Here is a 57,671-nt window from a genome sequence, read left to right on the forward strand (position 1 = left end):
TTGAAAGTCGCGCTGCAAATGGATGTCTTGCGCTGTAAAACTCCCGAACTGGTTCGCAAGGAGATCTGGACTCACGTGCTGGCCTACAACCTGATTCGGACCCTCATCGCCCAAGCTGCGACGAAACATGAACTTTTACCCCGGTCCATCAGCTTCAAGGCGACCATGCAGCTGCTGGAGGCGTTCCAGCCGCTTCTGGCGATGGCGAAGCGATCGCAAGAAGAAAGGACCACCCTCTACGGGCAACTCCTCGATTCGGTCGCCGTGCATCGAGTTGCCGACCGTCCCGACCGCTTCGAACCGCGACTCCGCAAACGAAGATTCAAGAAATACGACTACATGATGACGCCTCGCAAGGAGGCCAAACGCGAGATGCTGAAACAACTTAGGAAAAAGTAAGCGACATTCGATGGTCCACCCGCTGCGCACTCAGCCTTCAATTTCGTGCGGTCGGTCATTGCACCGATGCGCCTGAGGTCTACTCTACGGCGGCATGGGATCGCATGGGCACCTTACTCCCTAGTGCTTCTTTCGCCTTCCGGTCGCGCTTCACGGGCTGAGCGCTTCTTCAGCTCCTCGGCGATGTCGTACCGGCCCTGTTCCTTTGCGTAGTCGACGGCTGTGGATCCTGTCGCATCCCGATGGTGAGGGTCGGCGCCGGCCGCATGCAACCGTAGTACAATGTCCCAGTGGCCTTCCATCGCGGCATAGTTGATTGCTGTAAAACAGTCCTTTTCTTGATAGTCAACGTATGCGCCGTGCTGGAGGTACAGTTCAATGGCACGGAGGTCTCCATCATACGCGGCGTCCATTAATGGCGTCGTGTCATATCCTCCGGTTCCGAATCCGCGATCAACCTGCGCACCCAGGGCAATCAACGCAGCGAACATGAAAGTGTCTCCGCGTTCTGCCGCTCGTACCATGCGGTCGTCCAGCGATGGCCCGGACCACCAATTGTAGGCACAGAGAAACAGTGCCACTACAACGGTCATCAGGAGAAGTTGCCGGATACTGAAGCGGAATCGGAGGTTTGTCATGACTGATTTCAGCTGCCCGGGCGTCTATGCCAGACGCTGGCCGATGAGCTGATGCCTTCAAGGCGTGCTTCGCGGGGTATACTTACCGTTCAACCTAAACATCCTTTTACCACCTTGATCGGTCATAGTTGTTCGCACACGAATCGTGCCATCCTCGCCACACGATGCTGTCGTCGAGATCTTCTCATCGCCGCAGGCCTCCCAATTCATGGTTTGACTCGAAGGATCCCAGCTACCAACTGCATCTCTTGTAAAACCAGAAGAGGCGAATAACCAACACCTGTAGACCTTTCGCTGCTGATCGTAGGTCATTAGCAATCTAACGTCGATGCCTCCAGATCCGTCGGGGGCGCCCAGGACCAGGGATTGCTCCACGAATCTGCGCTCGAGGACCCATTTTCCGGTAGCGTGGCCCACGCCAACCCCCTTGTCACCGGGGCTATCTCCCTCGGACGAGAACAGCACGTTCCACGAACCAACGAAGTTCTCCAAAGGGACCAGTTCAGGCGTCCGCTGCGTTTGGCCTTCAGCGGCAGAGAGGCGAGACGACCCACAGCACACAATGCCCAAGATCAGCAAGAGAATGCTCGGACGGTTCATTGGACAAAACTCCCAGTCACGGTTTTTGCTGCTCAATTTTAATCGCTTCGATCCCGTCGGCGTCGCTATCGGATTGTTCGCCCGATTTCTCCAACTCTTCCGCCCGCTTCAGATCCGCATCGGCTTTCTTGTCCTCGCCCAGCACGCGCCATGCGATTGCGCGTTGGCGATACATCGCCGGACGGTCCGATTCGTCCGCGCTCTCAATCCAGCTTGTAAAACCGCGCACAACCGCCGCGGCTTCTTCTCGAATGAGTTCGACCATGGCGTCACGGCCAAGCTCCTTGGCCAAGTCCAACGCGGTCCGGCCCTGGTTGTCCTTCAGCAGCGAGTTGGGGCCTGCAAAGGGGCTGTCCCAGCTCTTGTGATTGTGGCTAGACGCGAAGTAACTCATGAGCGTCATTTGGTTGTTCTCGATCGCGTGCATCATCGTCGTGCGTCCATTGTTGTCCTGTCTGTTGTCATCAGTCGCGTCGATAGACGGCCAGAGTTTTCGGAACCAATCCACGTTGCCATGTGCGGCGGCCTTCATCTGCGCGGTCTCGCCTGAGTTATCTTGCGCGTGCATGGCGATCTTGAACCTCCCGATGATCGGTGTGCCGCCGGGCAGCAGGCGATGATCGACTCCAGGCAGCTCACGGAACGCCTGCTCGCGACGCTCATTTGGAGGGAAGATGTTCGCAGCGCTCTCGACGCTCTGGAGCGATTCGAGCACCGAGTTGCGTCCATTCTCAGCCGCGTACATAAGTGCGGTCTTCCCGAAGTCGTCGCGTTCATTGACATTCGCGCCCAGCAGCACGAGCGTCGCCGCAAGCGAAGCGTGGCCGCTCTCCGCAGCCTGCATCAGCGGTGTCCGTCCCGCTGCGTCCTTGTCATTCACGCTCGCCCCCTCATCTAAAAGCCGCTTCACTTCGCTCACTTCGCCCCGCCGCACGGCGTCGAGCAGCGGAGTCGACGCAGGCTCATTACTAGAGGGCGGCTCAGGCCTGTCATCTCTGGAAATCGGTTGGTTGTCGTCATTGCTTGGGTCTGCGGGCTTGATATCAGCAGCTGGATCAGTTAGTTCCTCGCTCCCCTGGGGCTTATGTCCTTCTTTTGTGGCCGAGGCGAATTTCGCCATCTTGTCGAAGTTCTTATCGGTCACATGCCGGCATATTAGTACGGCAAGGATCGCTAGAATTGCCCAGAACCCTGCAACAACCTGTGGTGTTAACCACCTCTGAATCGGTCCTCCCCGCGACTGAACCTTCCTGATGCGCCAGAACGCGTAGTAAGCAAAGATGCCCAACGCACCCAGCAACGCCGATGACGCAAACAATCGGAACTGCGGCCTAGAACTAAAGCCTGATTCGTTCGACTCGCGATCGAATCGATACCAAGGTGAAGGCCATCCCAGTTGCACCGAGGCCGAAATTGAGCCGGTCCGAGTTTCTCCACCGATTCGGCTGGCTGGAGTCGATTCGCTATATCCTGATCGGTAGAAGACCGCAGCCATACCAGCAAGGTGAGCCGCCAGTAACAGGGCCAGTACTGCGTTGGTGAACCAATTGTTGCGTTCAGACCACCACGCATCCCAAGCCGTGCGGATCGTACTCGGCGAGGGCAGCGCTTCGCTCCCAAGAGCGCTATCGCTCTGATCAATGCCGGCTAGGAGTGTCGCTTGGCGAGCGAACTCCGCTGATACGCGCCGTAGACGCACGTAGTCGCTCGTCATCCACTCGACGCCGATGGTGTATCGAACGAGTCGCAACACGGGAACGAGATAGACAATTAGACCAACAATCGCGCCCAGCAACGGACCGATTATAACGGCGGGCGACTTAACCTCGAAGAATGGATAGACGAGGCCGAACCCAACTAGTCCCAGCAACGGAGCCGCGATCCAGGCCGTGCTTGCGAACCAAACGAGGCGACGCCGCGCTTCGCGGTGGGTGGGGCAGATGGGGCATGCCATGCGCATCTTCTGAGTGGTCAGCCAGATGACGATCAACCCCGGAAAGAACCCGCAGAAGAGACCTATGATGCTCAACAAGCTCGCCCACTCCGGCTGATATTCGAAGTCCTTGTTAACTCGCTCGACCGTATGCCTGCCGCACACGATACAACAGTCCGGTAGGCGGTCGTTGTCGATCTGTTCACGCGTGAGTGTAACCCAGTCGCGACCGCCATGACTGGGCAATTCTTCACCTTGGTTCCGTAGTTCGGAATGTGCGGTTGCGCTCTGGACAGCCGCGTCGGATAGTGCATGTTCAACCTTGTTAGTCGCTAAACATGGGGCAATGGAGATCGCCTCCACATCTGTTCTTATGTCACTTGCCTGTTGGTATCGACGTTCCGGCTCACGAGCCAGCGAACGCAGCACGACTTCATCAAGCCGCACGTCAACTTCGACCTTCTTCGATGGCGGATCGAAGTGACCAATCGGTGCCTCGCCGGTGAGCATTTCATAGAACACCACGCCCAGGGAGTAGATGTCCGCGCGGTGGTCGACCGAATGCGAGCCTTCCAACTGTTCGGGTGCCATGTAGCGAAGCGTGCCCATCACTTGATGCGTGCCGGTGAGTGTAAACTCCGCTTCGGACCGAGTCGCCAGCTTGGCAAGGCCGAAGTCGGCAATCTTCACTCGGCCCTGTTTGTCCAGCAGGATGTTTTCCGGCTTGATGTCGCGGTGCACCACGCCCTCATCGTGGGCGTACTGCAACGCATCACAAATCTGTGGCACTATCGTCAGAGCCTGCTCAGGAGTCAGTTCGCCGCTGCGGATCAACTGCCGCAGGTTCACGCCGTCGACGTACTCCATCAGGAAGTAGTAGAGTGGTTGGGCGGGCTCGTCGACCCCTGGGGAGTACTCGACTTCGCCGAAGTCGTACACGGACACGATTTGCTGATGGCTCAAGCGGGCGAGTGTTTTTGCCTCTCGGTTGAATCGCTCGGCAAACGCCGGGTCGTATGTTGCCTCGGGGCGGATAATTTTGAGCGCAACGAGCCGGTCGAGATTCGTCTGCCGAGCCAGGTAGACTGCGCCCATGCCCCCTTGGCCGAGCAGTTCACGAATCTCAAGTTGAGGAAACTTGTCGGCAAGTGCCTCCGGCAAGGGCGGCAGGAACCCCGTGCCGGGCGACGGACTATCAATGGTGGGCGCCTCGGGATCCGACTTCGGTCGATTGGTTTCGCTGCCTGCTTCGCTTTCCAATCCCGCCGCCACCAAGCACTTTGGGCACAGGCCCGCCGGGGCGTCATCCGGCAGCTCCGCGCCACAATTCGGGCAGTTTTGCGGATCATTCATCACGATTCTCCAACTGAAGGAGGTGCTCTACCTTTCAGTACCGGATTCCTGGTTGAGCGTAACAAGATTTTCTGGGCGGTTTTCTGGAGGCTATCCCCCCATGCTGGCCAAAAGCCGCCCAATTTCCTCGTCCACCTCCGTTTCATCCGCCACGGTGCGAGCCACCTCTTCACGAAACAGTTGTCGATAACGCTTCCGTAGTCGGTAGGCTGCCTGTTTGGCCGCTTCCGGACTGATGCTCAACGCCTCCGACGCCTGCTGGTAGTCGACCGCCTCCGCATCGCCCATCAATCCCGCCTTAAGGTATTCAAAATGCTCTTGCTTGCCGGCGTCGTCCAGCTCGGCTTGCAGCCGCTTCAGTACGCGGTCCAGCATGGTCGTGACCCACCGCCGCTCGAACAATTTCTCGGGCGTCAATTCGTGGGAGGGTTCCAATCGAAACTTCGACTCGCCAGCGTCTAAGTCCAGTGACAACTTAAGCCGCCGCCCTCCGCGTTTCTCCGCGTGCTGCTTCTGCCACTCGTTAGCCAGGAAGTTCTTGATCGCGGTGAGCAAGAAAGCACGAAAGCGACCGCGGACGCGGTCAGCGCGGGCCACCGCGCCTTGTTCCAGGAGATGCACGAAAAATGCTTGCGTCAGGTCCTGGGCGTCGGCGACGTTCTTCACGCGACGCCGCACGTAGGCGTACAACGGGTACCAGTACGCCTCGCACAATTGGCTCAGCGCCGCTCGTGCATCGCTGTCTTCCGGCTGGCCCGCTGCGAGCACGATGCTCCACTGAGTCGTAGCGAAGTCGCGCCGGTTGGACGTATTCAGACGAGAAGGCTTATAAGGCGCCATGTCATCATTGTAGTCGGGCGACTATCCTTGGTGAATCTACATCTTTGATGGGTTCACGGGGACTTATCGCGACCTGTGAAAATGTGTCGAAAAGTAACTTTTACTCGCGGCCAGATTCCCTGGAAACTCCTGTTTCGAGCACTCTTTCCAGCCCGCCAAACGGCCTCCGCCAACTACGGAGGTGTAGCCACCGATTGCAGTTTCGCCGAACTCGAATTGCGATCGGTTGCATCGACTTCGCTCAATTACGATTCGGCGTTCGGCGCAGCGGTCTTCACGACCTCAGTAGTTAGCCAGCCCGCCAACCCACCGAAGTGGGGGGGGTAGCGACTCCATTCGAGCCGCCGCCAACTCCCCGCGGTGCAGCTCACCTCAGTAGTTTTGGAGTCATCAAACCCCGCGTCGGACACATCGTCCTGCGCAGGTTCGCGAATAGGCGATGCCATCCAGCAGCGCCGCTGGGTACTCAAAATTGTCGAGAGTTCGAGCTTCAGACCGATCGACCACGCCCCGGTGCCGGCCGGGGCGGCCGGCCTGCCGTTACGCCGCGCGGCGGTTCGCGCCGGGGACCTTTTTGCCCTTCAGTTGATAGACGTAAGCCAGCACTTCGGCCACCGCGGCGTAGCTGCCGTCGGGGACGGGGTGGTTGATCTCGACCTCTTTGTACAGCAACTGGGCCAGCGGTTTGCGTTCGACGATGGGGATGTTGTTCTCCAGGGCCAGTCGCCGGATGCGCTGGGCGAGCACGCCCGCGCCTTTGGCCACCACCACCGGGGCGGCCATCTGGCCATGCTCGTACTTGATGGCCACGGCCAGTTCCGTGGGGTTGGTGATCACCACGTCGGCCTGCGGCACGGCGCCCGACATGCGGTTCATGACCATCTGCCGCTGCACCTGGCGGCGGCGGGCGATGATCTGCGGATCGCCCTGCATGTTTTTCATTTCCTCTTTGACTTCCTGGTGCGTCATCTTCAGGTCCTGTTCGTGCTTCCACTTCTGGAAAGCGAAATCGAACAGTGCGAGCACCAACAATGCTCCGCCCACCCACAAGAGGGTGCTGACTGTGACTTCGACTAGCAGCATCGAGATCTGCGAGACGGTCAGCGCGCCGGCAAACATGATTTCGTCGCGACGCAGCCAAATGGCGATGCCGGCCACGCTCACCACCAGCAGTACCTTGAGCAGGCCAAAACCCAAACGCATGACGCCTTGCAGCGAAACGATTCGTTTGATGCCGGCCACCGGACTGATGCGGCTGAAGTCGGGCACCAGGCGTTCGGGCACGAACAGGAAGCCGACTTGAAACACGCTGGAGGCTGCGGCGGCCATCATCAACAGCACCATCAACGGCAACAAGGCGAATCCCGCCCCGCTGAGCACCTTCTCGACTTCGCCGGTAAGGATGGCGCGGTCGCCCGTGAGCGTGCCGACCTCGCCCACGTTGCGGTTGATCAGCTCGGCGGCCGCGTTGACAATGCCTGGCCCAAATCCCTTGAGCAAACCGGCGGCCACGAGCAATATCGCTGCCGAGCCGAGGTCCTGGCTGTACGCAACTTGCCCTTTGTCGCGGGCTTGTTGCCTGCGATGCGGGGTTGCGTCGAACGACTTTTCGCCGGACTGTTCTGGCATGCTATCGCGGCGTTGGGATTAGCCACCGACCTCGGCCGATACGGGGACCACGGCCGACTGCAGTTGTTCGAGCGTGGCCACGATGGGTTCCTGGAACAACCACGCTGCGCCGCCGATGGTGATCAGCAGCGCCGCGATCGTGATCATCGCGTTCAGGCCAAAGCCGACGGCCAGCACGTTGATCTGCGGCAGCGTGCGGGTGATGAGGCCCAGCAGCAGGGTGGAGAGGAACAGGGCGATCAACACTGGCGCCGAGGCGCGAATGCCGAGTTCGAAACTTTGTTGCAGGATGCCGACCATCATCTGGGCGAAGCTGTCGCCGAGCATGGCCCGGCCCGGCGGCGCCCACTCGAACGTGTCGAGCAGAGCAGCCATCACCATGCGATGTCCGCCCATGGCGACGAACACCGCCATCGTGGTGTAGTGAAAGATCTGGGTGAACACAGAGGTGCCCGCGTCGAAGTCGGGGCTGGAGATTTCCGCCAGCGACATGCCCGACATGTGGGCGATAATCTGGCCGGTCAGCTGCACACCGGCAAACAGGATTTGCATGCCGAGCCCCAGCATCGCGCCGATGAGGATCTCGTTGAACAACAGGCTGCCGAACGCCAGCAGATTCCAGGGACTGGTGTAGCTGAGGTGCGCGTAGAGCGGCATCACCAGTATCGAGAGCGTCACGGCCAACAGCCCCCGCACGGTGATGGGGACGGTTTCGAGCTTGAACAGCGGCGCAGTGGCGACCAGGGCTCCGATGCGAGCCAGCACCAGGGCGAACACCGCCACCTTGGTCAGCAGCATCGCTTCCAGCCATTCCATGGCGGGCGTCCTCTACTCGCCGGGGTTGGCGGTTACAAGTATAGCGGGATGTCGGTGATCAACTGCTGGCTGTACTCGATCAGCCGTTCGAGCAGCCAGGGCAGGGTCCAGGCCATGACCAGCACCATGGCCGCCAGCTTGGGCACGAACGCCACGGTTTGCTCCTGAATCTGCGTGAGCGCCTGGATCAGGCCGATCAACAGACCGACCACCATGCCCGCCAGCAGAACGGGCGCAGAGATAATCAGGGCGATGATCATCGCTTGGCGGGCCAGGTCGACGGCGTCTTGTGGGTCCATAGCGGTAGCGCGGCGTTAGACAAAGACTTCGAAACTCTGCAGCAGCATCTCGATTACCAGTCGCCAGCCGTCCACCAGCACAAACAGCAGCAGCTTGAACGGCAGCGAAATCAGAACCGGCGGCAACATCAGCATGCCCATCGAGATGGTGACGCTGGCAACAATGATGTCGAGAATCACAAACGGCAGGTAAATCTGAAAGCCGATCAGGAACGCGGTTTTCAGCTCGCTCAGCATGAACGCCGGCAGCAGGGCCTGTAGCGGCACCTCGCGTTCGTCTGGTTGAACGTCGTAGTAGGCGTAGTTGTCGTACAGTTCGCCCGTCAGAGGATCGATCTCGCTGGGCATGTAGCTGAGGAACAGTTCGACGTCGCCGTGGTTGTCGGTGCGTTCGATCTGCTGAGCCATGAACTTCCGCATGGGGGCCACGCTGCGAGTGAATGCCTCGTCGATGCCGATCTCGCCATCGCTGTAGGGCTTGATGCCCTGTTCGTAGCTTTGGTTCCAGACCGGCATCATCAATAGCAGCGTGACGAACATCGCGATCGACGTAATCACCTGGCTGGGCGGCAGCTGCTGCGTGCCCAGCGCCTGTCGCAACAGCCCCAACACCACCACGATGCGAACAAAGCTGGTGGTCATCAGCAGGATGGCCGGTGCCAGGCTCACCACGGTGAGCAACAGCATCACTTGCAGTGTGGAAGTCAGTCGCTCGGGTTTGGTCCAGTCGTCGGGACCGCCGACCTCTTCCAGCAGAGAGGTTTCGATAGTTGTCTGCTGCGCCATCGCGACCGGTGCTCCGCCCATCGGCAGTAGCACGGCGGCCAGCAGTACGAATTTGCCCACCAGGTTAGGCATAACGACGTCCTCCGTCAGGCGTGTCGCTTCCCAGGAAGCCGGGCTCGGTCTTCTCTTTGGCAAACTGACCGAAGATCTCTTCGAACTCCTTCTGGCTTCCCTTGGAGGAAGTCTTGGAGCAGACGGCCAGCAGTCGCACGACCTCTTGCGGATCGTCGATCTCGGCCAGCTTCTCCACGCCCGCCTGGGTGACGTGCACCAGTACGAGCTTGTTACCCAGTTGCAGCAGTTGACCAAACTGGCGAGAGCCCAGCGGCACGCGGCCCAGCAGGCGAACGGCCTCGGCAGGCAGCACTTGCGCACTGTTGGGCATGCCGCGTTTGACGAACCACGCCATCAGCATGAACAGTCCCACGACAAAGGCCAGGGCAGCCAGGGCCGTGGCTCCGGAGCTCTTGGCAAAGTTGTGCAGCAAATCGGCACTCTGCCCGCCAGCCAAGCGAGATGGTTTGGTGGTGTCGCTGCCCTCCGAGCCCAGGTGCAGCCGCCGACCTTCGTCGGACGTGGCGGCCTCGGCTTGTGGCTGTGGCTTGGCGGGGGGAGTGGCTCGCGGGTAGGCGGAAGGAGCACTATTGGCCGGGCGCGCCGAAGGACCTACCGCGTCGGTGGCTTCGACCGGCTCGGCGGTGCTCACGCGAGCAACGGCCAACAACAGGATCAGCACTAGCCAGGGCAGGGGGGATCGACTCGGAGGCATCTAGGTAGGACTCCATAAAGGCAGGAATTGCTTGGAGTCTTATAGAAAGCTACGGCCGAGCGAGCCAGGGCGATTGTGACGCCAACGGAGTAGAAGTCGGAGAGAGCGGCTTCCACCGGTGCGACTGCTAGCACTTGCAGCCGCGCACTCCTCGATGTTTAAGCGCAGGCACTGTCGCCGACGATCAGCTCGGTCACCCGCACGCAAAAATTGTCGTTCAGCACCAACACTTCGCCGCGGGCGATCATGCGGCCATTGACGTACAGGTCGACGGGATCACCAGCCAGCTTGTCCAGCGGCACCACAGCGCCCTGGCGAAGCCGCAGCACGTCTTCCAGGTGCATGTGGGTGCGGCCGAGCTCGATCTTCAGGTCGAGTTGCACGTCGCGCACCAGCTCCAGCGTGGCGGCCTCGTTGCTGGCAGGGCTGCCGCCGAAATCGTCCAGTTGGAACGGCGCCACACCCGGGGGCAGCTCCACCGGCGATTCAATCGAAGCGATCGCTTCTTCGGCTTGGTTTAGCAGCAACTCGATATCGTCCTGCGAAACGGTGCTCGAACCGGCCGGCGGTGCCGAGGAGGAAGACGACGACGCAGGGGCTGCGGCCGTTTGGGTAGTTGTTTTGGGCTGCTGGGGAGGCGGAGGCGGTGCGGCCGCTCCGGCGCTCGCCAGCATCGCGTCGAGTTCGGCTTGATCGAGCTTGGCACTCTTCTGCGTGGCGGGCGCGGGCGCTTTGTCAGCGGGTGGAGGAGGGGGCGGAGCGGGTTCCGATTCCTGGCTTCCGCCGCCAGCTTGCTGAGCCTGGGCCAGCAGCCGTTCGATTTCGTCTTGTCCTAAAGGGTCGTCAGCCATGGGAGTCCTTTCCCGTATCGAGACGAAATGAGCTATGTCTGGGGAGCCATTGCCTGCGGTCGATCAGCGTTCCACAAAGTTGAACTTGCTGAATAGCACTTCTTGCACTAATGGTTTGCCGAGCGCGCGATTGGTTTTCTCTAAAATCCGTCGTTTCAGCAACCCCAACTCGGCGTCGGTCAGCTCGGTCGAGTCGGCGCTGCCCAGGGTCATGATCACCTGCTCGCGGAGGCGGACCTTGTTTCGTTCGTAGCGGGTCTCAAAGCCACCTTGGTCGTCTGCTAGCACCACGCCAAACAGCTCGAAGTCCACGATCAGCGTGGTGTCGTTCTCGGGGTTGTAGCGTGTGACGTTGTAGCGTCCCAATTCGACCTCGATGGTCTCCTTGTCTGCTAGCGGCGAGGCTTGCTTGGCCTGGGCCGCGGCAGCCGCGGCGTCGTCTTCCACTTGCCCTTCTTCGGCGGCCACCAATCGGCGGGCCGTAGCTTCGGTGTCCTCGGCCGTCGGCACCAGCATCGAGGCGGCCACAACCTCCACCAAGACAATCACCGAGATGAATGCCACGGCTTTGATCAATCCGACGAGGCCAATTCGCTTTGCGGGTTGCGGTTCTGTGGTGGGTTCGTCAGCCATGTTTTCCTGTGCAAGATTGCGGAGAGGGCGCGTGCCCAAGGCAACCGGTGCCTGGTACAGGAAAATATAGGCCGCAAACGGAGAACCGTGACCCTTTTTTGAGGGTTCAAATCATTCGAGATCGGGGGATACAACCCGCTCGTCCCATATCAGTACTTCAACCCGCGCATTGCGCTTTCGGTCTTCCGGATCGAGGCCCAAGTCGACCGGTTCGTTGGCACCAGCCGAACCCAGCCGAATCCGTTCGGGCTCGATGCCCTGCTCGATCAGGTACTTCATCACGTTGTAGCAGCGGTTGTAGGCCAGGTCCCAGTGATCGCGCACCCCTTGCGCCGTGTCGACAGGACGCCGCGAGGCATGCCCCCGGATCTCGAGTTTCTGAGGTTTGCCAGCTACCTGCTGCGCAATGGTGCGGAGCTTCTGCTTGGCGTCGTCGGTCAGGTCGGCCGACAGTTCGTCGAAGTACACGACACCGCCGGTGGTGGAGTTGCGACCGTGGCGAACCGTTTGCACGCGATTGTGCTCGCCAGTCACGGCCGGCACGTCGTTGCCGCCGTCTTTCAGGTTCTTTCGCAGCGAACGCGACTGGCTGGGGGCGATGTAGGCGAGGCTGCTGTTGGCGTGCGAATGCCCCGGCAGGACCGCCGACATGGAAGTTTCATGCCCGAACTGCCGCCGCATCGACTCCAACATGGCCTGAAACCGCTCTTCTTCCTTCAACTCGCTCATCGACACCAGCATGATGAAGAACGTGAGCAGCAGCGACATCATGTCGCCAAACGTCACGACCCATTCGGCGACTCCAGGCGGCGGATCTTCTTCGATGGCCATGATGGTTCAGGAGCTGGAGGTTGAGATTGGCGAGGTTGCAACCAGTGGCGGGAAGCCATCGCTAGGCTGCTTCCTCGGCGGTCCGCTGTTTTGGCGGTATGAATGTATTGAGCTTCTGTTCGATCACTCGGGGGTTTTCGCCCGATTGAATGGCCATGATGCCGCGAATGACGATTTCCATAATCATTAGCTCCTGGCGGTTGGTGAAACCAAGCTTCTCGGCAAATGGCAGGAAGACGACGTTGGCCGCTATGGCACCGTACATGGTGGTGAGCAACGCGACCGCCATGCCGGCGCCAATTTTCGAGGGGTCGCTCATGTCGCCCAGCATAATCACCAGGCCCATCAATGTGCCGATCATGCCAAACGCAGGGGCAAACCGCCCCATGCAGTCGAGAATCGCTTTGCCATCGCGGTGCCGGGTGGCCACGGCGTCGAGTTCCGTCCGCAGGATGTCCTCCATCACTTCGGGTCGGGTGCCGTCGACGGCCATCTGTACGCCCAGGATGATGAACGGGGTGTCGATTTCCGGCAACTTGCTCTCGAGTGCCAGCAGCCCGTCGCGACGGGCAACTTCGGCCAGGCTGACGATCTGCTTAATCACGTCGCCAACCGGTTCCACCTTCCAGAAGAACACCTTCATGGTGACGCCGAAGACGCCCAGAAAGTTGGACAGCGGAAAGCAGATCAGCGCAGCCGCCACCGCCCCGCCGAACACCACCATTACGCTGGGGGCGTCGAAGAAGGCACCGAACGAGCCACCACCCAGTACAATTGATCCAAGGATCAATGCAAAGGCGACGACTGTTCCAACGACGGATGCGATGTCCATACTAGGAAAGGCCAATCCAGCACGTTTCGAGCCTTAGACGGCTCGCGTGCTCGCAGGTATGAGTTGCTTGTGTTGGTGATACTCGACCGTGCGGTGCACCACTTCCTCCAGTGGTTCCTTCACCACAATGTGATCGCCCGTGGTGAGCGTCACAAACGTGTCGGGCAGCGCCTCGACGTACTTAATCAACTCCGCATTGAGCACAAAGGGCTCTCCGCTCAGCTTGGTGAGTTGTATCATCGTCGTGTCCTGCCAAACCGGAACATCCCGGACAACCGGCCCCGCGCCGGTCTGATATCTCTCGTTTACCGTAGCTCACGAACCGAGGCACGGAGCCAGGCGGGCGTTACTAGTCGGTCGAATTCTCGGCTAACCGACTAGTGTATTACTGATTGATTACCTCCGCAGCGCCAGCAACTCGTCCAGCAGGTCTTGCGAAGCACTGATTACCCGAGCGCCACCACGGTACTGGGTGGACGCCAGGATCAGCTCGATCAGGTTCTGACCAATGTCAGAGTTGGATAGTTCGACCGCGCCGGCGGTAAGGGTGCCGATGCCATCTTCGCCCGGCTTGCCGAAGATCGGCTCGCCGGAGTTCACGCCCACGGCAAACTGGCTGTCGCCCACCTGGGCCAGACCACTGTTATTGGCAAAGCGGGCCATCATCAACTGGCCCACGATACGCTGGGTGCCGTTGGAGAACTGGCCCTGGATCAGTCCGTCTTCGGAAATCAGGAAGTCGGTCAGTACGCCGGGCGGAAAGCCGTCCTGGCTGGTCACGTTCAGCGAACTGATGTTGTTGCCCAACGCATCGACTTCGCCGAGCGACTTGACCGACGAATAGTCGAGATCGATCACCAGGGGAGATTCCGATGCGGTTAACGTGCGGTCGATGTTGATCGTGGCCGAGGTATTCTCGTCCAGGTCGCCGTTCTGGTCGAACACCAGGACGCCGTCGCCCACGACCGTCGACACACCATCCAGAGGTTCGTTCTGCGACGTCGTGGCGTACCAGCGGTAGGTAGTGCTATTGCCCGTCTTTTCCTCCAGCACCGTGGTGACGCGGATGCTCAGCGGCAAACCGAGGCTGTCGTAGACAATGAACTCGGTGGAAGTACCCGGACCGTCGGCCGTTTGCGAGGAGTTGAATCCCAGGGGAATCGTCTGGTTGGCCGTCTTCCCCTCGGGCACCACCTTAAAGGCGGTCAGCGGGATGCTGATCGCGTTCTCTTCACCGTAGTTGCTGACCACCTCGAGTCGGCCATCGGCGGTGATGGTAACGCCGGCGGTCGGGCTGTCCGGGGGATTGCTGGGGAAGGGATTCGTGCTATCGATATCCGATACCGCGGAGAGTCCCAACGCGTCGTCGACGAACGACATCAGATTTCCCAATGTCGTATCCTCGGTGATGTCGAGGTACTTCGTCGACAGGGTGACACCATCCTTCTGGCCGGCGAATGAGAGCTGCCCCGGTACAAACGGGCTGCTGTACGAGTCGCCTTCGCGAGTGAGGATGTCAACCAGTCTGGTCGATGGCGAAGGGGGTGGACCGTCCAGGTTGATTTCGTCCTGGGTGGCATGTTCGGTGCCGCTCATGGTGTCGACGTACGAGTCGACAAAACTGCCACTTCCCGGGGCATCCAACTCCGCGACCCGGCGGAAGTCGATACCATCTTCATTCGACCGGTAAATGCGTAGCTTGTTGTAGTTGGCGTCCGCGGGAGCGGGAATATCGCTCAAATCGAGTCGAACCCGCCCACCAGTCGACTCGGTGATCGAAACCGGGCCAATCTTCGAAGTGGGGCGCGTCTCCGTGCCGCTACCGGCGCTGTTGTAGAAGGTGACGTAGTAGCTGTAGGACCCCGGTTCGATCACGGACGTTTCGAGTGCATCCTGCGCGACCAGGGTCGCATCGTCCATGGTGTCCGCAAAGGTGGTTGTAGTGTCCGCGTCATTGATCACTCCCACTTGGTAGTAGTCGCTGCCATCGGCTTCGGTCCGATAGAGCACGCGTTTTGTCCATTGGATGTTGTCAGCATCGGGCAAGCTCGAAATATCGATGGTTGCGTCGGTGGAGTTCGTCACCGTGAACGCAGAGGAATAGGTGCTGACGTTGTCATTGTCATCGAGGAAGGCAACACGATAGCTGTAGGTGCCGGACGTCGGACCTCCCACTCCGGCGGCGCCCTCGACCGCCGACGCTGGTGAAGGCACGGGAGAGGAGTCGACATCGGTGATGGTAAAGTCGGTGTCGTCGGGTGGCTCGATGGAGTTGTCGCCCAGGATGACCGATTGGACGATCTCTGGTTGTGATCCTTCGTCGACTGCCGGGTTGAGTACGCCGGTGAACAGGGCATTCTTTGTCGCCTGGGCAACACGTTCCTGTCCCAGCGGAATGACCAGCGGCTCGAGGTTGTCAGTCGTCAGATTGAACTCGTCATCCACGCCGTAGCCCAGCACGCGCTGGCCAGTGGCGGTCACCACTTCGTTGTTGGCGTTGAGTTGCAACTGACCATTACGGGTGTAAAGCCGCCCGGTACCGCTTTGCACGATGAGGAATCCATCGCCCTGAATGGCGACGTCCAACGGGTTGGAACTGATCTCGATGGTACCCTGCGAGAAGTTGGGGTTGATGGCGGCTACTTTCACACCCAGGCCAATCTGCCGCGGGTTCGTTCCACCCGAGTTAGGGTTGGGAGCGCCACCGATGCTGATGGTCTGCAGAAATTGCGTGGCGAACACCGCTTCGGATTCCTTGAACCCCACGGTGCTGCTATTGGCCACGTTGTTACCCACCACGTCGATGGACGTTTCGGCGGCTTGAAGACCGGTCAAGGCGGTGGTGAGTGCTGATTGAAGACCCATGGTCGTCTATCCTTATCGGCTGGAAATTGTAAGCTGGCGAAATGGCGGGGAAGGGGGCTATTCGCCAGGTGGTTCGATTTGAGCCACGTTATTCAAGGTGACTGTCACGCGGTTGGCAACGCTTAGCTGCTGTGGCGTCGTGCTCAGCACCGAGCCCCGCGCGCTGGAAGCCATCGAGTCGGTGAACGTCGACGTACTACCACTCTGGATCGTGCCCACGAGTCGGCGTTCGCCAGTACCAGTGTTGTCAGTGCGGTAAACGCGTTTTGGACCACTCGTCTCCGGCAAGTTGTTCACCTGGATGGAGCCATTGAATTCGCTGAGTGATTCGGTGTTGACCGAAACTTCGAAGCTGTACTCGGTGTCGTCGGCGCCATCCCACACCACTTCGTAGGTGTACTTGCCTTCGTCCACCTGACCTTCGCCTTCGCTTGCTGTGGCCACCGGACCCACGGCCAAGTCGAGCTTGGGCTGTCCGCCATCGATCGATACTCGCCGCACGTTGCCGGTCACCCGCTCGCCATCGGCCGTCAGCGCCACGACGTCGGCGCCGATCAGGTTCGTGGCGCTCGAGATATTCTGGCCCAACAGCACCGAGTCGAGTGTCTCGGTCAGTCGGTCGGTAGCACCCACTTCGCGAATCTGGCTGATCTGCGCCAGGAGTTCGTCGTTCTCCAGCGGGTTCAGCGGATCCTGGTTTTGCAGTTCGGCAATCATCAAGTCCAGAAACGAGTCGAGGTCCAGGTCATTCAAGGCGCTGGCGGTGCTCGACGACCGGTTGGACTGGGGGGAATTGGTGGTGGAGGATACTTGGCTCATCGCGAATCCTTGCGTAAGCGATCGTCGGCTGCCGGGCTACGCCACGGCGCTGAATTGACCATCGTGGTTGTTTTGGGCCCCACCAGTGGGCGTGGCAGGGGCCACGTCTCCAGAGGTGCGGGTGGAGTTCAATGTCGAACGTACTGCCCGCCCACCGCGGTGTTGCTGGTTGTTTTGTTGGTCCTGTTGGGCCTGCCAGTCGGGCTGTCCGCCGGAGTTTTGCTGACGCACATCCACTTCAAACTTGTCGACTCGTATCTCCTGGGCGGCCAACCGGTCGCGCAGCGCGGGCAGGTTGTCCAGCAGCACATTCTTGGCCGCGGCCGTTTCGGTCTCCAGCTTGGCCTGCAGGGCGCCGTCGTGCATTTTCAGCTCGATTCGCAGCGACCCGAGTTCGGGAGGGCTCAGGCGTAGTTGCACGTTGCCACCACGTTGTTCGGCGGCTTGAAAAGCGCGACTCACCCGCGATACGAACCGCTGTGGATCGACCTGCGGCGCGGAGTTCTGCGTTTGTTCCGTCTCGTTGCCCCGTCGCGCGGCCGGGCCAGTGGCTCGCTCGAGGATCGAATTGAAACTCGATGAATTCGGTGCCGGTTTCTCGCGCGTTTCTGCCTGACCTGCGTCCGCATCGCGTTCGCCGGACAGGTCTTGCCGTGTTTCGGTTTCCACTTCGGGCGGACGCTCGGGCGATGGCTGGACGGCTTCGACCGGCTGGGGTTCGCCGCGCTTGTTGCCATCTTCGCGTTTGGCTGGCCCATCGGTGGGGGGTGCCGGTTTGTCCACCGCAGCGGTGGTGGCGGTCGCTTGGACGGCTGTCTTTTGCGGCGTGGTGGGGTCCTGGTCGGCAATGTTCGCCGGATCGCCCACGGAACGTTCACCAGTGTCGGACGACTCATTCGTGGCGACTTGAACCGGTGCGGAGTTGTCGCTGGATTCATCGCCCTCGCCGGTCGTGGCGGTTTGTGCCTGTGCCTGGACTGGCTGGCCCTCGCCTTGCTGGTCGGCGGCGGCTTCGGTTTCCGCCAGCAGGCCCTCGCCTGGGGTGGTTGTCGAAGAGGGGGCGTCCTCGGTAGTCGCTACGTTTCGCGCCAGTTCGGGGTCCGACGGCTGCTCGTTGTCGGCGTCCGGCAGTACGCCCGCCACCTCTACCTTGTTGAACTCACCATCCAGTTGCTGGGCGGTCGCTTCTTCCACGGCAATTTGCTCGGCGGCGGCGTTCGAGACCACCAATGTGTCTTCGGCATCCGGGGCCTCCGCGCTTTCCTGTTCGCTGTCCGAATCGCCTTCGCGCTGAGTCGCTTCGGTGTTCTCGGCCCGGTTGTCGTCGTCGGCCGAATGCTGCTGGGCTTCGACAGTGTTGCTATCGGCGTCGGACTCGTCTTGCCGCTGGCTTTGGGTTGACTCCTCGGCCCGTGGGGGGGGAGTCGTTTCGCTATCTTGCACCGCCACTTGCAGCGAGTCGACGAAGTTGGACCGCGCAGCAGTCGGCTTGCTGCCGGGGGCGGCCGGCGCGGCGACAATGGTGAACACGTTGATGGGTGTCGTAGGCATGGTTTCGGTGCTCGTCGAGCACGCCGATGGTTAATCTTCGTCTTCGGGAATTCGAAGTCGATCCAGCATGTTTTCGATTTCGGGTCCTTCCGGATAACCGTCCAGCATCAACTGCAACAGCTTGTGGTACTGTTCGAGCTCTTCATCGGTTTTGAACTGACTGAGGATCTTCTGCAGTCGGCTGGGCTGCATTTCCTTCATCAGCACGATGACGTCGCGCTCGCCACCAGGTTCTTCCAGGAACTGCAGCAGCAGCTTCTTGGCCTCTGTGGGCCGAATCGACTGCAGCTGGCTGACCACTGCCGCCAGATTTTCTTCGGACGCCAGTTGTTTCTGTTGGTGCAAGCGCTGTTGCAGTTCGTTGGCCATCTGGTCGTACCGCTGACGTCCTTCGTTGATGTCGCGAAAGCTCCGTTCGAACTCCTGCGTGCCGACTTTCAAGGCGTGCATTCTCACTTCGTAGTCGCGCAGCTTGATCTCACGCATCATCGACATGTCGGCCATCGAAGCCTCTTCGCGAGGCACTTCGACTTCGCCGACCTTAGATTCTTCGGCAATCTCCTCCAGGTCGATGTCGTGCATCAAGGCAAGAATGTGAAACATCTTTTCATTGGTCAGCAAGTGCGTGTTCCACAGGTACAACAACCCCAACGCGGCGGCAATCAAAGTTGCCGTCGACACGTAGCCAACGATGGAAAATAGGGCTCGCATGGTTGAGCTGTGGTGAAAGTGATGTGGTTATCGCAGCTGCTGGCGACGTCGCAGGAACTGTTGGGTGGCAATTTCGTCCATCAGTTTCTGTTCGCGGACTTGCTCGGCACGATCGAACTGTTTCTTGCGCCGCTGGTCAATCTTCTCCACGACGCGTACTTGCTGCTCGGCCGCCGCCAGGTCGGCACGGCGGCGTTCGAGTTCCGCGGCAATCGCTTCCTGCTGCTTGGCGAGGCTCGCGGCTTGGGACTTGAGCACCAACTCGTAGCGTTCGCTGTCGAGCAATTGCCGGACGTCCAGACCCTCGGCCCGCACGGTTCGCTGGTGCTGCTTGGCGTCGCTTAATTCCAGGGCCACGGCACTGGCCTGCTCGTCGACCGCCGCCTCGGCACGCAGCGCATCGGCCACTCGGGCTTGCTGCGCGTCGCGAGCAAACGAGCGGATGCGGTGCAGGGCCGCGAGGTTGGAACGGTATTTGGCCATAAAGGTGACTTACGAGGTTCAGGCGGCGGTTGGTGCCGGTGTGGGTGCGGGGCCGCTCAGGATGGCTTGTGCGCGGGCAGCCAGGGCCAGCAGCAGTTCGGTGGAGTCTTCAAGGCGGCACTCCTCGTCGGGCGATTGTTGCAGCACCGCGGCGATGGCTTCGCGCATGTCGATGGCGGCGTCGATCGCTTTGTTCGATCCCCGCCGATACGCTCCCACCGAAATCAGATCTTCGTTGTCGCGATAGACGGCCATCAGCTTGCGAATGGTCGCTGCGGCCGCCACGACTTCGGGCGTCGAGATGTCGTTCATCAAGCGGCTTATGCTCTCCAGCACGTCGATCGCCGGGTAGTGTCCACTGGAAGCCAGCGATCGCGAGAGCCAAAGATGGCCGTCCAGTAGACCTTGCATGGTGTCGGCCACCGGATCGGCCCGATCGTCGCCTTCCACCAGCACCGAGTAGAACGCCGTGATGCTGCCATGCCGGTTGCGGCCGGCGCGTTCCACCAGCTTGGGCAGCGTGGCGAATACCGAAGGGGGAAAACCACGCGTGGCGGGAGGCTCGCCCGCCGCCAGGCCAATCTCGCGCAGCGCCGTGGCGAACCGCGTGACCGAGTCGATCAACAGCAGGACGTTCTTGCCCTTATCGCGATAGTGTTCGGCGATGGCCGTCGCGGTGTGGGCCGCTTGTACTCGCGAGACGGCCGGTTCGTTGCTGGTGGCGCAGACAATCACACTGCGGGCCAGTCCTTCGGGGCCGAGGTCGCGTTCGATGAAGTCGTTGAGTTCCCGGCCACGCTCGCCCACCAGGGCGATGACGTTCACGTCGGCCTCGGTGTAGCGGGTCAGCATGCCTAGTAGCACGCTCTTGCCGACTCCGGCGCCCGCAAACACACCCATCCGCTGCCCGCGTCCGCACCGCAGCATGCTATCGACGGCGCGGATTCCCGTGGCGAACGTTTCGTCGATGCGAGGGCGCTCCGCCGGAGGTGGTGGATCCTGCTCGACCAGCGTGCGTTCAGTCAGCATTGGTTGAGGGCGACCATCCACACAGCGGCCATGGGCATTGATCACGCGACCCAGCAACGCGTCGCCGATGCGCACATGTCGCAGCGTGGCGACCAGCCGTACTTGTGCGCCGCGACGAATGCCTACCAGGCTTTCGTAGGGGAACACAATGGTGCGGTTTTCGCGAAAGCCGATAACCTCCGCCCGGACGTGTCCGCCACTGCTGCGTTCGATGACGACTACCGATCCAACCGGAGCCGGAAAATCGGCCACGGCGGCCGTCCCGCCGCTGGTTTCCATGACGCTACCCACCAGGCGAGTGGGCAATGCGCGGTCGAGCGTGTTGAGGTAAAAGTACATGTTCTTGGCGGTCTAGCTCGTGAGTTCTTCTTCCAGGCGGGCGAGTTGCGACTCGATGCGTTGGTCAATCTCGCCAAATTCAGTCCGCACCACACAGCCGCCCGGCGATACCGAGGCGTCGGCCATGATCTTGGCCGGGGCCAGTTGCTTCAGGCTCTCGACAATCTCGCTCGAAGCGGAGCTCAGGTGTTTGCAGTCTTGCGGGCTGAGGTGAATCGTTATGTTGGCGCTGCCGGAGGCCAGTTCCAGCGATTCCTTAATCAAACCCAGCGGCGCTTGCGGTTCCTTGTCGAGCTCATGCCGCAGGATGCGTTCCGCCATGCGGGCTGCCAGGTGCACGGCCGCAGCTTCCCATTCGCTGAGCCACTTGCCACGAGCGTCGGCCAACTGGTGGGCCACGCTTTCGAGCGCCGGCAATAGTGTTCGCATGTGAGAGTTCACTTTTTCGTCCAGTAGTCGTTCGGCCGCCTGCTCGGCGGCAACTCGCCCCGCCTTCTCGGCGTTGCGACGAACCTGTTCGGCTTCGGCGTGTGCTTGCTGTACGATCTTCGCGGCTTCGCGGCGTACGCTCTGCAGGTACTCGTCGGCGCGACCTTCAAGAGTCTCAAAACTAAATGCAATCGGATACACCCCCGGGCTGCTGGGATGCTCTGTTTGCGAACCGCGTTTGATAATAGTGGCCAAGGCTGTTGTTCTATGTGTGGTGGTGGCGATACCGTGGGGAAGACTCTCGGTGGCGTCAGGCGGCGAACGAGCCCGAACGTTCGGCATACAACCGCGCCGCCGTCTGGGCCATTAGTGACTGGGCGTCGCTCAACTCCGACAAGCGGACCGACGACAAGGTATGCATCCGGCGATTGAGCTCGCGGACCACGCTCTTCGGCAGCAACCGCTCGACGTGCCGCGAAACCTCCTGCGTCGCACCGGCCAGCGCTTTCACCACGGTTTCCGAGTCGCAGTGACTAAACAGCTCGGCCAGTTGCCGCTGATTCAGTTGCGTGATGCGTTCGAACGGATAATCGATCTTCGGCACCGCCGCAGGCGGAACCACGGCAGGCTGCGTCTCCACCACTTTGGTCGGTGGTGGGGTCGGCTTGGTTTCCTGTACTGGCGACACTGGCGGGGCCGATTCCATGGATCGGCGCTCCACGGAGCGAGCCTCAGGGCGTTCGGATTCGTGGTGGTAGGGCTGCACAGTGCTCATCACCACCGTGGGGCGGTTAAACTCCGGTAGCCGCGGGCTGGGACTCTGCCGCAATCCTTCGGCCTGTTCGCCCAACGTACGTTCGACCATCCGCATCGCTTGCTTCGCCCGGTTCACCGACCGCACAGGGCCGATTTCTTCGGCCAGCGACTTGTCGTGGCGAGCGATCTCGGCCATGACCGATTCGCAGATCGTTCCCGCCGAGTGACTCAGGATGGCTTGGATGGACTGCAGTCGATCGGCACGCCGCTGCCGCTCGGCTTTCTGCACCGCAATCCAGTCGGCCAGTTGTCGTTCGATCACCTCCAGGCAATCGCGATCCGATTCGCCCAGGTCGGCGAGACGCTCCAGCGCCGCCGCGCGCCGGCTGGAGGGCAGGGCGTCCAGCACCTGGCTGGCCAGGTCGGGCGACAGATGCGAAAGCACCACGGCCACCGTCGACAGGTGTTCGCGTTCCAGGATGGCCGACAGGGAGGGCAAATCGCCCCCTTCCAGCCACGCGAACGGCTTGTTGCTTACTTCGGCAACGGCCGCAGGCATGGGGGGAATGGCTGTTGGAAGTGGATCGACCTCTGCCGGCTCGATGGCCGAGCTGGAGAAGTCGAGCTCTACACCACCTCGGTCGAAATCGTCGTACGCCTTGGCACGGGGAGCACGCAACTCTTCTCGCAGCTCCTGTTGCTCCAGCGGATCGAGCTCGCCCAGATTCTTCATGGCCTCGCGCACGGCGCGGGCTTCCTCGGCCGAGAGTTGCGATAGCAACGCAGTAGCCGACTCCGCATCAAGGCTGCGGAGCAGGATCGCCGCTTTTCGCAAGGAAGGATTCAGAGAGCTTGTCATGGGTGACCGGTGCAGGCGAAGTGGGTAGTGCTTTGTTTATTCGGGCGATTCAGTTGCAATTGGCAGGTGCGCAGCATTAATGAAGTTCCTCAACCGGCGTGATTGATCCAAGCCCTCAGGATGTTGGCGGCGGCATCGGGATCTTCGCGCACCATTTCGCTGAGGTCTTCCTTCAACGATTCGCCCTTCTTGATGCGGAGCTTGGGGCGTAGCTGTTCTTCTTCTTCGTCTGTACCGGCCACCTTTTCGTCGTTGCCAAAGTCGAGCTCGAGTTTTGAGTTACCTCCGTCGCTTCCATCGCTTGGTTTGATGGCCGAACGCAACAGCAGCAAGCTGACGCCAGCCAGCCCAATCATCGACAGGGTGCCCCAATACTGCCCCGTCCAGGCCAAAGCGGTGTCGGCGATGGAAGGTTCGAGTGGAGCGGCTCGCTTGATCGAATCGATGAAGATCACTTCCACCTGCTTGTATTCGTCTTCGCCCAACGACAGCCGCGGTAGGATGTTCTTCACCAGGCGTTCGATGCGCAGCTTGACGTCGGTCTCCATGGCCTTCAGGTCGGTGTCCGTCAGGTCGCCCGGGGACTTGTCGGGATTGTTCTGCTGCCAGGTATCGGTCACATAATCGCGCGGCACCGCAATCGACGCGTACAGCTCTTTTGGCTTGAAGCCCACGAAGTCTTCCACTTCCTGGGTGAAGCCCAGTGCGTTCTCGTCGGTCGATTTTTCGCGCACGAACCTTTTGGTGTTGCTGCGATTCAGGGCTTCTTCGGTGCCGCGCCGCGCGGGGCCCTGGGCAACCAGGCCAATCTGCCCTCCCATGTCGTTCTGGGTCGACTCTTCTGTTTCCATCTCCGACTCCGAACGTACCGCTTTGGGTTCACCGGGAGTCGTCTTGGTGACGGTGCTTGACGTCCGGTTGTCGAGGTTTGCGCTAACTTGGACGCGGACGTTGGGAATGAAGTTGAGCAACTCCATCAGGCGGCTGCGGTAGCTCTTCTGCACTTCTTCCCGCGCTTGCAGGTAGGGATCGTCGTAAAGCGGTTCACCGAAGCCGCCGATCTCGCCTGTGGAAGTCGAGACCTGAACGCTGTCGGCCACCATATCGGTGAAAGGGCCAGCAACCAGCTTTTGGATGTTGCGGAGGCGCATTGTGTCGACCATCTCACCCGGCCTGGGGGTGATGAACACACTGGCCGAGGCGTCGTTGCGCCTGTTGAAGCCGCGGCGCTCCTGAATGTCGACCATCACCTGGGCACTCTCCACCCAGTCCATCTTCGACACAATCAGCGAGAGCTGCTTCTCGCGGGCGTTGTTAGTGCGGAAATCCCATTTGCGACGCGGTTCCATCACGCCCGAGTCGGTCAGAGCGTCGTCCATGAACGACGAGAAGTTGGCGGGCAGTGCGCCAGCGCTCGCGATGGCGGCAATGCAGTCGGTCTTGATCGCGCTGGGGACACGCAGGCGATTGCCCGAGTCGTCCCAGCCCGACAGGCCGGCTTCGGCCATGGCGGCTTCCATGTTGGTGATTTCTTGTTGCGAGAAGACCGCGCCGCCAAACAGGTAGGCATCGGGGCCTGTGGCCGACGACTTGAACAAGAAAGCGAGGCTCACCACGGCCACCACCAATAGAAGCCCGGCGGTGATTCGTGCACCGGGAGTCATGGACTCGAAGAGTTCTCGGATTTGAGCAGCAAATTTGTTCACTGTGTTCCGTCCGTGGAGCGAGTGGTGCGGGCCGAATTCCTTTCAGCCCGCCAGTGCTTGTTACGATTCGATCAAATGCGGATGTCGCGGATTTCGCGGTAGACGTCCATGGCCTTGTTTCTCATCTGCATGGTCAGTCGAAATGCCAAGTCGGCCTTTTGTACCGCCGTCAGCACCTCGGCCGCATTCACGTCCTCGCCGGTGAACATCGCCTCGACCGCCTTGTCGGCGTCGGCCTGCATGGTGTTCACTTCCTTGATGGAGTTGACCAGCATGTCCTTGAACGACGTCGAATCGCCACCACCCACCGGCTTCATGGCCGGCATGCGGGGCATCGATGTGGTAGAGGCTATCGAGCTGATGTTGTTCATGGCTGTGAGGGGGGAGGGGAGGGCGGAGGGCTTCAGGAGTCGCTTTAGGCGATGATCCTTAGTGTTTGACGACTCATGTCCTTGCTGATCTCGAGCACACCAACATTGGCTTCGTACGCGCGAGTCGCCTGCATCGCGTCCACCATCTCGGTGGTCATGTTCACGTTGGGGTAGGCCACGTAGCCACGGCTGTCGGCATCGGGGTGACCTGGTTGGTATTTCATCTGCGGTGGTTTGGTCGAGATCTCGACACTACCTACTTGTACGCCGGCACCACCACCGGGCGAGTGAATGTCGCTGTCGGTTTGAAACGTTACGTACCGCGGCGAGTACGGAATGGGCTGTCCCAGTTCGTTGCGCGTGGTCGACATATTGGCCAGGTTCGACGAGATGGCATTCAGCCGCGTCCGCTGTGCCACCAGGCCACTCGTGCTGATATCGAAACTGCTGAACATTGTCTAACGTCTCGCTAGGTTATGGTCGAACTCAAAGGTATCTACGCCACCCGTTCGGATATGGCTACCTCGAGCAAACGGATTTGTTGGGTCATCAAACTGACCGCCATGTTATGCATGTTTTGGTTCTTTGCCAGTTCGGTTACCTGCGATTCCAGGCTCACGTCGCTCTCGTCGTGATACAGTATGTGCTTCATCGAATCCTTCACCGCCGCAAAGTCGTCCAGGCGACGCGATTCCTCGCGCGGAGTCAGTACGCCAGGCGAAATCTCGGTCGCAGGACGCTTGTCCCGTTGCTCGATCGCCCGTCTCAGGCTGTCTTGGAACAGATCCGGAGATAAGTCGCGTGTCTTGTAGCCGGGAGTGTCGATATTCGCAATGTTGCCTGCCAACACACCATGCCGCGATTCGGTGAACGCGACTGCCTGTTCTAGCACCGGCAGCGTTGTGTGATTCAGCATCGAAGGAAACATCGAACGTCCTCGTTGGTGGTTCGGCGCAGATTTGCAACCCCCGTGCCAGTCGCGCGGCAAATCGCCAGGCGACACGCGCGGGGAATGGTAACTTCGTTCAATTCCGTGTTTTAACTCTCTTGCCAAACCGCAATGCGGTTTGCCAGGCAGACGTGGTTTTCGCAGTTTGCCGGCAGTTGTTGCCGATTGGAATCGGCAGTTCTTGCCGCTAGCAACCGCTAAGCCACATCCTGCAGGTGTTTCTCTCGCGGAGCGACTCCATAGCTTCGCAGCTTGCCGCTCAGTGTTCTTAGTCCGATGCCCAGAGCTTCGGCCGTGCGGGCGCGGTGTCCATCGTGACGCTTCAGCGTGGCGAGGATCACCTGGCGTTCCATCTCGGCCAGCGTGACATCTTGTTCGGTGGTCGGCTCGCAGGGAGCCGGATCGCTGGCGGCAGCCGCACCCAACCAGGGGCGAATTAGCGAGGCTGCGATGGTGTCGCCCTCGGCCAGCACGCAGGCCCGCGTCACCACGTTTTGCAGTTCGCGAACGTTGCCTGGCCAGTCGTACTCCACCAGCACCTGCAGGGCATCGTCGGCAACGCACCGCTCGGGGCCACCCAATCGCTGGTTGGCTTGCGCCAGGAAGTGACGCACCAGTTGCGGCACGTCCTCGCAGCGGTGACGCAAAGGAGGTACTTCGATGGGCACAACGTTGAGTCGGTAATACAGGTCCTCTCGAAAGGCTCCGCGTTCGACTTCTTCCTGCAGGTTGCGGTTGGTGGAAGCCAGCACGCGAACATCGGCTTCGATGCTGGTACTTGCGCCCACCGGTTCGAAGGTTCGTTCCTGCAGCACCCGCAGCAGCTTTGCCTGCAGTCCCAGGTTGATCTCGGTGATTTCGTCCAGCAGCAGGGTGCCGCCTTGTGCCAGTTCGAAGCGTCCTACGCGATCGGCTTCGGCGCCGGTGAAAGCCCCCCGGCGATGGCCGAACAGTTCGCTCTCGGTCAGTTGCTCTGACAGTACAGGGCAGTTCAGGCTCACCATCTGCTGGCCCCGCCGTCCGCTGGCGTCGTGCAGGGCTCGGGCCACCAGTTCCTTGCCGGTGCCACTCTCGCCGCAGATGAGCACGGTTTCGTCGGTTCGCCCAATCAGTGCTACTTGCTTGCGCAGCGCCTGGATGGCCGGACTGTTGCCGACGATCACGCGTTCGGTTTCGTTGGCGCTGTCATCGTCGGTGGCTTTCACATCACGATGCGCACAGGCACTGGCCACGGCGTTCTCAAGTCGTTCGATGTCGAACGGCTTTTCCAGGTAGTCAAACGCGCCGTACCGCATGGCTTCGACGGCCGTCGCGATGCTGGCGTGTGCTGTGATCATCAGCACTTCGGTCGGCAGTCCGAGGCGAGCGATTTCGCGAATGAACTCCAGCCCGTCCATACCCGGCATCTGCAGATCGGTGATCACCACGTCGCAGGCGTGGCTTCGCAGGTAGGCGAGTCCTTCCACGGCACTTGCCGCGGCATGCACCTCGTAGTCCGAAGCGCGCAACGCGGCGGCCACCGACTCGCGCGAGCGCGGATGATCGTCGACCACCAGGATACGAGAGGAGGATTTGCCAGAACTCATGCAGCCACCCCCAGAGTGCCACGGCCCAGCCGTGGAAATCGCAAGGTGAACGCAGCACCGCCCTCGGGGCAGTTCGACACCGCGACCGACCCGCCATGTGCCTGGGCGATGTGCTCGACGATGGCCAGCCCCAAACCGGTGCCAGTACCCTTGGTAGTAAAGAACGGCTCGAACAGCTTGCGGCGGAACTGTTCGGGCACGCCGGGGCCGCTGTCTGCAATCTCGAGTTCCAGGGCGTCCGCCCCTTCGTAGGAGGTGATCACCAGGTCGCCGCCGTCGGGCATGGCGTCCAGGGCGTTGAGCACCAGATTCAGGACGGCGCGGCGGATCATCTCCCGGTCGCCACTTAAGGCCGAGTTCGGCGGCACGTCGATGTCGACGTCCACGGCCTGTGCTTCGAGCTGCGGGGCGATCGACTCAATCACTTCCTCAACCAGGGCTCCCACGAGGAAGTCACTGGGCTGGGGCTGACGATGGGCGGTGAAGCTCAGTAGATCGTTCACGGTAGCATCCAGGGATTGGAACCCTGCCTCGACTTGGGAAAGGGTGTCGAGCGCCCCGGCGTCGCCTTTCAGGCGCCGGCGAAGCAAGCTCAGGTTTAGCGTTACGGGCACCAGGTTGTTTTTCACCTCGTGGGCCACGTGCGAGGCCATCTGGCCCAGGTCGGCCAGACGATTTTTACGAGCCAGTTCTCGGTTCTTGCGTTCCAGCTCGTCACTCAGCCGCGCCACCTCGGCGTGCAGCATGGCATGAGTTCTCTCCAATCGTTCGGTCGCGTGATTCCACGCGTCGAGCAACGTTTCCAGGTCCGCATCCGCCGACAGTTCACCGCTGGCAGGCTCGGTGAACAATCGCAGTTGTGGCGGTTCTTGCGGTGTCGAATTGTCCGTGGGTTTGGTCATGGCGGTCGAGCTTGTCTCAGCGTCCTCCGGTCGACAGGTCGAGATGCGACGGGGGGGCCGTAGGTGCCGAGATCGGCGCGTGGCTATGGGGTGTACGGTGTTGCGAGTAGGCACTGGCGGCCTGATGGGCCGAGTTGGCACGACGAAGCTGGGCGGCAACCTGATCGCGGCGCTCGACCATTTTGGCTTCCTGATCACGTTCCAGTTGCATCACTTCGGTAAGCAACTGCTGGCATTCGGCTTGTTGGCGTGCACACGCGGCGCGTTCTTCGGCGTTGCGCCAGGTCCGCGACTCAGGATCTTCCGCTTGGAAAGGTCGCAGGTTTCGCTCCACCATCTGCAGGGCGGCGATCAGGTGTTGCTTGGCCCCTAGCAATTGCAGCACCGTGGAAGTGGCCTTGGCCTCTACGGCTTGCTGCTGGCGCAGACCAATGTCGCGAAGCTGCAGCAGCACCTGATGCTTCTTGCGAATGAGTTGAGCCAGGTTGTCGGTGGCGAGGGAAGACATCGTTTTTGGATTCGAGTGAAGGGCGGCCGAGTTCAGGAGGTCACCATTTGCGCATTTCGGTCAACATCAGCTCCCATTGGCTGCGTGTGAAGTTCGTAGTGGCCAGGAAGTCGGCGTCCGGCGGTAGTTGTGCCAACAATTGCAGCGCCTGATCGATGTTCAGCTTCGCTTTCACGGGTTCCTGAAGTCGACGCTGGCAGTTGGCGATCTGGACGAAAGTTTCCAGCACGAACGGTTCATTCTGGTACAGGGTCGATACATTGGAGTATTCGTCGATGGCCGCCTTGAAGCGCTCGGGCGAGCGTTCCACGCGGCCCAGATCGAACAGGGCCGATCCCTTGAACATGTAGCAGTTTCGCAGCATCGCCCGATCGAGCGGGGTGACCGAGTTGCTGTTGGCGATCGAAGTGCGGACTTGTTCGTAGTGGTGGAGCGCTTGATTCAGATAACCCTGCACATCTCGCGTGCTGCTCTCGCGTTCGTTGGCTGTTTTCGCCTGTTCGAGCTCGGTCAGCGGTTGTTGGGCAGCTCGACGAAACGACTCGGCAATCAGGTAGTTGGCCAACCGGGCCTTGTCGGGGTCGATGTCGCGTTCGATGGCTTCGGCCAGGCGGTCGATGGCCTCGTCGAACTCTCCTTCGTCGTGCAGCAACCGCCCCAGCTCAAACAGCGAATTACGCCACTCGGCACTTTGTGGAGTCAAACCGCTGCTATGCAGGTTGGCCAGCAGCAGTTGCTCGGCATCGCGAGTCCTGCCTTCGTCGCGGTAGGCCTTGGCACAGTCGAGCCGGGCGCTGAATACGGCCGCATCCTGGGGGTGCAGCTCGATGCATTCTTCCAGGGCGAAGACGCCTTCAGTGGAATCCCCGCGGGCGAGATGCGCTTGTCCCAGCCGCAGCAGCGCCAGGGCGTTGCGTTGCACTGGTTCGTAACGCAGGTACTCGTTGAGCATGCGGATCACGCTCGCGTAACTTTGTCCCTCGAGGTAGCAATCGGCGCTACTCCATATGGCCCTCGTGTATTCAGGAGTGGCAAAGTAGCGTTTGGAAAGCTCTTCGTACTCGACACCCGCTTTGCGCAGGCGGAGTCGCCCGTCTCGCCGCAGGCTGGCCGCGTTGCTGGCCGCGTCCTGGGCCTGCTGCAGCAGGTAGCGGCCCCAATCGGAGTTGGTCTCGGCCATCAATTCGGTCTGTCGTGGCTTGCCCAGCAAGGCTTCGAGTTGTTCGACCAGCGTCATCGCAGCGGGAAAGTCGTCCTGGGCCAGGAAGTCGCTATGGGCTGCGAGCATTCGTTGGCGGAGTTCGGGCAGAGGCAGGTACTGATTGCGATAGGCACTCGGCGTGTCGAGCACCGACAGGCTGCGGCGATAGGCGGTCAGTGCTTGAACGTTGTCTCGCTTCTGCTCTCGATACAGGTCGCCCTCCACTACCGAGGCCGCGATGCCGGCTGAAGTGGCATTGAAGAGCTTGCGAACCCGTTCGAATTGTCGAATGGCATGGTTCGTGTCCCCCACGAGGCCGTGGGCCACGCCGGCCAGATACATCGCTTCTTCGGCCGACGGATCGGCGGGCGAGATGGCTTTGAGCTTTTGGATCGAAGCGCGCACGGCGTCGATCAGATGGGTGGGGCCGGAATCGTCGCCCATTTGTTTTCCCAACTGGCGACGGAGTTCGTCGATGTCGATTCGGCCGGTGGCGATTGCCACTTGGCTGTCGGTGATTTCGTCGTCCGGTATCGCTTGCAGGGTGGCGCGGGCTTCGTTGAAGCGGGCCAGTTTGGCCAAGGCGTTCACGCGGTCCAGCAGCGCCTCGACGCGCGCTTCGCCCGTCAACTCGACGTCTTCCAACGCTGTATCAAGATGCTCCAGTGCTTTGATGTACTCGGGTGGGTCGGCCAGCATGTAGGCCGATGCCAGCGTGAGATGCAGACTCGAATGATCGGCCCCCTCGATCTTCAGCGATTCTTCGAGCACTTCGAGGCCGGCCGGGTTGTCGCCACTCTCGATGAGCGCGCGTCCCAACAGCGCACTGCCTTGTTGCTCGCGCCCGAGGGGAAATCCTGCGGACTTGGCTTCCTGCAAGTACTTGGCCGCAATCATGAACTGGCTTTGTCGCAGTACCGGCGACCATTGTTGCTCTGCCTCGGCGGCCTTCACCGCGCCCATTACGAAGAGCGGTCCGCCAAGTTCATCCGCACCCAGGGTGCCCGATTCGGTCAGCTGCACCACGTTCAGGCGGGCTTCTTCGTACTCGCCGGAGTCGTAGGCTTCCAAGGCCTGTTCCAGCGTGGGAATGCTGGAAGAAACGGTCAGGGCCGCCAGGTACAGCCAGGTGGCCACGGTAGCCACCACCAGTGTGAGCAAACCGGCCGATACGCACGCCGTGCGCAGGCGATTGGCGCTTGCCCAATCGCGGACGGCATGAAGCCGATCGGCGAGCGAGGGTCGCCCAGTCGGCGCCGGTTCGTTGCTCGGTTTGTTGGTGTTGTCGTCTGCCACGTTGCCATCCTTGGCTCAGGTAGAACGGCAGACGCGAGCCGGTGGCGGACCGGTACTCGCGCAAGTTCGTCCACGCGGCTTCTACAAGACTCGCCCATTAGCGTCAATGCAAACTGGACGCTAGCGTCGAAAGAGGGAAGGGGCGATGCGCGCAAAAAAAGAGCCACACGCTGTAGTACGGCGGTGGCTCTTGGGGCGTAGAATAATTAGCAGCCGCATACCTGATCCATGATCCAGCGGTTGACATCTGCTAGCATGCAGGTGGTCAGGTCGTCGCCGCCGGGATACTGCCGCAGCGAAACGCCACAGCCCGCGGTGTGCAGCATTCGCAGGTCGCTGCAGACGGTCGGCTCGGGATATCCTTCGAATTCGCGTGAAGAGGCAACGAAAAACGGCATCGAACGAAGCCGATTTACATTCCGCAGCACGCTGTGCCGCCGCGGCAGACGGCCATTGATTGAGGCCACGCCGGCGAATTGCTCGGGCGACTGCATGCCGAGCCGCATGGCCATGGTGCCTCCTTCGCCGTGACCAACCAGGTAAACTCGGTCGGCGTTGATATTGAACTGCGCTTGCGCCAGTTGCACCGCTTCGCATACGGCATTGTCCGCCGCGCTGATCCCGCCGGGTTGCTGCACCCAGCGATAGCCGCGCGAAGAGTGATGGCTTTCATGCGATCCGCGGGGGGCAACGGCCACAAAGTTTTGCGTACTCAGGTGCTGCATGATCTGCGGCAGGTGGCGTTCATTGCCACCGGCTTCGTGCATCCAGACCACCAGCGGATAGGCGTAGCCCGCTTCGTAGTTGAGTGGCAGGAAAGTCGCGACCGGGGCTTCGAAGGCCGATCGCACCCGAGACTTGATCAAGGTGGTCCCGAGACCGCTTTCCGGCGGTGTGGGGACAATTTTATTCCAGGGATGTTTGCTTGCAGCGTGACCGGCAAGGCGATGCATGATAGAGATTCTCGACGGTGCTAATGGGGGAAAGCAACACGCGATAAACGTGTGTGGGGATCGCACACCAGCCATGCTCGCTCCCAGTAGGGCAGATTGGGAAGCGATGCTTCACCCTTCGCAAAACTGGGGAAGCAGCTGTGTGGCGACACACATGATAGGTTGGCTAATTGTGGGTTCGATCCTCTCGTCCAGTCCTCCACAGGCCTGGTGCTTTAGTCCCACCGCCTCGAATGCAAAATGGTTGCTTCGGTCGAGCAAGATGATCGGTCCACAAGCAAAGCCATCTTGCACGACGTACACGACTCTAATCGAACTGCCCACATAGTGTCAACGCCGGCTCGAAAGTCGCATTGCTAGCAGGCGTTTCGAGCGGCTGCGGCACGCGATATCAGACCAACTTGGCCATCGCGCTGACCAGTTCTTTCACCGCGGCTACACTGTTTTGGAACGCGGCCGATTCCGAATCGGTCAATTTCAATTCGACAATGCGCTCCACGCCACCAGTGCCAAGCACGACCGGTACACCTACGTAGTAGCCGCCGACGCCATACTCCTTGTCGCAGTAGGCTGCACAGGGGAGCAGACGCTTCTTGTCGCGAACGATGGCTTCGACCATTTGGGCCGTAGCACCGGCCGGAGCGTAATAGGCACTGCCGGTCTTCAACAAACCAACAATCTCGGCACCACCTTTGCGGGTGCGGTCGACAATCTCTTCCAGCCGTGCCGGCTCGATGAGTTGAGTGACCGGAATGCCACCAACCGTGGTGCAACTGGGCAGTGGGACCATCGTGTCGCCGTGACCACCCATCAGCAGGGCACAAATGTCTTCGACGCTGACACCCAGCTCCATGGCCAGGAATGTGCGGTAGCGAGCGGTATCCAGTACACCAGCTTGACCAATCACGCGCTGCGGTGGGAAGCCTGTCACCTGCAGGGCACGTTGCACCATGGCGTCCAGCGGGTTGCTCACCACGATGATCACGGCCTCGGGGCTGGTGGTCTTCACCTCCTCGCACACGGCCGTCATGATTTTGGCGTTGGTTGCTAGCAGATCGTCGCGGCTCATGCCTGGCTTGCGAGGCAGGCCAGCGGTGATCACCACCACGTCGCTACCGGCCGTTTCGGCGTAATCGCTGGTCCCGATCACGGTGGAGTCGAAACCAAAAATGGGCGACGACTGCATCAGGTCCAGGGCCTTGCCCTTGGGCATATCGCCTGCTTGGGGAATATCGAGCAGAACAATGTCGCCTAGTTCGGCTGCAGCGCACCAATGTGCACAAGTGGCGCCCACGTTTCCTGCTCCGACAATCGTGATCTTCGCTCGACGCATTTGCCCTATCCTCCAACTCCCTGAAACTCGAACTGCTGGCTAGCAATGGCTGCTTGCCGATCTACAAGTGAGTATCTGCGCCAGCGGCCCACCCTGCAAGTAGCCTCTCTGACCCGCGAAATATATACGCGCACTCGATGTGCAGCTCCGCACACGATGCCAATCAGGCCGATCTGGACACACGGCTGGCGATTCACTAACGTCTGCCGCCTTGCTGATGGCATTTCTCGCCGTCAGCCAGTGCGTACGCAATCATCGACATCCGTTCATGGCATTCCTTCCACCTTCCATCGTGCCCTGGCTTCGACGAGGCCAGGAACTTATCCTGCCGCTGGCTTTTATAGCTAGCGTGCTGGTGATCATGGTGCCGTTGCCGCCGGCGCTGATGGACGTGCTGCTGGCCGGCAACATCACCATTGCGGTGATTGTATTGCTGACGACTATCTATGTCCGCACGCCGCTCGATTTCAACATCTTTCCTTCGCTGCTGCTGGCCACTACGCTCGCCCGATTGGTGCTGAACGTGGCCACGACGCGATTGATTCTAACTCGCGCGGGCACCGACAAGCTCGAGGCCGCCGGCGGTGTGATTAACGCGTTCGCCGATTTTGTCGCCGGTGGAGGCGGCGACGGGAAGATCGTCGTCGGCCTGATCATCTTCATTATCATTGTCGTCATTCAGTTCGTGGTCATCACCAAGGGTGCCACCCGCATCAGCGAAGTAGCCGCGCGGTTTGCCCTTGATGGCATGCCGGGCAAGCAGATGGCTATCGACGCCGACCTGAATGCCGGCATCATCGACGAAAAGGAAGCTCAGCGGCGCCGCGAAGAAATCACGCAGCAGGCCGACTTCTACGGGGCCATGGATGGTGCCAGTAAGTTTGTCCGCGGCGATGCGATTGCCGGCATTGTGATCACCGTGATCAACATTGTGGGTGGTCTGGTGATCGGCATCGCCGAACTCCATATGTCGCTCTCTGAGGCCGGCAGCCTATTCACTCGCCTCACCATTGGTGACGGTCTGGTGAGCCAAGTTCCCGCGTTCCTTATCTCGTTGGCGGCCGGCTTGCTCGTGACGCGGAGCACGCAAAATACGAACATGCCGCAGCAGTTCCTCGATCAGCTCTTCTCGCGGCCCCAAGCCATGGCCGTGGCAGGTGGTTTCCTGGGGGTGCTGGTCTTCACCAGCTTGCCGCGGATTCCGCTGTTGGGGCTTGGCGCGGCCTGTTTGGGCATATCGCAGATGCTCAACAAGCGCGAGAAGGCCAAGCAGGCCGAAGAGGCCGAGGCGCAACACGCCAGCGACATCGAGAAAAAGGAAGAACGCGTCGAAGACTACCTGGCCGTCGACCCCATGGAGATCGAACTGGGCGTGGGATTGATTCGCCTGGCCGATCCGAATCGCGGTGGCGACTTGCTGGATCGGGTCGGACGCGTACGCAACAACGTGGCAGCTGAGATCGGCCTGGTGATGCCCAAGGTCCGCATCCGCGACAACATGCGGCTCGACCAGAACGACTATCGCATCAAGATCGCCGACATGCCGATCGAGCAGTCCACCATCGAACCAGGGCTGCTGCTGGCCATCGACTCGGGCATGACAACCGGCCAGGTGGATGGCATCGATACCAAGGATCCCGCATTCGGCACCGATGCTCGCTGGATTCAACCTGGCCTGCAGGACCAAGCCGAGCTTTACGGCTACACAGTGGTCGAGCCGGCCGCCGTGCTGGCCACGCACTTGACGGAAGTTTGCCGGCGCCATGCCGACGAGATTCTAACGCGCGACGCCACGAAACACCTGATCGACGAACTGAAGAACGTCTCGCCCACGGTGGTCGACGAGCTCGTACCCGGCACGATGTCGCTTGCCGAAGTACAGACCATTCTTCAGATGTTGCTTCGCGAGCAGATCTCCATCCGCCAGCTGGCGCTCATTCTCGAAACGCTGGGCGACTACGCTCCGCGGTCGAAGGACCCCATCCTGCTAACCGAATACGTACGGCACCGACTCGCTCGCCAGATCTGCACCCGCTATCGCGATTCGGAAAATCAGCTGCATGTCGTGGCTCTCGACCCGGCGGTGGAAGATCGCATCCGAGCGGGCTCCGAACACAACGAGCGAGGGCTGTTTGTTCGCATGTCGCCCCAGGCGGTGGAAGCCACCTGCGGACGGATCAAGTTGGAGATTGAGAAACTGCTTACCGAGAATCACTCTCCCGTTGTGCTGGTCAGCCCGCAGATTCGCGCGGCGGTCAAACAGCTTACCGAATCGCACCTGCCGCAACTTGTGGTACTGAGCTTCAACGAAATCACCCGCGACACGATGGTCGTCACCCATGGATTGGTGACGGACGCGATGCCGCAGCAACCTAAACAATCGTAACACCACTGGTCTCGACGAACATGGAACTCAAATCGTTTCGAGCGAAAACACTGCAACAGGCACTCGAGCTGGTGCGTCGCGAGTTCGGCAACGACGCTTCGGTGGTGCATACTCGCGAATTGAACCGCGGCCTTTTGAGTCGCCTGGTCGCCGGCCGGCAGGTCGAGGTGGTCGCCTCGCCCGGTGCACCGGCGCCCGCTGCCGTGGAAGTCGAACCATCGAACCGCGCCCAGCAGGTCATTCCGGCCGTGCATGAGGATATCGACTTTCGGGCCCAGTATCGGGCTAACCTCGACGCAGAACTGGCTACCCAGATCGGCAGCCTGCATTCGATGGTCGAGCAGCTTTGCTCCACCCGCGCCGAGTCGCGGACCGGCGAAATGCCCCCTGGGTTGTTCGAAGCTTACACCGATTTGATCGAAGCCGATGTCGACGAGGCAACCGCTCGCGAACTAATCGACCAACTGTCGGCCGCTGGAAGCGAAGAACACGCATCCGGTGGCGGACGACTGGTACGCGACTTGATCGAGCGGCAAATCACCGCGGCCGGCCCCATCCAACTGACACCCGGCACGCGTCGTCTGGTGGCGCTGGTGGGGCCAACGGGCGTTGGCAAGACAACCACTATCGCCAAGCTGGCGGCCAACTATCGCCTGCGTGACAAGCAGCGTGTGGGTCTGATCACCGTCGACACCTATCGCGTGGCCGCCGTGGAGCAACTGCGGACCTATGCCGATATCATCGACCTGCCGATGGAAGTGGTCGCCACGCCGCGCGAGATGCGCGAGGCAGTGGCCCGCATGACGGAGCTCGACCTGGTGCTGCTCGACACCGCGGGACGGAGCCCCAAAGACGAAGTGCAGATTCAAGAGCTAAAGTCGATGCTGGGCGAAGCCAATGCCGATGAAGTGCACCTGGTGCTCTCCACGACAACCGCAGCCAAGAGTCTGGTGAATACGGCCCGGCAGTTCGCCCAGGTGGGCGCCACGTCGCTGCTGTTGACCAAGTTGGACGAGGCGATGAGCCTGGGGCACCTGATTACTCTGTTGCGCGACTGTTCGCTACCGGTGAGCTACATCACTACCGGTCAGAACGTACCCGACGACATTTCGGTTGCCGACTCGAGCACGCTGGCCGACATGATGCTTGACGCCACGGCCGTTTGCTGACAACCAGGGCAGGGGACATCCTTACGAGATCCACGCGATGGACGATCAGGCCACTAAACTTCGTCAATTGGTCCGTACCGTCCGGCATGCCGCCACGGTGGCCACCGGGCCGCCGTTGCTGATGGCGTATTCGCCGGTAGATGCAGCCGACACACAGCAGGTGTATCGCGCCATGGTCGACGCCTGTGCCGACCGCAACCTCCGCCTGGCAACCAGCACGCAGGTTGCCAATCCGCCCGACCCCATCGACTGGCAACTGGTGCAGGTCGTTGGCGACTACCAGCTGGCCGACCACGAACTATGGAGCCGCGCGTCGGCACTGATCGTTGTTGTGCACGACGACGACGAGTCGGTAGTGGAATGCTACAAGCGGCTGAAGGTGGCTCACCAGCACACACCGCTTCCACCGATGGAACTAGTGGTGCTGTGTGAAGAGCATCTCGCCGAAGTCGATCTGGCGGCCGACCGGCTTGCCCAGACCTGCCAGCGTTTCTTGCATAGCAGTGTGGCCGGGCAGACGGTGCTGGATGGTCGATCGCGCAAGACTCGTGATGCTATCGCGACGCTGGTCGAGCGGCTATTGATGATGGCACCGGTAGCAACCAGTGAACTTAACAGTCCTATTGCGGCGCATCAGCCATACAGGCTATAAGCCCTTGTCGCATTTGCACGTCCCGTGCCTGGCGACGCGCCTCGCCGCGAGGCTCCTTTTCATCGAGCGTGTTCCGCTCACCCTTGCTCCTTTGCCGCACCGAGCGTGCGTATTCCATGATGCCAGACCTGCGCAAGTGTAACGAACAAACTTCGCAGTTCGGCTCAACTCCGGAACCTCCAATGCCGATAAAATCCGACATAGCCATCCCGCGCTTGCGTGGAACAAGATGGCGCGATTGGATGGACTTTAACGGCACCTTAGGGTGGATTCATGGGTCGAGCCTACGCTGGCGTACTTGGCTACCTGGCCGCGGCTGTAACCTTCACGCGTGGCGTGATCGCCAGCGGTGGAGTCGAAGGCACCGTGCTTTCGGCCGTCGCCGCGATGGCAATCTTCGCTGTGATTGGCTTTGTGTTGGGCACGATTGCCCAGGCCACGGTCGATCGATCGGTTCGAGAGCAATTCGAACTACAAGTGCAGGCCGACTCATCAACACCGGCAAGCTAATGCCAAGCCGAGTCATCCAATATTATCCAACTCCCAATCTTATATCCTAAACCGTCACGCACCACATGAGGTGGCGCGTCAGTGGAATCACGGAGGATCGAATGGCCACGACGACTGCAGCATCGAAGGAAGAAATCGCCGAGGTCTGGGTACAGTTCAAAGCTGACCCCGACAACAGGATGCTGAGAAACCGACTGGTAGAGAATTATCTGCCACTGGTGAGGTACAACGGCGAGCGCATCTGGTCGCGGCTTCCCGATGGAGTGGACCTGGACGATCTGATCTCGGCCGGTGTGTTCGGCCTGATGGACGCCATCAACGCCTTCGACATGAGCCGCGGTGTCAAGTTCGAGACGTACTGCGTGCCGCGTATTCGTGGTGCCATGCTCGACGAACTTCGCACCATGGACTGGGTGCCCCGTCTGGTTCGCAGTAAGGCGAGCAAGCTGAACGAAGCGGTCAAGCAGCTCGAAGCCCGTCTCGGTCGTTCGCCCAACGAGAACGAACTTGCCGAACAGATGGGCATCAGCGTCAAGGAACTCGAGAAGCTCATCACGGATGCTAACGCCGTGAATCTGGTGAGCCTGAATAAGAAGTGGTACGAGACCGACAGCTACAAGGACGTCCGCGAGATCGACATCCTGGAGGACAAGAAAGGTGAAGATCCCACCAAACGCGTTCAGAAGTCGGACCTGATGCGACTGGTGACCAAGGGTCTGAATCGCAACGAGCGACTGATCATCATCCTCTACTACTACGAGGAACTGACGATGAAGGAGATCGGCGCCACGCTCGACTTGTCCGAGAGCCGCGTGAGCCAGATGCACAGCGCCATCGTCAACCGCCTGCAGGGCCAACTGGGACGTCGCCGCCCCGAGTTTGGCGCGACTGCCTGAGGCCACAAAGCCAATTCGAAGAATCAAATGCCGCCACGTTCCCCGTGGCGGCATTTTTTTGTGATTACACGCGCAGTTCCTCCGCGTCCACACCATCGCCGTACCGCTGGCGAATGGGGTCGACGACTTCTGACAGGAAGGAATCGACTTGCTGCGGCGCACGGCCCACGAGCCCTTGGGCATCCACGGCTGCCGAAAGGTCGACTTTGGAGAACGCCTTGTCCTGCTGCAAACGCTCCAGCAGGTCGTTCGACTTGCCTTCCTGCTTGACCACGGCAGCGGCCGCCTGGCTGTGTTGGCGAATCAACTCGTGCAGCTCCTGGCGATCGCCACCGGCAGCCACGGCTTGCATCAAGATGTTCTCGGTGACCATGAACGGAAGTTCCTCGTTCAGGTTCTTGGCAATCACCTGCGGGTAGACGACCATGCCGCCGGCCACGTTGTGGTAGATCGACAGCATGGCATCGATGGCCAGGAACGCCTGCGGCAACGTCAGCCGGCGAATCGCGCTGTCGTCCAGGGTGCGCTCCATCCACTGGGTGGCGTGTGTATCGGCGGCGCTAGGGGCGAGACTCATGGTATAGCGAGCCAGGCCGCAGATCCGCTCGCTGCGCATCGGGTTGCGCTTGTACGCCATAGCCGACGAGCCAATCTGCTCCTTCTCGAACGGTTCCTCGAGTTCCTTGCGGTGCGCGAGAATGCGAATGTCGGTGGCCGCCTTGTGGCAACTGGCCGCGATGCCGGCCAGGGCGCTCAGCACCTGATGGTCGACCTTGCGCGGGTAAGTTTGGCCGGTAACCGCGTAAATGTTGTCGAAGCCCATCTTCTCGGCGACCAGTTGCTCGAGCTTCGCTACCTTTTCGTGATCGCCATCGAACAGCTCCAGGAAGCTGGCCTGGGTACCGGTGGTGCCTTTGGTGCTCCGCGCGGCCAGCGTCTCCAGGCGGTGTTCTACTTCGGTCAAGTCCATCACCAAATCGTACGCCCACAGCGTGGCTCGCTTGCCGATGGTGGTGGGCTGCGCCGGCTGCAGGTGCGTGAAGCCGAGCGTGGCCAGGTCGCGATGCTCGGCGGCAAATCTGCCCAATGCGTCGATCACGGCCACCAGACGACCGCGGACAAGCTCCAGCGATTCGCGAATGAGGATCAGGTCGGTGTTGTCGACCACAAAGTTGCTGGTTGCGCCCAGGTGGATGACGCCTTTCGCGCGCAGGCATTGGTCGCCGTATACGTGCACGTGCGCCATGACATCGTGCCGCAGTCGCTTCTCGTACGCCGCGGCAGCGACGAAGTCGATGTCGTCCACTTTGGCGCGAAGTTCGTCGAGTTGTGCTTCGGCGATAGGTACCCCGAGTTCCGCTTCGGCTTCGGCCAGGGCGACCCATAGTCGGCGCCAGGTGCTGAATTTCTTTTGGTCGCCCCAGATCGACGACATCTGCCGCGAAGCGTAGCGGGTGATCAGGGGATTCGAGTAGAGTTCGTGGTTCATGGTAGAAGGATTCAGGGGTCGGGGGGCAGGGATGAGTTTTGATGGGAGAACTTGCGCGAGGTCAGAGCCCTGAACCCTGACCCCTCGATCCTGTCCCCTCTCTACATATTAGTCAGATCGTCTTCGCTACGACTACCGACAATCGCATCGAGTGCCGCCCCCACGGCCCGGGACTCTTCGGGCGTGTGATTTTTCCGCAAGTAAATGCGGCACGCCCGGTGAGCGATGGGCAGTTGGGCGAACAGTTGGTCGTCGGTAAGCGGGTAGACCTTGTCGGTCGACGGGTTGTACTGGAAGTTTTGTCCGGCTGTGGCCGCCAGGGCATCGGGGCGGTAGATGTGCCGTGGCAGGTCGATTTGCATTTCAATGTCCTGCATTCCGCTAGGCAATTTGCTGCGAATGGCCTGCTCCAGAATGCCGGAGTCGCTAAACACGCTGGCCGCTTCGCTGTCGCCTTCCCGGATGGTTTGGTTGCGGTCTTCAACGGTGACCCAGTCGACCTGTCGCTCCAGCAATCTGTCCCAGCGGTGTCCGAGGTCGCGGACTCGCGGGTTGTCCGACTTGTTCCACCGCGAGACGTCGATCAGCAGCGACCACTCGGTGAAGTGCAGGTAGTCGTCCAAGTACACAAGCGGATCGCCTGGGAATAAGAGATCACGGCTATCGCGGAACAGATCGCCAAGTGTCTTGTCGATGGCCCGCACGGTGCGATGGAAGTAGACCGAGCGGAACAGTTCGCTCTTGGTCTGCATGAACTTCACCAAGGCGTTCATGCCTTTCTGGTGAATCGTCAGACCGCGCTCGCTGAAGAAGCTGTACCGCAGCAGTCGGTCGAGGTCGTACGCGCGGTTGCTGTAGCCCGACATGTAGGCGTCGCGCATCACGAAGTCCATGTTGTCGACCGTGTACAGGCCGCAGAACAGGCTTCGCAGCAGCACCATCCAGCGGGGGTGCTGGTCGGCGTCGTTGGTTTTGGGGCGCTGAATCAGCATGGCGACCTGCGCCGGGTCGAGTCGTTCGCCGTCCGCCATGCGGCTGTTGGGGCACTCGCGGATGCCGGCGATCACGTCGCCCAGTTCGTCGGTGATGATCCGGGCGCCGAGCGTCTCGTGCGTCAGACCGTAGTCCTTCAGGAAGTGGGCATCGAAGAAATGTCCGAAAGGTCCGTGCCCCACATCGTGCAGCAGGGCGGCGACCCGCGTCAGGCACTCCACGTAGCCCCGGCTGGGCACGTTGTCGTCGCAGGTGTCGCGCAGGCTGTCGTACAGCCGCTCAATCACACGGCTGGCCATGTGCATGGCGCCAACGATGTGCTGAAACCGCGTGTGTTCGGCCGATGGATAGACCCACCAGGCGGTCTGCAGTTGATGGATCTGCCGCATCCGCTGCACCCACGGATGGTCGAGCAGTGTGCGTTCGGCAACCTCTCCCTCGGGCACCACCGACAGGAACGGAATGTACCCATGGATGGGGTCGTGACACAAACTTTCGCGCTGCAGATCCTTCATAGACCGTATTGTGGCGTATGAAGGTTCGACTTGAATAGCCCCGCAGATTTCCGCTTCACACCGGGCGTTCACCCAGGTCGACTACTCCTCCGACTTCTCATCGCGCACGGTTAATTCCACCGCCACGGCGATGGCCAGGGCCGCGATGTTCACCATCCAGATTGCCAGCACGAAGATGCCAATGCCGCGGACCACGGCTTCGCCCGCCGGGTCGTCGATGGCCGACAAGAGTCCCATCAGGCCGAACAACACGGCCACCAGCATCGGGAGCAGGATGGCCGGCGCGATCAGCCAGCGGATGGTGGGCAGCAAATTCATGGGGGGTGGGCCTCGGGTGCGGAATACTTTGCCTGCGGGTCTGCGAGTCTATCATAATCGGCCCCGCTCGCGAAAACCGGCACAATCGGCAGGGCCCGTCCCACAAACCCACCGCAGGGGCATTGGGCCGTTTGACCCCCCGCGGCGGTAGGCGAGAATAAAACATCCCCCTCCGCTATCTCTCACCCCGTGCTTTGTCGTGCTACTCCGCCTGTTCACACTCGCCTTTTTGCTCTCGGCCACTGCGGCTGGCGCGGCTACGGTCCAGTTAGAGGATGGTCGCGTGCTGTCTGGCAAAGTGGTACAGGTGGCCGGGGTGGCCGAGGACCCCTCGGATCCACGTCCGATGGCCGGCGAGGTCAAAGTGTCGCCCATCTTGATAGTCGACGACGGGTTACGGCGCACTTACGTGGCCAACCGCGACGTCAAGGAAGTACTGCAGGCCGAGGAGGAGAAGGGGGTGAAGTTCCGGCTGTGGCAGAACGTGGCCGACCATGGTGGGTACCTGGCCAGCGTGGGGCCGCGCTTGGGAGCCGATCCCTGGGATCCCTTCGGCCGCCGAACCTTCCATATGAAGTCGCCCGATGGCCCGCTGTCGATCATACAAGGCATTACCGAGATCACACCGCAGTACGTCCGGATCGAGGGGCTCACCGGCGCGCGTCGTGCCGTGCAGTGGGACATGCGACTCGCCACGAGCTCGGTGCCTCGCGACCAGCTCTCGACCATGTTGCACCAGTTGGTCAGCGACCAGGACTACGAGGGACGATTGCAGATTGTGCAGCTGTACCTACAAGCAGAGCGGTATCCCGAGGCGCGTAAAGAACTGGAGCAGGTGCTCAAAGACTTTCCCGATCGTACCGAACTGAAAGACAATATTCAGCAACTCCGACAACTCGGCGCGCGAAGCATTCTGAAAGAGATCGAGCTTCGCCGGGCCGCCGGGCAAGACAACCTGGTACAGGCGCTGTTGCCTCGTTTTCCTGCCGAAGAAGTCGCCGGCGAGACCCTGCAGCAAGTGCGACAGATTATCAACGAGTACGAACAACTGGCCGCCCGACGCGAGATGTACTTCTCTCGGCTGAAGGAGGAGATTGGCAAGATCGAGGACCAGCAGCATGCCGAACTGGCCAAGGCTTTCATGACCGAGGTCGAAAGCGATCTGACCTACAGCACCCTCGACCGCGGTGGGGCCTTTTTGCAGTTGGTGGACGACGACACGCTGTCGGCCGAAAGTAAGGTGGCCCTGGCGATGAGCGGTTGGCTGCTCGGCGCCAGCGAGGCGACGGATAATTTCGCCGTGGCGTCGTCGCTGATGCAGGTGCGGAACAAGGTGCTGGAGTACCTGCGCGAAGAGCAGGCCGCTCGACGGGCGCAAATTCTGGCGGAGATTCGCGACCTGGAAGGTGGCACGCCCGAACGCGTGGCCCAGATCCTCAAGCTCATCAAGCCTCCCGAGTCTGTGCCCGAGGGTTCCGAGCGGGGCGTGCGGTACTACGAGATTGGCGTGGAACTCGCTCCGCCCAGCGGCCCGGTTCGCTATCTGGTGCAGTTGCCGCCCGACTACGATCCGTTGCGGAGCTATCCCACTATTCTCACGCTCAACGGTCACGGCTACCGTCCCGAGTTGCAACTCGACTACTGGGCCGGGGGCGCGCATCCTACCGCCGGTCGATTAGGCCAGGCCATGCGGCATGGCTACATCGTGATTGCCCTGGACTGGATGGAGCCACACCAGGCCGATTACGGGTACTCATTACGCGAACACCAGGCCGTGCTGGGAACACTGCGCGACGCGATGCGACGGTTCTCGATCGACACCGATCGCGTATTCCTTACCGGCCATGGCGCTGGAGGCGATGCGGCGTGGGACATTGGCCTCGCTCACCCCGATTTGTGGGCCGGCGTAATGCCGTTTCTCGCCCGGCACGACAAGTACTGCTCGCGGTATCGTGAAAACGCCGAGTACGTCGATTGGTACTTTGTCGATGGCGAACTGGATGGCGACAATATCGAACACAACGCCTCGCAGCTCGACTTCTACCTGCGGCCCGGCATTCCCGCCACGCTGGTGGAGTATCGGGGGCGGGGCTACGAACCGTACCAGGACGAGATCCAACGAATGTTCGATTGGATGAACCGCCGCAAACGCCGGCCGCCACCCGAGGAGTTCGAGTGCCGCAGCATGCGCCCGTGGGACAACTTCTTCTGGTGGCTCGAAATGGAAGGCCTGCCCAAGCGGTCGATGGTCGACCCCGTGACTTGGCCACCCAAACGCGGTACCCGGCCTACGCAGGTTCGAGGTCGCGAGTACGAGACCAACAAGCTGGGCGTGTTCGAACAGGCGGAGCGGACTACCGTGTGGCTGAGCCCCGAGACGGTTGACTTCGACAAGCCGATCGAAGTGGAGCTGAACGGACGACGCATCAGCCCCCGCGATCGGTCCATCAGGCCCGATCTGGGTGTGCTGCTCGAAGACGCCCGCACCCGTGGCGATCGTCAACGCCCCTATTGGGCGAAGATTACTTCGCCGTAGTTGCAAGCGGAGCACAGTTGCGGCGCCGAACCATGCCGTAACTGCGCGGAGCTTGTTACGGCCTACGGCACTTAGAGACTCTTAATTCTCAGCCTTGTTGAGCAGCACGCCGGTCATCAGCCAGCCATCTTCGTCGGCCCGGATGATTCGTCCTGCCGGTCCAAAGTAGCGGCGAGCCAACTCGAAGCTGGGCAGTTCGCTGCCGTCGAGCTTCTGCTTGCGGAGCAACTGGTTCTTCTGATCGGCTGGCGAGGTCAGTAGCTCGTTTAACAGCCGGGCGAAGAACGATTCGCCTTGAGGCAAGCGGTTTTCACGCAGCAGGGCGTAGGTCGGACGAATGGCCTCGTCGGTGCGAGTGAAGGACCAGCCGCACTCCTTGTTCGGAGCCAGGCTCGACAGGGCAGCCGCCACGGCCTGGTAGTCGTAGCTTCCGGCGAGTGATTCATTTTCGGCCGCTTGCTTGAAGGCCAACCGCAGGAACTCGACGTCCGAAGCGATGAACAACTGGCCGTCGTCCACGCACACGGCCGAGTGGGTGAGCAACCGCTCGGTTTCCTCTTCCACGGCTCCCTGAGGCACCAGGCCGCCATCTTGCAGGCTGCCGAGGTCGAGCACCTCTTCTTCTTCGGGCTGGAACTCCCAGATATCGCGTTCTTCCAGTTTCTTCTGGATGTAGTCGTCCTTTTCCAGATACTTGCCGAGCGCCACTTTGAGTGTTTTTTCCTTGTCGGGCTTCACCTCGATGGCCACCAGGAAGCGTTCGCTATCGGTGTTGATGGGCAACGTGTAGTCGGTCATCGCACAAATGCGCGTGCCCAGACTGGCGATAATCTCGTTGCGGAAATCGATCCGCGGTCCAAACGGGTCTTCCTTGAACCGCTTCATGGCGGTCTCGAACGCTCCGTCGTAGCCAGCAATCATCGAGTCGAACAGCGAGCCAACGTTGTCGAACGCGTTCAACAGGTCCATGTTCACCGTTGAGTAGCGGGCGATCATCCGCGGCGTCCAGTTGTGCAATTCGAGCCCCGCCCGATTCGGTGTCTTGAAGATGTTCATCGCCAGACGGTATCGATCACCGCCATCGGCGCCGGGCGCTGGAGGGGCGTAGATGGCCGTATGGTGAACGTAGTCGTACTTCGGCGTGGAAGCCACCTGCACAAGCCCGCCAATGCCCTTCACGGCATCGAACCCTTGCTGACGCAGTTGTTCCAGCCGATCCTCGGTGTCCGACTTCCGGGGACGGATCGTCCGCATGGCATCCACGAGCGGGAAGGGTTGAATGAACCAGCGGATGTTAGCCGGAGTCTTCGATTCGCCGCGGCACTTGCCCATGATGGCCGTGTAGGCCTCGAGCGACCTCAGCGTATCGACGGGCGCGGCAGACAGACGCGAGGCCAACTCGGACACGGCCTGGCTGTTGTCGGCAACACACAGCAAGTCGCCATCGATAAAGTAGGCTGCGGTGCGGGCTTTGTCGTCCGCGTCCTGCGGCGGGACATCGTACTTGGTGATGGCCACGCCGGAGACTTCCTGCGACGACTTCTTCGAGTTGAGTCCCATCAGGTACTTGTCGAGTTTCTCGATCAAGGCATCGCGGTCCGCGGCCTTGCCGGAGGTGTCGACCAACAGCACCGAAGCGGCGCGCCCCTGCTGGCGGGCCACGATGCCCCATGCGAGTTCGCCACCGGCCACAGCCTGCAGATCTTCCAGCGACACGCCAACCCGCTGCTTGATGTCGCCCAACCGCTCGGGAATCGATTCCTTCAGGTGATCGACAAATGGCTTCAGGCTGGGATCCTGCGCGAACTGCCCCAGCTGCGTCTGTTTGATGCGCGCTTCCAGGTCGGTTGGATCGGGTATGCTGACGTAGGCAACGGTTGTCGCTGGCAGCAACTGTTCACTGTTAGGGACCGCCGCATGCAAAGTGCATGCAGACATTGAGAATACGATCCATGCGCTTGCGCACGCCACTCCAAAGGTGATCGCTCGATTCACGTTCGAACCTCTTCCGCCGAATTGGGCTGCTCTGCTGACCGCCGGGGGGCCACTTCCCTGCATACTGTTCCTGATACGGCAACTTGTCGCATGGATTCCGCCAACCATGCAGACTGCTGCCTCTTCGTTTACTTCGGCTGCCAGACGCTGAAAGATTGCCATTTCTGTACAAATCGTGGTCGCATTACCGGGTCCACCAGGTGACGCCATCCTCTGCCGCGGCGGCACCCTGGTAAGGTGCTTAATATAGCGTAACGGTAGCGATTGCGGAATTCGTATCGCCGATGGCCGCCAGAGTGGCCGGGATCAGCCCAGAATCTCCCGCCTGCGGGACAAATAGTCCCATACCACGTATCGATCGAGATCGGTCCCGGCTGTGAAAAACACTCGACCTGTTGTCGATTCGGCCAAACGGTAGGCAAAGCGGACGTCGTCCTCGGTCTGCGACCAACTGGGCAGCAGGAACAGGTTGATGGTGATTCCCTCCCGCTTGCACAGTTGTCCCTCCCGCAGGGTGGCCGACTCGGTCCGGGGATCGGGCGGGTAGAGCAGGTACAGCGTCTCCTGCTCGAAGTGAGCGGTAGGCAGCCCGTCGGTGATCAGCACGATCTGCCGGTTGGGAGTATCCTGGGTGGCCAGCAACCGGCGGGCGAGCGACAGCGAATGCTGGATGTTGGTGAAGTGGGGTGGCACGATCTGCTCGCTCATGTCCTCGCGGCTCATGTCGGCCTTCAGTTGCACGACCGGGTTGCTGATAGTTACCGGCTTGGGCATCAGGTTGACCACTTTGCCCGGTTCGACCATTTTGGCGAAGCTGTACATCTCGATGAACGACAGGTAGTCGCCCGGGTACTCGCTGCGCAGCAGGCCCTGCAGCGCCAAGGCCATTCGCTTGACGTTGATGTACTGGCCGTCGTATCGCATCGAACCACTCATGTCCATCACCACACAAGTGGCGCACTTCGGTGTGTTGCGCGTCTTGTGGATTTCGATGTCGTCGGACTTCAGCCGCAGGTTCACTCGCTGCTTGTCGCCGTTGGCCGCGGCAGCGGCGCTCTCGCCAGCGTGGCGGAGCAGGGCATTCGTAAAGGTGCTAACCACGTCCATGTTGGCTACCGAGTCGCCGAATTCGAACTGCTTGGTGCTCTGCAGCTCGACCGATCCTTCGCCAACGATGTCGCCCTGGTGGCGTCCGGTCCGCGATGCCTCGATTTCGCTGAACAGCCGTTCGAGCAGTTTGCCCTGAAACACACGATACGCTTGCGGCGTCAGGCGGAACGATCCGCCCGATTGCTGCAGTCCTTGTCGCTCGGCCATCTCGCGCAGGTAGTCCTGCACCTGTTGTTGCAGGGCACTCAGTTGATCGACGTCGCCTGGTTCGGCAAACTCGCTGAGCATCTCCATGTCGATGACACCGATCTGAGCGGTCTCGGCGGCCTCTTCCAGTTGGCGGAGCAGCTCGTCGATTTTTTCCAGCTCTTCTTTGATCTCGAGCGCCTGCGGCACCGTCATCGTTTCGCGGCCGGTGAACGCGTACTTCGCGGCCAGTTCATCCACCTGGTACTTGTCGCCCAGCCGTTCGATCAGGTGCATCATCTGCCGGGCGAATGGCGAGTTGTCGCCTTCGGCCGTGTACCACAGCCGCTCCAGGTCGCGGAGCTGCTCGGTGAGGACGGCCTGCTGAAATCGCTCGGCGTGCTTGCAGGGGGGCCGTGCAGCAGCGGCGGCATTCGCAAATGCCTTGCGCGCACGCTTCAGCACTTTGCGGGTTTCGTATTTTTCCAGGATCTTCCGCTTGCGTTCTTCGAGCATGGCCCGCAAGGCGTCGATGCTGGGGCCCAGGTTGGCAATCTGACTCGGGTCGAGCCGCACCGCACGCGCCAGCTCTTCCTCAGTCAATTCGCGCCGTTCGCCGAACATCAGCATGTGTTCGAAAGCGCTGCTCACCAGATCGGGGGCCGGCTCGGCCGGGCTGGGGAACCGCACCGGGTCGTATTTTTGGTAGGTGTGAATCACACCACCGATTGTTTTTCGGTTGGCCATGGACGCAACTTCGTGGGGGCAGCAGATAGGAGGTGGAGGCGCGAGGGGGGCGTCTTTCGGGTGCCGCGATATTAGTACGATAGACGTCGGGCCCCAACAATCAAGTCTTTTGCCCGTGCACAAATATGATTGAATCGCCGGGTTGGCTGCGATATGCTCATGCCAGCAGTCGGGCCAGATACCCACGTGTATCGGGACACCAGGGGACTTCTCGTTCCGAGAGAGTGAAGAGAGATGAGCGACAATCCATTCGAATCGCCCCTGGCCGAGCCGGAAGGCCCAGATCCAGCCACGGACGAGATGTTGGTCGGCGGCGAGCAGGAGGTCTACGTGGAGGGAGACTGCCTGGTGGTTCGCTCCGGAACCATTCTGCCACTGCGTTGCGTGAAAACGAATGCACCAGCCTCGCCCAAAAATCAGATTCGCAAGGAAATGTACTGGGCACCCTCGTGGATCGCCTTGCTGATCCTCGCGAATGTGGTAATTCTGTTGATCGTCTACCTAGCGGTTCGCAAGAAGTGCGTGCTCGTCTATTCCGAAGATCCCCAATTGCGCAGCGCCCGTCACCGACGCGTGTTGGCCGTGTCGCTGGTCGCGGTGGCTATCACACTTGGTCTTATACTCTCCATCGCTTACGAGGCTTTTGCCCTGACTGGGTTTGCTGTCCTCGGTTTGCTGGGTGCGCTTATTGCGTTGCTGATCGTTGGTCGCGGGCCCATTCGTCCCGTGAAACACAAAGAGGGCTACTTCTGGATTCGCGGATTCAGCCGCGAGTACCTGCAGGAGTGCTTGTTGGCAGCCAGTGCGTAGGGCGGCACTGACTGCTAAGACGTCAGCCGCAATCGGCAGACTTCGCGGAAGTGGTGACCGTAGATCCACAGACGGACCGCCAGAGCAAAGTGCTGGGGTCGCCGGGTCACGGTCCAGCCCAGCAGTCGCCAGTAGTGCAGCCGACCTCGTCCTACGACACCCAGCCCCCACATGCTGCGGAGCAGCGTGGTGAACTGCGCCCAGCCAAAATGGGCAGGGGTGGCCGGCGGTTGATAGTCGCTGAGGAATTGCTTCACGCGTTGGTAATAAGTTTCCGGCGAATAAATGGTGTCCATGATTCGCCGGTAGCCACTTTTCAACAGGTCGATTGGCATTTTGGTCAGCACGTTGGTCGACCCATCGACGTTGTCGCCCGTCATGCCCGAAAGCACTCGTCCCTGCGCTTGCAGCGTTTCGTACAGCCGGGTGCCGACGGGTGCCTGCAACAGGCCCACCATGGCGGTGACGATGCCGCTCCGCTGAATGAAGTCGATCTGCCGTTCGAAGATCGATGCGGTATCTGAATCGAAACCGACAATGAATCCCGCCTGCACTTGCAACCCGGCCCGATGAAGTTTGCGAACGTCGGCCGTCAGGTCGCGTTTGCAGTTCTGCGCCTTGTTACACTCGGACAGGCCGACTTCGTCGGGGGTTTCGATGCCGACGAAGATCGTGTCGAATCCGGCGGCGACCATGGCTTTCTGTAAGGGCTCGTCGTCCGCCAGATTGATGGTGGCCTCGGTGTATAGTGGCAGCGGTCGCTTGCCCTGCCGCCAGGCGGTGACCTCGGGCAGCAACTTGCGGACTTCGCGGCGGTTGCCAATCAGGTTGTCGTCCACAAAGAACACCGCTCCCCGCCAGCCAGCGCTGTACAGGGCGTCGAGTTCGGCGATTACCTGCCGCGGCTGCTTGGTGCGTGGTCGCTTGCCCAGCAGGGCGGTGACGTTGCAGAAGTCGCAGTCGTAGGGACAGCCTCGACTGAACTGCAAGCTCATCGAGGCGTAGTGCTTCATCTGAATCAAATCCCACCGCGGTGTGGGCGACTCGGTGAGTTCGGGCTTGGTTTCGTTCTCGTACACCCGTTTCGGAACGCCGGCCTCCAAGGCTTTCAGGAACGGTGGCAGTGTTACCTCCGCCTCGTTAAGCACCAGGTGATCGGCATCGTCGAACAACTCCGGTTCGCAGGTCGCCATCGGGCCGCCAACGATGGTGCGCACGTCCAGCTCCCGGCACCGCTTGAGTATTTCTAGCGCCGATTCCTTCTGGATGGTCATGCCACCAATCCAAACGGTGTCGGCCCATGCCAGGTCATCGTCTGTCAATTGGCTGACGTTGGTGTCCACGACACGAAGTTGCCATTCGCGCGGCAGCATGGCCGCCACGGTCAATAGTCCCAACGGCGGAAACGATGATCGCTTGCGCACGAAACGCAACGCGTGGCGAAACGACCAGAAGGTATCAGGGAACTCGGGGGCAACCAATAACGCTCGCATAGCCTCTTCCTTCGACATGGATTTTGAGTTTGCCGTTTGTGTGCATCCAGTGCATGGCAATCGAACCGGCAATCTATCGAGTCTACAGAAGCGTTGGGCGCTCAGCGAGAGCGATCAATAGCGCACTGGTACGACGGATCCCATTGGGGCGCGACGTCGCACGCTTGCTGTGCCAGGAACGCACAGCGAACGGAAGCCACTGTGATGAAATGGCACAGTCGCTCCCTCCGCTCACAGACCAACCGCATCGCTTGCATTCCAAGGCAGCAAACCAGGAACAATCTGGCCATGGCCCCATCGGTTTCCTGGAAGTTTCCACGCACAAAGCGAACGATGCACCGTTCGCATTTGCCAGCGGCAGCGGGTAGAATCTGACGAGTTTATCCACTTGAGACCCACGGAAAGGTCCTGATGCCTCCCGAATCCGACCCCGTTGCCCCGCTGCGCGCCGCTTTAGCCGTTTCGCCGGAAAATGCACCATTGCGTCGACACTTGGCCGACACCCTGGCCGGCTTGGCTCGATACGACGAGGCGGTGGACGAATACCGCAAGCTGCTGGAAGGTTCGCCCGCCGATACAGATCTGCAACTCGCTTTGGCCGACGCGTACTATCAATCGGGGCGACCGAGCCAGGCGGCCGTGATACTCGAGTCGCTTGTCGATCAAGCTAATTCGCCCGCCCAGGCATGCGTCTTGTATGCCCGGCTGTTGCTTGGCGAGGGGCATGTCGAGGATGCCGTGATGCGGTACAAGCAGGCGCTCGAGATCGATCCCGACGCGGCCGATGAGGAACTGTCCAGTCGTTTGGGCGTCTCTCCGCAAGGCTATCAGGACGGCCAGGACGAATTGTTCGAAGGTCGCGTGCGTGATCGAGCGGCCGGCGGTGACGACGATTTCGAGACCGAACTCGAACGCCCCAAGGTTCGCTTCGACAACGTGGGCGGTATGTCGGAGTTGAAGGAAGAGATTCGCGTCAAGATTATCTACCCGCTCGAGCACCCGGAAGTCTACCAGGCGTACGGCAAATCTCTGGGCGGGGGAATCATGATGTATGGCCCGCCTGGGTGTGGCAAAACCTACCTGGCTCGAGCGACGGCCGGTGAGATCGATGCAGGTTTTCTTTCCATCGGTATCAACGACGTGCTCGACATGTGGATGGGCAATAGCGAAAAGCGGTTGCATCAGGTGTTCGAGCAAGCGCGAGACAACGCCCCCTGCGTGCTATTCTTCGACGAGGTCGACGCGCTGGGAGGGAAACGCTCGGACATGAACAGTGGTTCGGGCAGGAAGCTGATCAATCAGTTTCTGGCCGAACTCGACGGGGCCGAGCATTCCAACGATGGCGTCCTGGTGCTGGCCGCCACGAATGCGCCGTGGCACGTCGATCCGGCATTCCGTCGCCCGGGACGTTTCGATCGCGTCCTGTTCGTTCCTCCGCCCGACGAGCCGGCCCGCGCCGACATCCTGCGATTGCACTGCCAGGACAAGCCAACCCGCGATATCGATTACAACTATCTGGCGAAGAAGACCCCCAAGTACTCCGGCGCCGACCTGAAGGCGATTCTCGACCTGGCGATCGAAGCGAAGCTGACCGAGTCGATCAAAAAGGGCGGACCACCCCAGCCGATTACCGGCAAGGACCTGCAGCGCGCCATCAAATCGCACCGCGCGACTACGCAGGAGTGGTTTTCCTCCGCCCGCAACTACGCCCTCTACGCCAACCAGGGCGGTTTGTATGACGATGTGCTGAAGTGGTTGGAGAAATAAGAGTACCCCCACCATCCATGTGGTAATCGCACCAGAGAGTGCGGCTTACTAGGATCGCCCGCCAATCCATTTCCCAACGACTTGCTTCGCACCCTATGAATCCCCATATCCAACGTGCCCAGATGCTTTACCAACGCTCTCGCTATGCCGATGCGGAGCGCGAGTTGGGCATGGCCTTGCAGGTCGATCCCCATGAGCCCTGGGCTTATGCACTGTTAGGGGCCTGCAAGGCAGCGCAGGACGACTTTGCCAAGGCCGAGGAACTCGGGCAACAGGCGCTGGCGTTGGCGCCCGACTCGGCCGACATCCGGCATCTGGTGGCACGAATTCAACTTGCCCGTAACGATCTGCCGGCGGCACTGAAGTCCATGGATGAGACTATCCAGATGGCTCCGCAGAATGCCGACTACTATGCGACCAGGGCGTTAGTCTACTCGCAGATGAAGAAGTGGGGTAAGGCGCTGGCCGATTGCGACGCGGCCCTGGAAATCGACCCCGAGCATGTCGGTGCGATTAACGTTCGCTCGCACGCCCGCCGCGCGCAGGGCGATACGCAGACCGCCACGCAGGAGTTGCGGCAGGCCCTCGAAGTCGATCCCGACGATCCCTATTCCCACGCCAACCTGGGGTGGACTCATCTGCAGCGCGGCGAGTTGAAGGAGGCCGAACTGCACTTTCGCGAGGCATTGCGGCTCGATCCCGACTTGGAAGTCGCCCGCGTGGGAGTGCTGGAGACGCTGAAGGCCAAGGTGCCGTTCTATCGCTGGGTGTTGAACTATTTCATTTGGATGCAGACCAAAGCCGCCGGCGCGCAGTGGGGCATCATCATCGGCCTCTACCTGATCTATCGCGTGCTGGGTAGCATCGCGAGGAACAACCCATCGATCGCACCCTTCGTTGCGCCATTCCTGATCCTGTACATCTTGTTTGCGCTGGCCACCTGGTTCGCCAAACCGTTGGCCGATACCGCGCTGCTACTGCACCCCTTCGGGCGTCTGGCGCTAACGCCGCAAGAGAAGCGGGAGGGCGCCATCGTTACGATACTCGTCGTGCTGGTGACGGTATTGCTTGGCGCGTTCTTCGCCACGGGGCAATCGGTGTTTGCCTCCTTGGCTCTGTTGATTGGCGCTCCCGCGCTGCCGCTGGCGATGAGCTTCAAGTTTGCGCCCAAGAAACCTCGCCGCATCCTGCAGGGGGCCTCTGCCGTGCTGGGCCTGATAAGCGTAACGCTCTGCGTGTATCTGTTCACCTCCCTGAATCTGCCCGACGGACTCGTGCAACTGATGGGGCAGGTTCTCGGCATCTCGGTGTTGGGCACGTTGATCGGGACCAACATCCTGGCCACTCAGCGATGGCAACGGTAACGGCCAATCAGTCTATTGGGCACCCATCCACACAGCAGCGCCTTTCGACTTTGCTTGCGAGAGACTTTCCACCAGCTCGGTATGAAAATCTCGCAGATCGTCTTCCTTGATTACCGAAGAATCGAGCTGCGAGATACTTTCGCATAGCTCGGCGGCTTCCTCCGCAGAGAGCCAGCCGAAGACGCAACCATCGTAGTCGATGCCCCGCCCCTTGAGTGGTCTTCCGTCGTCCAGGTGGCGGAGGCTCGCCTTCGATGGTTTGCTGACGTGATCGTCGACTAATCCTCGGTACGATTCCCACACGTGGCTGTGCTTCCAGTCGTCCAGGGGAAGCTCTGCGGGATCCAGTTTCAGATGACTCGCGAGATGTTCGAACAAGAGCGCCCAGCAGCCTGGCTCGTTTTTCGGTGGCGTGCCCAGGATCATTTCTTCGACCATTTCGCGAAACTCTTCCAATTCTTCTTCCAGCTCGTCTTGTTCGTCTTCGTCGTAATCCTCCTGAAGAGTCTCTCTTTCCTTGGTCACGATCGCTTCGACCAGTTCGTTGTCGTTACTGCCGATCGCAGCACGAATGGGTTCGATGGAAGAGACGGCATACAATTGCGTGCGAGTCGACATGGATGGCCCCCTGACCCTGAGAAGCGTGGAAGAGTGACTGGGGTCACGATAGGGCCACCGTGGTAGGCCGTCAAGCTACTGGCCGTGTATTGCGGCGAAGCCGCTTAGCCGTGCAGCTTGCGAAGTTCGTCCGCAATAATCTGGATGCCGCTGTCGACAACCTCTTCCGCCTGCGAGAAGGTCATGCGAATGCATTGTCGGCTGTGTGGCCAGTCGCTGAGGTCGTCCTGACCAAAGAAGAAGTACTCGCCCGGCACGATCAGTACGCCCCGTTCCTTCAGGCGTGCGTACAGCTCGCGGGTGGCGATTGGTAACTCGGGGAACCAGAGCCACAGGAAAAACGCACCTTCGCTGCGGTGGACCAGGTAGGGGAAATCGTCGCCAAAGTGCCGAGCGATCATCTGCTGAGCCAGTTGAGACTTCGCCTGGTAGTAGGGGCGGATCACCTCGCGGGACAGTTGCAGCAGTTGGCCGCTGCGCAACATTGGTTCGACCATCGCTTGGCCGATATTGTTGTTTGCCAGGCCGACGATGCCGGTCATCGTACGGATGCGACTGGCGATTTCTTCGTCAGCCAGCACGATGCCGGTTCTCGTGCCAGGCAGGCCGAGCTTCGACAGGCTGAAGCTCATTACCATGCCGGGGTTCCAAACGGGCTGAATCGGTTCGAATACTGCGGCGGGATAGGGCTCGCCGTAAGCATTGTCGATGATCAGTGGAATCTCTCGCTCGGCGGCCAAGGTGGCCAGATGAGCCACTTCCTCGTCGGTCAGCACGTTACCCGTCGGATTCGTGGGGCGGCTGACACAGATGGCGGCTGTGGAGTCCGTAACCTCGAGCGCATCGAAGTCGATGCGATACTTGAACGAGTGCTTGTCGAGGTGATCGATTCGCGGGCGGTAGCTCTGAAAAATGCCTTCGGTAACCTGCTGGTCCGAATAGCCAATGTACTCTGGCACAATTGGCAGCAGCACCTTGCGGAAGGTGCCATCGGGCATGTCACCAGCCAGCAGGGTGAAAAGAAAGAAGAATGCGGTTTGCCCACCGTTGGTGATGGCGATGTTGTCGGGCCCGACGTCCCACCCATAGATTTCCCGCAGGGAGGCCGCAAACGACTCGCGAAACCGGGGATTTCCCGCTGGACCGTCGTAGTTTGCCAGCATGCGGTCGCAGAACTTGGTGTCGTTGACGATGGCCTGCAGTCGCTCGCGCCACACGGCTTGCACCTCGGGCACGTGGGCCGGATTTCCTCCTCCCAGCATTCGCAAATTGGTCCCGGCTGCGCCGGCCAGGGCCGTCCCCAGGTCGTCCATCAATTCGACAATGCCGCTGTGGCCGGAAAGTCTTTGACCCGTCTTCGAAAGTTGGAGGTGCATGAATAGCGTGGATTGAATATGACTAACAGGAAATCGCAACGTGCAGACAAACCTTTATTATCCCATGGAGCCGGCGCTACTTGTCAAGGTTCGCCCCAGGAATTGCAAAAAGTATGAAGATCATCGCCGCTATGAGCGAAAATCGAGTTATCGGCCAGGCAGCCGGCATGCCCTGGAACGTGCCGGAGGAGTACGAGCAGTACCTGGAGTTCGTCCGCGGCGCCACGGTGCTGATGGGCCGGCGGAGTTTCGAAATATTCGGCGCCGACGTAACGGCGGCCCACATCGTGGTGCTTAGCCACTCGTCCAGGCCGGCCACCGGCGCAACCGTGTGCCAGAACCTGCCCGAGGCCCTGGACGCCGCCAAGGCCTTCGGCAAGCCGATCTTTAGTTGTGGTGGAGCGGAGGTCTACCAGCAGACCATCCCGCTGGTCACCGAAATGTTGCTTTCGACCATCAAGGGCGAGTACGAAGGCGACACCTATTTCCCGGAGTTCGACGCTTTCGAGTGGAAGGTTGCCGAAGAGCGGAACGAGGAGCGGTACTTGTTCCGCCGCTGGGTGCGGCGGTGAAAAGAGTGGTCCGCACCTGAGGAGGCGGAGCCATTGCTCCCTGCACCATTTGGCGGGAGGGACGAGTGTTGGTGCGCAGTTTTAACCGCAACGCAGAGGCGGATCGTCTGGCTCGCTCCGGTCTCGATGGTGGTGATACTGCAGCGGCAGTTAGCATCGGTGACCGGATGTTTGGTTTCGTTGACACCCCCAAATACCGTATGTACACTGCAGACGGCGATGACGACTAATAGTCTGGGGGCGTTTGCTCGCTTTTCTGTTTCACTTAGTGCTCTTGCTGTGGGGTGCGGTCTTATGAGTGGACTTGCTAGGAA

General features: G+C 60.6%; 49 protein-coding genes and 1 pseudogene. 11 read left to right on the top strand and 39 right to left on the bottom strand.

The genetic code is table 11. From position 1 onward, the window contains the following. Positions 1-399, top strand: a pseudogene (locus NG895_RS25835) (IS4 family transposase); the annotation flags it as partial. A gap of 113 nt (positions 400-512) precedes the next feature. Here NG895_RS25835 and NG895_RS25840 read toward each other — a convergent pair. From NG895_RS25840 to mdh, 31 genes are all read right to left on the bottom strand, one after another. Further along, positions 513-890, bottom strand: a complete 378-nt coding sequence (locus NG895_RS25840) for an ankyrin repeat domain-containing protein (protein ID WP_252855450.1) — start codon at positions 888-890, stop codon at positions 513-515. A gap of 763 nt (positions 891-1,653) precedes the next feature. Continuing rightward, positions 1,654-4,923, bottom strand: a complete 3,270-nt coding sequence (locus NG895_RS25845; protein WP_252855451.1) for a protein kinase domain-containing protein — start codon at positions 4,921-4,923, stop codon at positions 1,654-1,656. A gap of 90 nt (positions 4,924-5,013) precedes the next feature. After that, entirely contained in the window at positions 5,014-5,763 is a 750-nt protein-coding gene (locus tag NG895_RS25850) for an RNA polymerase sigma factor (protein WP_252855452.1), read from the bottom strand. A 540-nt stretch (positions 5,764-6,303) separates the two neighbouring features. Then, positions 6,304-7,392: a flagellar biosynthesis protein FlhB gene (gene flhB / locus NG895_RS25855; RefSeq protein ID WP_252855453.1), complete on the bottom strand. Its 1,089-nt coding sequence runs from the start codon at positions 7,390-7,392 to the stop codon at positions 6,304-6,306. A gap of 18 nt (positions 7,393-7,410) precedes the next feature. Continuing rightward, positions 7,411-8,208, bottom strand: a complete 798-nt coding sequence (locus tag NG895_RS25860; RefSeq protein WP_252855454.1) for a flagellar biosynthetic protein FliR — start codon at positions 8,206-8,208, stop codon at positions 7,411-7,413. Positions 8,209-8,240: 32 nt separating this feature from the next. Next, on the bottom strand, positions 8,241-8,507 hold the full coding sequence (fliQ, locus tag NG895_RS25865) for a flagellar biosynthesis protein FliQ (protein ID WP_252855455.1): 267 nt from the start codon (positions 8,505-8,507) through the stop codon (positions 8,241-8,243). 15 nt (positions 8,508-8,522) lie between these two features. After that, complete coding sequence (gene fliP / locus NG895_RS25870) at positions 8,523-9,365, bottom strand: flagellar type III secretion system pore protein FliP (protein WP_425267263.1); 843 nt, start codon at positions 9,363-9,365, stop codon at positions 8,523-8,525. Then, complete coding sequence (locus tag NG895_RS25875; RefSeq protein WP_252855456.1) at positions 9,358-10,062, bottom strand: FliO/MopB family protein; 705 nt, start codon at positions 10,060-10,062, stop codon at positions 9,358-9,360. The genes fliP and NG895_RS25875 overlap by 8 nt, the downstream gene beginning before the upstream one ends. A 158-nt stretch (positions 10,063-10,220) precedes the next feature. Next, the gene (gene fliN / locus NG895_RS25880; RefSeq protein WP_252855457.1) at positions 10,221-10,913 is read right to left on the bottom strand and encodes a flagellar motor switch protein FliN; all 693 of its coding nucleotides are present in this window, start codon (positions 10,911-10,913) and stop codon (positions 10,221-10,223) included. Positions 10,914-10,976: 63 nt separating this feature from the next. Next, the gene (locus NG895_RS25885; RefSeq protein ID WP_252855458.1) at positions 10,977-11,546 is read right to left on the bottom strand and encodes a flagellar basal body-associated FliL family protein; all 570 of its coding nucleotides are present in this window, start codon (positions 11,544-11,546) and stop codon (positions 10,977-10,979) included. A gap of 111 nt (positions 11,547-11,657) precedes the next feature. Further along, entirely contained in the window at positions 11,658-12,377 is a 720-nt protein-coding gene (locus tag NG895_RS25890) for an OmpA/MotB family protein (protein WP_252855459.1), read from the bottom strand. 61 nt (positions 12,378-12,438) lie between these two features. Beyond that, positions 12,439-13,209: a motility protein A gene (locus NG895_RS25895; RefSeq protein WP_252855460.1), complete on the bottom strand. Its 771-nt coding sequence runs from the start codon at positions 13,207-13,209 to the stop codon at positions 12,439-12,441. A 33-nt stretch (positions 13,210-13,242) separates the two neighbouring features. Further along, on the bottom strand, positions 13,243-13,449 hold the full coding sequence (locus NG895_RS25900) for a flagellar FlbD family protein (protein WP_252855461.1): 207 nt from the start codon (positions 13,447-13,449) through the stop codon (positions 13,243-13,245). 156 nt (positions 13,450-13,605) lie between these two features. After that, positions 13,606-16,074: a flagellar hook-basal body complex protein gene (locus tag NG895_RS25905; RefSeq protein ID WP_252855462.1), complete on the bottom strand. Its 2,469-nt coding sequence runs from the start codon at positions 16,072-16,074 to the stop codon at positions 13,606-13,608. Positions 16,075-16,131: 57 nt separating this feature from the next. Further along, positions 16,132-16,893, bottom strand: coding sequence for a flagellar hook capping FlgD N-terminal domain-containing protein (locus NG895_RS25910; RefSeq protein ID WP_252855463.1), 762 nt, complete (start codon positions 16,891-16,893; stop codon positions 16,132-16,134). Positions 16,894-16,929: 36 nt separating this feature from the next. Continuing rightward, positions 16,930-18,444, bottom strand: a complete 1,515-nt coding sequence (locus NG895_RS25915) for a flagellar hook-length control protein FliK (protein WP_252855464.1) — start codon at positions 18,442-18,444, stop codon at positions 16,930-16,932. 30 nt (positions 18,445-18,474) lie between these two features. Further along, positions 18,475-19,155, bottom strand: a complete 681-nt coding sequence (locus tag NG895_RS25920; protein WP_252855465.1) for a hypothetical protein — start codon at positions 19,153-19,155, stop codon at positions 18,475-18,477. Between the two features lie 27 nt (positions 19,156-19,182). Next, positions 19,183-19,638 (bottom strand): flagellar export protein FliJ, encoded by a 456-nt coding sequence (locus NG895_RS25925; RefSeq protein WP_252855466.1) that lies wholly within the window; start codon positions 19,636-19,638, stop codon positions 19,183-19,185. An 18-nt stretch (positions 19,639-19,656) separates the two neighbouring features. Then, positions 19,657-21,006 carry a FliI/YscN family ATPase gene (locus NG895_RS25930; RefSeq protein ID WP_252855467.1) on the bottom strand — a complete coding sequence of 450 codons (1,350 nt, stop codon included), beginning with the start codon at positions 21,004-21,006 and terminating at the stop codon, positions 19,657-19,659. A gap of 12 nt (positions 21,007-21,018) precedes the next feature. Beyond that, complete coding sequence (locus NG895_RS25935) at positions 21,019-21,690, bottom strand: FliH/SctL family protein (RefSeq protein ID WP_252855468.1); 672 nt, start codon at positions 21,688-21,690, stop codon at positions 21,019-21,021. A gap of 55 nt (positions 21,691-21,745) precedes the next feature. Further along, positions 21,746-23,050 carry a FliG C-terminal domain-containing protein gene (locus tag NG895_RS25940; RefSeq protein WP_252855469.1) on the bottom strand — a complete coding sequence of 435 codons (1,305 nt, stop codon included), beginning with the start codon at positions 23,048-23,050 and terminating at the stop codon, positions 21,746-21,748. Positions 23,051-23,139: 89 nt separating this feature from the next. Beyond that, positions 23,140-24,714, bottom strand: a complete 1,575-nt coding sequence (locus tag NG895_RS25945; protein ID WP_252855470.1) for a hypothetical protein — start codon at positions 24,712-24,714, stop codon at positions 23,140-23,142. A 113-nt stretch (positions 24,715-24,827) separates the two neighbouring features. Continuing rightward, complete coding sequence (gene fliE, locus NG895_RS25950; protein WP_252855471.1) at positions 24,828-25,127, bottom strand: flagellar hook-basal body complex protein FliE; 300 nt, start codon at positions 25,125-25,127, stop codon at positions 24,828-24,830. Between the two features lie 44 nt (positions 25,128-25,171). Further along, positions 25,172-25,582, bottom strand: a complete 411-nt coding sequence (flgC, locus tag NG895_RS25955) for a flagellar basal body rod protein FlgC (protein ID WP_252855472.1) — start codon at positions 25,580-25,582, stop codon at positions 25,172-25,174. Between the two features lie 41 nt (positions 25,583-25,623). Continuing rightward, a complete protein-coding gene (gene flgB, locus NG895_RS25960) occupies positions 25,624-26,055 on the bottom strand; it encodes a flagellar basal body rod protein FlgB (protein WP_252855473.1) in 432 nt (143 codons plus the stop codon). A 218-nt stretch (positions 26,056-26,273) separates the two neighbouring features. Then, a complete protein-coding gene (locus tag NG895_RS25965; RefSeq protein ID WP_252855474.1) occupies positions 26,274-27,662 on the bottom strand; it encodes a sigma-54-dependent transcriptional regulator in 1,389 nt (462 codons plus the stop codon). Further along, positions 27,659-28,564 (bottom strand): sensor histidine kinase, encoded by a 906-nt coding sequence (locus NG895_RS25970; RefSeq protein ID WP_252855475.1) that lies wholly within the window; start codon positions 28,562-28,564, stop codon positions 27,659-27,661. Before NG895_RS25970 ends, NG895_RS25965 begins: the two co-directional genes overlap by 4 nt. A gap of 16 nt (positions 28,565-28,580) precedes the next feature. Next, the gene (locus NG895_RS25975) at positions 28,581-29,072 is read right to left on the bottom strand and encodes a hypothetical protein (RefSeq protein WP_252855476.1); all 492 of its coding nucleotides are present in this window, start codon (positions 29,070-29,072) and stop codon (positions 28,581-28,583) included. Positions 29,073-29,112: 40 nt separating this feature from the next. Further along, complete coding sequence (locus NG895_RS30690; RefSeq protein WP_252855477.1) at positions 29,113-31,569, bottom strand: tetratricopeptide repeat protein; 2,457 nt, start codon at positions 31,567-31,569, stop codon at positions 29,113-29,115. A 206-nt stretch (positions 31,570-31,775) separates the two neighbouring features. Beyond that, positions 31,776-32,522: an alpha/beta hydrolase gene (locus tag NG895_RS25985; protein WP_252855478.1), complete on the bottom strand. Its 747-nt coding sequence runs from the start codon at positions 32,520-32,522 to the stop codon at positions 31,776-31,778. A 391-nt stretch (positions 32,523-32,913) separates the two neighbouring features. Then, on the bottom strand, positions 32,914-33,855 hold the full coding sequence (gene mdh, locus NG895_RS25990; protein WP_252855479.1) for a malate dehydrogenase: 942 nt from the start codon (positions 33,853-33,855) through the stop codon (positions 32,914-32,916). Positions 33,856-34,123: 268 nt separating this feature from the next. On the opposite strand from mdh, the gene flhA reads away from it, so the two are divergent. From flhA to NG895_RS26015, 5 genes are all read left to right on the top strand, one after another. Then, the gene (flhA, locus tag NG895_RS25995) at positions 34,124-36,241 is read left to right on the top strand and encodes a flagellar biosynthesis protein FlhA (RefSeq protein ID WP_252855480.1); all 2,118 of its coding nucleotides are present in this window, start codon (positions 34,124-34,126) and stop codon (positions 36,239-36,241) included. A gap of 20 nt (positions 36,242-36,261) precedes the next feature. Further along, on the top strand, positions 36,262-37,410 hold the full coding sequence (gene flhF / locus NG895_RS26000; protein WP_252855481.1) for a flagellar biosynthesis GTPase FlhF: 1,149 nt from the start codon (positions 36,262-36,264) through the stop codon (positions 37,408-37,410). Positions 37,411-37,447: 37 nt separating this feature from the next. Next, positions 37,448-38,062, top strand: a complete 615-nt coding sequence (locus tag NG895_RS26005; RefSeq protein WP_252855482.1) for a hypothetical protein — start codon at positions 37,448-37,450, stop codon at positions 38,060-38,062. Positions 38,063-38,335: 273 nt separating this feature from the next. Beyond that, on the top strand, positions 38,336-38,572 hold the full coding sequence (locus tag NG895_RS26010; RefSeq protein WP_252855483.1) for a hypothetical protein: 237 nt from the start codon (positions 38,336-38,338) through the stop codon (positions 38,570-38,572). 101 nt (positions 38,573-38,673) lie between these two features. After that, positions 38,674-39,468 (top strand): FliA/WhiG family RNA polymerase sigma factor, encoded by a 795-nt coding sequence (locus tag NG895_RS26015; protein ID WP_252855484.1) that lies wholly within the window; start codon positions 38,674-38,676, stop codon positions 39,466-39,468. Between the two features lie 64 nt (positions 39,469-39,532). On the opposite strand, the gene purB is transcribed toward NG895_RS26015, so the two are convergent. The 3 genes from purB to NG895_RS26030 form a co-directional block, all read right to left on the bottom strand. Beyond that, positions 39,533-40,957: an adenylosuccinate lyase gene (gene purB, locus NG895_RS26020; protein WP_252855485.1), complete on the bottom strand. Its 1,425-nt coding sequence runs from the start codon at positions 40,955-40,957 to the stop codon at positions 39,533-39,535. Between the two features lie 101 nt (positions 40,958-41,058). Beyond that, the gene (locus NG895_RS26025; protein ID WP_252855486.1) at positions 41,059-42,465 is read right to left on the bottom strand and encodes an HD domain-containing protein; all 1,407 of its coding nucleotides are present in this window, start codon (positions 42,463-42,465) and stop codon (positions 41,059-41,061) included. A gap of 81 nt (positions 42,466-42,546) precedes the next feature. Further along, the gene (locus NG895_RS26030; RefSeq protein WP_252855487.1) at positions 42,547-42,783 is read right to left on the bottom strand and encodes a hypothetical protein; all 237 of its coding nucleotides are present in this window, start codon (positions 42,781-42,783) and stop codon (positions 42,547-42,549) included. 199 nt (positions 42,784-42,982) lie between these two features. Between NG895_RS26030 and NG895_RS26035 the strand changes: the two genes are divergently transcribed. Beyond that, a complete protein-coding gene (locus NG895_RS26035; RefSeq protein ID WP_252855488.1) occupies positions 42,983-45,319 on the top strand; it encodes a carboxylesterase family protein in 2,337 nt (778 codons plus the stop codon). Between the two features lie 81 nt (positions 45,320-45,400). Here NG895_RS26035 and NG895_RS26040 read toward each other — a convergent pair whose 3' ends face one another. Both NG895_RS26040 and NG895_RS26045 read right to left on the bottom strand, forming a co-directional pair. Beyond that, complete coding sequence (locus NG895_RS26040) at positions 45,401-47,257, bottom strand: hypothetical protein (protein ID WP_252855489.1); 1,857 nt, start codon at positions 47,255-47,257, stop codon at positions 45,401-45,403. Between the two features lie 363 nt (positions 47,258-47,620). After that, positions 47,621-49,357: a vWA domain-containing protein gene (locus NG895_RS26045; protein ID WP_252855490.1), complete on the bottom strand. Its 1,737-nt coding sequence runs from the start codon at positions 49,355-49,357 to the stop codon at positions 47,621-47,623. 234 nt (positions 49,358-49,591) lie between these two features. Here NG895_RS26045 and NG895_RS26050 point away from each other — a divergent pair, with 234 nt between their 5' ends. Beyond that, positions 49,592-50,167, top strand: a complete 576-nt coding sequence (locus NG895_RS26050; protein WP_252855491.1) for a hypothetical protein — start codon at positions 49,592-49,594, stop codon at positions 50,165-50,167. A gap of 14 nt (positions 50,168-50,181) precedes the next feature. Here the strand turns inward: NG895_RS26050 and NG895_RS26055 are convergent, their stop codons facing one another. Then, positions 50,182-51,678, bottom strand: coding sequence for a B12-binding domain-containing radical SAM protein (locus tag NG895_RS26055; protein ID WP_252855492.1), 1,497 nt, complete (start codon positions 51,676-51,678; stop codon positions 50,182-50,184). Positions 51,679-52,071: 393 nt separating this feature from the next. On the opposite strand from NG895_RS26055, the gene NG895_RS26060 reads away from it, so the two are divergent. Both NG895_RS26060 and NG895_RS26065 read left to right on the top strand, forming a co-directional pair. After that, a complete protein-coding gene (locus NG895_RS26060) occupies positions 52,072-53,427 on the top strand; it encodes an AAA family ATPase (protein ID WP_252855493.1) in 1,356 nt (451 codons plus the stop codon). A 95-nt stretch (positions 53,428-53,522) separates the two neighbouring features. Continuing rightward, positions 53,523-54,791 (top strand): tetratricopeptide repeat protein, encoded by a 1,269-nt coding sequence (locus NG895_RS26065; protein WP_252855494.1) that lies wholly within the window; start codon positions 53,523-53,525, stop codon positions 54,789-54,791. A gap of 12 nt (positions 54,792-54,803) precedes the next feature. Here the strand turns inward: NG895_RS26065 and NG895_RS26070 are convergent, their stop codons facing one another. After that, the gene (locus tag NG895_RS26070; protein ID WP_252855495.1) at positions 54,804-55,409 is read right to left on the bottom strand and encodes a DUF7691 family protein; all 606 of its coding nucleotides are present in this window, start codon (positions 55,407-55,409) and stop codon (positions 54,804-54,806) included. Positions 55,410-55,513: 104 nt separating this feature from the next. After that, positions 55,514-56,785 (bottom strand): valine--pyruvate transaminase, encoded by a 1,272-nt coding sequence (locus NG895_RS26075; protein WP_252855496.1) that lies wholly within the window; start codon positions 56,783-56,785, stop codon positions 55,514-55,516. Between the two features lie 113 nt (positions 56,786-56,898). Between NG895_RS26075 and NG895_RS26080 the strand changes: the two genes are divergently transcribed. Next, the gene (locus NG895_RS26080) at positions 56,899-57,357 is read left to right on the top strand and encodes a dihydrofolate reductase (RefSeq protein ID WP_252855497.1); all 459 of its coding nucleotides are present in this window, start codon (positions 56,899-56,901) and stop codon (positions 57,355-57,357) included. The last annotated feature ends 314 nt before the right edge of the window (positions 57,358-57,671 follow it).

Origin of the sequence: Aeoliella straminimaris (assembly GCF_024054565.1) — a bacterium.
Classification (GTDB): domain Bacteria; phylum Planctomycetota; class Planctomycetia; order Pirellulales; family Lacipirellulaceae; genus Aeoliella; species Aeoliella straminimaris.

Coding starts and splice junctions, on each gene's coding strand:
- NG895_RS25965 (WP_252855474.1), bottom strand. CDS start 27,662: ATGAGTTCTGGCAAATCCTCCTCTCGTATCCTGGTGGTCGACGATCAT.
- NG895_RS26005 (WP_252855482.1), top strand. CDS start 37,448: ATGGACGATCAGGCCACTAAACTTCGTCAATTGGTCCGTACCGTCCGG.
- fliQ (WP_252855455.1), bottom strand. CDS start 8,507: ATGGACCCACAAGACGCCGTCGACCTGGCCCGCCAAGCGATGATCATC.
- NG895_RS26065 (WP_252855494.1), top strand. CDS start 53,523: ATGAATCCCCATATCCAACGTGCCCAGATGCTTTACCAACGCTCTCGC.
- NG895_RS26015 (WP_252855484.1), top strand. CDS start 38,674: ATGGCCACGACGACTGCAGCATCGAAGGAAGAAATCGCCGAGGTCTGG.
- mdh (WP_252855479.1), bottom strand. CDS start 33,855: ATGCGTCGAGCGAAGATCACGATTGTCGGAGCAGGAAACGTGGGCGCC.
- purB (WP_252855485.1), bottom strand. CDS start 40,957: ATGAACCACGAACTCTACTCGAATCCCCTGATCACCCGCTACGCTTCG.
- flhB (WP_252855453.1), bottom strand. CDS start 7,392: ATGCCAGAACAGTCCGGCGAAAAGTCGTTCGACGCAACCCCGCATCGC.
- NG895_RS25845 (WP_252855451.1), bottom strand. CDS start 4,923: ATGAATGATCCGCAAAACTGCCCGAATTGTGGCGCGGAGCTGCCGGAT.
- NG895_RS25940 (WP_252855469.1), bottom strand. CDS start 23,050: ATGACAAGCTCTCTGAATCCTTCCTTGCGAAAAGCGGCGATCCTGCTC.
- NG895_RS25895 (WP_252855460.1), bottom strand. CDS start 13,209: ATGGACATCGCATCCGTCGTTGGAACAGTCGTCGCCTTTGCATTGATC.
- NG895_RS26025 (WP_252855486.1), bottom strand. CDS start 42,465: ATGAAGGATCTGCAGCGCGAAAGTTTGTGTCACGACCCCATCCATGGG.
- flhA (WP_252855480.1), top strand. CDS start 34,124: ATGGCATTCCTTCCACCTTCCATCGTGCCCTGGCTTCGACGAGGCCAG.
- NG895_RS25890 (WP_252855459.1), bottom strand. CDS start 12,377: ATGGCCATCGAAGAAGATCCGCCGCCTGGAGTCGCCGAATGGGTCGTG.
- NG895_RS25900 (WP_252855461.1), bottom strand. CDS start 13,449: ATGATACAACTCACCAAGCTGAGCGGAGAGCCCTTTGTGCTCAATGCG.
- NG895_RS25975 (WP_252855476.1), bottom strand. CDS start 29,072: ATGTCTTCCCTCGCCACCGACAACCTGGCTCAACTCATTCGCAAGAAG.
- NG895_RS25985 (WP_252855478.1), bottom strand. CDS start 32,522: ATGCATCGCCTTGCCGGTCACGCTGCAAGCAAACATCCCTGGAATAAA.
- NG895_RS26080 (WP_252855497.1), top strand. CDS start 56,899: ATGAAGATCATCGCCGCTATGAGCGAAAATCGAGTTATCGGCCAGGCA.
- NG895_RS25920 (WP_252855465.1), bottom strand. CDS start 19,155: ATGCGAGCCCTATTTTCCATCGTTGGCTACGTGTCGACGGCAACTTTG.
- NG895_RS25925 (WP_252855466.1), bottom strand. CDS start 19,638: ATGGCCAAATACCGTTCCAACCTCGCGGCCCTGCACCGCATCCGCTCG.
- flgB (WP_252855473.1), bottom strand. CDS start 26,055: ATGTTTCCTTCGATGCTGAATCACACAACGCTGCCGGTGCTAGAACAG.
- flhF (WP_252855481.1), top strand. CDS start 36,262: ATGGAACTCAAATCGTTTCGAGCGAAAACACTGCAACAGGCACTCGAG.
- NG895_RS25910 (WP_252855463.1), bottom strand. CDS start 16,893: ATGAGCCAAGTATCCTCCACCACCAATTCCCCCCAGTCCAACCGGTCG.
- flgC (WP_252855472.1), bottom strand. CDS start 25,582: ATGTTCAGCAGTTTCGATATCAGCACGAGTGGCCTGGTGGCACAGCGG.
- NG895_RS25930 (WP_252855467.1), bottom strand. CDS start 21,006: ATGTACTTTTACCTCAACACGCTCGACCGCGCATTGCCCACTCGCCTG.
- NG895_RS26050 (WP_252855491.1), top strand. CDS start 49,592: ATGAGCGACAATCCATTCGAATCGCCCCTGGCCGAGCCGGAAGGCCCA.
- NG895_RS25970 (WP_252855475.1), bottom strand. CDS start 28,564: ATGACCAAACCCACGGACAATTCGACACCGCAAGAACCGCCACAACTG.
- NG895_RS26055 (WP_252855492.1), bottom strand. CDS start 51,678: ATGTCGAAGGAAGAGGCTATGCGAGCGTTATTGGTTGCCCCCGAGTTC.
- NG895_RS26070 (WP_252855495.1), bottom strand. CDS start 55,409: ATGTCGACTCGCACGCAATTGTATGCCGTCTCTTCCATCGAACCCATT.
- NG895_RS25945 (WP_252855470.1), bottom strand. CDS start 24,714: ATGACTCCCGGTGCACGAATCACCGCCGGGCTTCTATTGGTGGTGGCC.
- NG895_RS25840 (WP_252855450.1), bottom strand. CDS start 890: ATGTTCGCTGCGTTGATTGCCCTGGGTGCGCAGGTTGATCGCGGATTC.
- NG895_RS25850 (WP_252855452.1), bottom strand. CDS start 5,763: ATGGCGCCTTATAAGCCTTCTCGTCTGAATACGTCCAACCGGCGCGAC.
- fliE (WP_252855471.1), bottom strand. CDS start 25,127: ATGAACAACATCAGCTCGATAGCCTCTACCACATCGATGCCCCGCATG.
- NG895_RS26060 (WP_252855493.1), top strand. CDS start 52,072: ATGCCTCCCGAATCCGACCCCGTTGCCCCGCTGCGCGCCGCTTTAGCC.
- NG895_RS26040 (WP_252855489.1), bottom strand. CDS start 47,257: ATGTCTGCATGCACTTTGCATGCGGCGGTCCCTAACAGTGAACAGTTG.
- NG895_RS26075 (WP_252855496.1), bottom strand. CDS start 56,785: ATGCACCTCCAACTTTCGAAGACGGGTCAAAGACTTTCCGGCCACAGC.
- fliN (WP_252855457.1), bottom strand. CDS start 10,913: ATGGCTGACGACCCTTTAGGACAAGACGAAATCGAACGGCTGCTGGCC.
- NG895_RS26030 (WP_252855487.1), bottom strand. CDS start 42,783: ATGAATTTGCTGCCCACCATCCGCTGGCTGATCGCGCCGGCCATCCTG.
- NG895_RS25915 (WP_252855464.1), bottom strand. CDS start 18,444: ATGCCTACGACACCCATCAACGTGTTCACCATTGTCGCCGCGCCGGCC.
- NG895_RS25885 (WP_252855458.1), bottom strand. CDS start 11,546: ATGGCTGACGAACCCACCACAGAACCGCAACCCGCAAAGCGAATTGGC.
- NG895_RS25860 (WP_252855454.1), bottom strand. CDS start 8,208: ATGGAATGGCTGGAAGCGATGCTGCTGACCAAGGTGGCGGTGTTCGCC.
- fliP (WP_425267263.1), bottom strand. CDS start 9,365: ATGCCTAACCTGGTGGGCAAATTCGTACTGCTGGCCGCCGTGCTACTG.
- NG895_RS26010 (WP_252855483.1), top strand. CDS start 38,336: ATGGGTCGAGCCTACGCTGGCGTACTTGGCTACCTGGCCGCGGCTGTA.
- NG895_RS26045 (WP_252855490.1), bottom strand. CDS start 49,357: ATGGCCAACCGAAAAACAATCGGTGGTGTGATTCACACCTACCAAAAA.
- NG895_RS25875 (WP_252855456.1), bottom strand. CDS start 10,062: ATGCCTCCGAGTCGATCCCCCCTGCCCTGGCTAGTGCTGATCCTGTTG.
- NG895_RS25905 (WP_252855462.1), bottom strand. CDS start 16,074: ATGGGTCTTCAATCAGCACTCACCACCGCCTTGACCGGTCTTCAAGCC.